This is a genomic window from Shinella sp. R2-11, assembly GCF_055330205.1.
The window spans coordinates 1-48286 of record NZ_JBVAPC010000015.1; the positions used below are offsets into that span (position 1 = coordinate 1).

General features: G+C 63.0%; 50 protein-coding genes and 1 pseudogene. 30 read left to right on the plus strand and 21 right to left on the minus strand.

Annotated features, from left to right (window positions below):
• The 3 genes from ACZ1A1_RS23985 to ACZ1A1_RS23995 all read right to left on the minus strand — a co-directional run.
• A partial coding sequence (locus ACZ1A1_RS23985; protein WP_463621946.1) for a metal-sensing transcriptional repressor occupies positions 1-96 on the minus strand: 96 nt, incomplete at its 3' end.
• Between the two features lie 559 nt (positions 97-655).
• Complete coding sequence (locus tag ACZ1A1_RS23990) at positions 656-925, minus strand: hypothetical protein (RefSeq protein WP_415216081.1); 270 nt, start codon at positions 923-925, stop codon at positions 656-658.
• A 52-nt stretch (positions 926-977) separates the two neighbouring features.
• A complete protein-coding gene (locus tag ACZ1A1_RS23995) occupies positions 978-1391 on the minus strand; it encodes a hypothetical protein (protein ID WP_463621902.1) in 414 nt (137 codons plus the stop codon).
• Positions 1392-1727: 336 nt separating this feature from the next.
• Between ACZ1A1_RS23995 and ACZ1A1_RS24000 the strand changes: the two genes are divergently transcribed.
• From ACZ1A1_RS24000 to ACZ1A1_RS24010, 3 genes are all read left to right on the plus strand, one after another.
• Positions 1728-2159: a hypothetical protein gene (locus ACZ1A1_RS24000; RefSeq protein WP_463621903.1), complete on the plus strand. Its 432-nt coding sequence runs from the start codon at positions 1728-1730 to the stop codon at positions 2157-2159.
• Between the two features lie 20 nt (positions 2160-2179).
• Entirely contained in the window at positions 2180-2611 is a 432-nt protein-coding gene (locus ACZ1A1_RS24005; RefSeq protein ID WP_463621904.1) for a hypothetical protein, read from the plus strand.
• A gap of 166 nt (positions 2612-2777) precedes the next feature.
• Positions 2778-3044 carry a hypothetical protein gene (locus ACZ1A1_RS24010; RefSeq protein WP_463621905.1) on the plus strand — a complete coding sequence of 89 codons (267 nt, stop codon included), beginning with the start codon at positions 2778-2780 and terminating at the stop codon, positions 3042-3044.
• An 8-nt stretch (positions 3045-3052) separates the two neighbouring features.
• Here ACZ1A1_RS24010 and ACZ1A1_RS24015 read toward each other — a convergent pair whose 3' ends face one another.
• Together ACZ1A1_RS24015 and ACZ1A1_RS24020 are read right to left on the minus strand one after the other, a co-directional pair.
• Positions 3053-3478: a hypothetical protein gene (locus tag ACZ1A1_RS24015; protein ID WP_463621906.1), complete on the minus strand. Its 426-nt coding sequence runs from the start codon at positions 3476-3478 to the stop codon at positions 3053-3055.
• A gap of 120 nt (positions 3479-3598) precedes the next feature.
• Complete coding sequence (locus tag ACZ1A1_RS24020; RefSeq protein WP_463621907.1) at positions 3599-4282, minus strand: hypothetical protein; 684 nt, start codon at positions 4280-4282, stop codon at positions 3599-3601.
• 224 nt (positions 4283-4506) lie between these two features.
• Between ACZ1A1_RS24020 and ACZ1A1_RS24025 the strand changes: the two genes are divergently transcribed.
• Complete coding sequence (locus ACZ1A1_RS24025) at positions 4507-4992, plus strand: hypothetical protein (protein WP_463621908.1); 486 nt, start codon at positions 4507-4509, stop codon at positions 4990-4992.
• A gap of 378 nt (positions 4993-5370) precedes the next feature.
• On the opposite strand, the gene ACZ1A1_RS24030 is transcribed toward ACZ1A1_RS24025, so the two are convergent.
• Both ACZ1A1_RS24030 and ACZ1A1_RS24035 read right to left on the minus strand, forming a co-directional pair.
• Complete coding sequence (locus ACZ1A1_RS24030; RefSeq protein WP_463621909.1) at positions 5371-5877, minus strand: hypothetical protein; 507 nt, start codon at positions 5875-5877, stop codon at positions 5371-5373.
• Positions 5878-5912: 35 nt separating this feature from the next.
• On the minus strand, positions 5913-6338 hold the full coding sequence (locus ACZ1A1_RS24035) for a hypothetical protein (RefSeq protein WP_463621910.1): 426 nt from the start codon (positions 6336-6338) through the stop codon (positions 5913-5915).
• A 561-nt stretch (positions 6339-6899) separates the two neighbouring features.
• On the opposite strand from ACZ1A1_RS24035, the gene ACZ1A1_RS24040 reads away from it, so the two are divergent.
• The 3 genes from ACZ1A1_RS24040 to ACZ1A1_RS24050 all read left to right on the plus strand — a co-directional run bounded on the left by ACZ1A1_RS24040 (position 6900) and on the right by ACZ1A1_RS24050 (position 8540).
• On the plus strand, positions 6900-7721 hold the full coding sequence (locus ACZ1A1_RS24040) for a sensor histidine kinase (RefSeq protein WP_463621911.1): 822 nt from the start codon (positions 6900-6902) through the stop codon (positions 7719-7721).
• Between the two features lie 65 nt (positions 7722-7786).
• Positions 7787-8107, plus strand: a complete 321-nt coding sequence (locus ACZ1A1_RS24045) for a DMT family transporter (RefSeq protein ID WP_463621912.1) — start codon at positions 7787-7789, stop codon at positions 8105-8107.
• Positions 8108-8168: 61 nt separating this feature from the next.
• A complete protein-coding gene (locus tag ACZ1A1_RS24050) occupies positions 8169-8540 on the plus strand; it encodes a DMT family transporter (protein WP_463621913.1) in 372 nt (123 codons plus the stop codon).
• A gap of 28 nt (positions 8541-8568) precedes the next feature.
• Here ACZ1A1_RS24050 and ACZ1A1_RS24055 read toward each other — a convergent pair whose 3' ends face one another.
• Positions 8569-9492: a LysR family transcriptional regulator gene (locus ACZ1A1_RS24055; RefSeq protein ID WP_463621947.1), complete on the minus strand. Its 924-nt coding sequence runs from the start codon at positions 9490-9492 to the stop codon at positions 8569-8571.
• 101 nt (positions 9493-9593) lie between these two features.
• Between ACZ1A1_RS24055 and wrbA the strand changes: the two genes are divergently transcribed.
• Both wrbA and ACZ1A1_RS24065 read left to right on the plus strand, forming a co-directional pair.
• Positions 9594-10220, plus strand: coding sequence for an NAD(P)H:quinone oxidoreductase (wrbA, locus tag ACZ1A1_RS24060; RefSeq protein ID WP_463621914.1), 627 nt, complete (start codon positions 9594-9596; stop codon positions 10218-10220).
• 50 nt (positions 10221-10270) lie between these two features.
• Positions 10271-11443: an MFS transporter gene (locus tag ACZ1A1_RS24065; protein ID WP_463621915.1), complete on the plus strand. Its 1173-nt coding sequence runs from the start codon at positions 10271-10273 to the stop codon at positions 11441-11443.
• A 63-nt stretch (positions 11444-11506) separates the two neighbouring features.
• Here ACZ1A1_RS24065 and ACZ1A1_RS24070 read toward each other — a convergent pair whose 3' ends face one another.
• Genes ACZ1A1_RS24070 through ACZ1A1_RS24085 form a run of 4 tightly spaced genes read right to left on the minus strand, consistent with a single transcriptional unit; the run spans position 11507 to position 17037 of the window.
• Positions 11507-12193 (minus strand): ROK family protein, encoded by a 687-nt coding sequence (locus ACZ1A1_RS24070; protein ID WP_463621916.1) that lies wholly within the window; start codon positions 12191-12193, stop codon positions 11507-11509.
• 11 nt (positions 12194-12204) lie between these two features.
• Positions 12205-13581 (minus strand): glucose-6-phosphate dehydrogenase, encoded by a 1377-nt coding sequence (gene zwf, locus ACZ1A1_RS24075; protein WP_463621917.1) that lies wholly within the window; start codon positions 13579-13581, stop codon positions 12205-12207.
• A 20-nt stretch (positions 13582-13601) separates the two neighbouring features.
• Positions 13602-14660 carry a phosphogluconate dehydrogenase (NAD(+)-dependent, decarboxylating) gene (gene gnd / locus ACZ1A1_RS24080; RefSeq protein ID WP_463621918.1) on the minus strand — a complete coding sequence of 353 codons (1059 nt, stop codon included), beginning with the start codon at positions 14658-14660 and terminating at the stop codon, positions 13602-13604.
• A complete protein-coding gene (locus ACZ1A1_RS24085; protein WP_463621919.1) occupies positions 14626-17037 on the minus strand; it encodes a glucan 1,4-alpha-glucosidase in 2412 nt (803 codons plus the stop codon). Before ACZ1A1_RS24085 ends, gnd begins: the two co-directional genes overlap by 35 nt.
• A 260-nt stretch (positions 17038-17297) precedes the next feature.
• Here ACZ1A1_RS24085 and ACZ1A1_RS24090 point away from each other — a divergent pair, with 260 nt between their 5' ends.
• The 8 genes from ACZ1A1_RS24090 to ACZ1A1_RS24125 all read left to right on the plus strand — a co-directional run bounded on the left by ACZ1A1_RS24090 (position 17298) and on the right by ACZ1A1_RS24125 (position 25063).
• Positions 17298-18542: an ABC transporter substrate-binding protein gene (locus ACZ1A1_RS24090; protein ID WP_463621920.1), complete on the plus strand. Its 1245-nt coding sequence runs from the start codon at positions 17298-17300 to the stop codon at positions 18540-18542.
• Between the two features lie 70 nt (positions 18543-18612).
• On the plus strand, positions 18613-19500 hold the full coding sequence (locus tag ACZ1A1_RS24095; RefSeq protein ID WP_463621921.1) for a carbohydrate ABC transporter permease: 888 nt from the start codon (positions 18613-18615) through the stop codon (positions 19498-19500).
• Between the two features lie 41 nt (positions 19501-19541).
• On the plus strand, positions 19542-20387 hold the full coding sequence (locus ACZ1A1_RS24100; protein ID WP_463621948.1) for a carbohydrate ABC transporter permease: 846 nt from the start codon (positions 19542-19544) through the stop codon (positions 20385-20387).
• Entirely contained in the window at positions 20384-21493 is a 1110-nt protein-coding gene (locus tag ACZ1A1_RS24105; protein ID WP_463621922.1) for an ABC transporter ATP-binding protein, read from the plus strand. Before ACZ1A1_RS24100 ends, ACZ1A1_RS24105 begins: the two co-directional genes overlap by 4 nt.
• 26 nt (positions 21494-21519) lie before the next feature.
• Positions 21520-22674 carry a mandelate racemase/muconate lactonizing enzyme family protein gene (locus ACZ1A1_RS24110; RefSeq protein ID WP_463621923.1) on the plus strand — a complete coding sequence of 385 codons (1155 nt, stop codon included), beginning with the start codon at positions 21520-21522 and terminating at the stop codon, positions 22672-22674.
• Between the two features lie 34 nt (positions 22675-22708).
• Positions 22709-23428, plus strand: a complete 720-nt coding sequence (locus ACZ1A1_RS24115) for a FadR/GntR family transcriptional regulator (protein WP_463621924.1) — start codon at positions 22709-22711, stop codon at positions 23426-23428.
• 27 nt (positions 23429-23455) lie between these two features.
• Positions 23456-24703, plus strand: a complete 1248-nt coding sequence (locus ACZ1A1_RS24120) for an LVIVD repeat-containing protein (RefSeq protein WP_463621925.1) — start codon at positions 23456-23458, stop codon at positions 24701-24703.
• Between the two features lie 39 nt (positions 24704-24742).
• Positions 24743-25063: a hypothetical protein gene (locus tag ACZ1A1_RS24125; protein ID WP_463621926.1), complete on the plus strand. Its 321-nt coding sequence runs from the start codon at positions 24743-24745 to the stop codon at positions 25061-25063.
• Between the two features lie 303 nt (positions 25064-25366).
• On the opposite strand, the gene ACZ1A1_RS24130 is transcribed toward ACZ1A1_RS24125, so the two are convergent.
• Complete coding sequence (locus ACZ1A1_RS24130) at positions 25367-25945, minus strand: substrate binding domain-containing protein (RefSeq protein ID WP_463621949.1); 579 nt, start codon at positions 25943-25945, stop codon at positions 25367-25369.
• A 20-nt stretch (positions 25946-25965) separates the two neighbouring features.
• Positions 25966-26262 carry a LysR family transcriptional regulator gene (locus ACZ1A1_RS24135; protein WP_463621927.1) on the minus strand — a complete coding sequence of 99 codons (297 nt, stop codon included), beginning with the start codon at positions 26260-26262 and terminating at the stop codon, positions 25966-25968.
• A 108-nt stretch (positions 26263-26370) separates the two neighbouring features.
• Between ACZ1A1_RS24135 and ACZ1A1_RS24140 the strand changes: the two genes are divergently transcribed.
• The gene (locus ACZ1A1_RS24140) at positions 26371-27375 is read left to right on the plus strand and encodes an NADP-dependent oxidoreductase (RefSeq protein ID WP_463621928.1); all 1005 of its coding nucleotides are present in this window, start codon (positions 26371-26373) and stop codon (positions 27373-27375) included.
• Positions 27376-27828: 453 nt separating this feature from the next.
• Here ACZ1A1_RS24140 and ACZ1A1_RS24145 read toward each other — a convergent pair whose 3' ends face one another.
• From ACZ1A1_RS24145 to ACZ1A1_RS24170, 6 genes are read right to left on the minus strand one after another with little or no spacing between them, the layout of a single operon-like run.
• The gene (locus tag ACZ1A1_RS24145; RefSeq protein WP_463621929.1) at positions 27829-28245 is read right to left on the minus strand and encodes a GlcG/HbpS family heme-binding protein; all 417 of its coding nucleotides are present in this window, start codon (positions 28243-28245) and stop codon (positions 27829-27831) included.
• Positions 28246-28254: 9 nt separating this feature from the next.
• Positions 28255-29034 (minus strand): hydroxypyruvate isomerase family protein, encoded by a 780-nt coding sequence (locus tag ACZ1A1_RS24150; RefSeq protein WP_463621930.1) that lies wholly within the window; start codon positions 29032-29034, stop codon positions 28255-28257.
• Between the two features lie 3 nt (positions 29035-29037).
• Complete coding sequence (gene otnC, locus ACZ1A1_RS24155) at positions 29038-29670, minus strand: 3-oxo-tetronate 4-phosphate decarboxylase (protein ID WP_463621931.1); 633 nt, start codon at positions 29668-29670, stop codon at positions 29038-29040.
• Complete coding sequence (otnK, locus tag ACZ1A1_RS24160; RefSeq protein ID WP_463621932.1) at positions 29667-30917, minus strand: 3-oxo-tetronate kinase; 1251 nt, start codon at positions 30915-30917, stop codon at positions 29667-29669. The genes otnC and otnK overlap by 4 nt, the downstream gene beginning before the upstream one ends.
• Positions 30918-30919: 2 nt before the next feature.
• Positions 30920-31912 (minus strand): D-erythronate dehydrogenase, encoded by a 993-nt coding sequence (denD, locus tag ACZ1A1_RS24165; protein WP_463621933.1) that lies wholly within the window; start codon positions 31910-31912, stop codon positions 30920-30922.
• A 12-nt stretch (positions 31913-31924) separates the two neighbouring features.
• Positions 31925-32713 (minus strand): FadR/GntR family transcriptional regulator, encoded by a 789-nt coding sequence (locus tag ACZ1A1_RS24170; protein ID WP_415216125.1) that lies wholly within the window; start codon positions 32711-32713, stop codon positions 31925-31927.
• A gap of 384 nt (positions 32714-33097) precedes the next feature.
• On the opposite strand from ACZ1A1_RS24170, the gene ACZ1A1_RS24175 reads away from it, so the two are divergent.
• From ACZ1A1_RS24175 to ACZ1A1_RS24205, 7 genes are all read left to right on the plus strand, one after another.
• Complete coding sequence (locus ACZ1A1_RS24175) at positions 33098-34714, plus strand: sugar ABC transporter ATP-binding protein (RefSeq protein WP_463621934.1); 1617 nt, start codon at positions 33098-33100, stop codon at positions 34712-34714.
• A gap of 53 nt (positions 34715-34767) precedes the next feature.
• On the plus strand, positions 34768-35814 hold the full coding sequence (locus ACZ1A1_RS24180; protein ID WP_463621935.1) for an ABC transporter permease: 1047 nt from the start codon (positions 34768-34770) through the stop codon (positions 35812-35814).
• Between the two features lie 187 nt (positions 35815-36001).
• Entirely contained in the window at positions 36002-36988 is a 987-nt protein-coding gene (locus ACZ1A1_RS24185; RefSeq protein ID WP_463621936.1) for a sugar ABC transporter substrate-binding protein, read from the plus strand.
• A 77-nt stretch (positions 36989-37065) separates the two neighbouring features.
• Positions 37066-38319 carry an LVIVD repeat-containing protein gene (locus ACZ1A1_RS24190; protein WP_463621937.1) on the plus strand — a complete coding sequence of 418 codons (1254 nt, stop codon included), beginning with the start codon at positions 37066-37068 and terminating at the stop codon, positions 38317-38319.
• A 29-nt stretch (positions 38320-38348) separates the two neighbouring features.
• The gene (locus ACZ1A1_RS24195) at positions 38349-39731 is read left to right on the plus strand and encodes an FAD-dependent oxidoreductase (RefSeq protein ID WP_463621938.1); all 1383 of its coding nucleotides are present in this window, start codon (positions 38349-38351) and stop codon (positions 39729-39731) included.
• A 13-nt stretch (positions 39732-39744) separates the two neighbouring features.
• A complete protein-coding gene (locus ACZ1A1_RS24200; RefSeq protein ID WP_463621939.1) occupies positions 39745-41829 on the plus strand; it encodes an oxidoreductase in 2085 nt (694 codons plus the stop codon).
• Positions 41830-41845: 16 nt separating this feature from the next.
• Positions 41846-42673, plus strand: coding sequence for a sugar phosphate isomerase/epimerase family protein (locus ACZ1A1_RS24205; protein ID WP_463621940.1), 828 nt, complete (start codon positions 41846-41848; stop codon positions 42671-42673).
• A 162-nt stretch (positions 42674-42835) separates the two neighbouring features.
• On the opposite strand, the pseudogene ACZ1A1_RS24210 reads toward ACZ1A1_RS24205, so the two are convergent.
• Positions 42836-43060 (minus strand): annotated as a pseudogene (locus tag ACZ1A1_RS24210) (ATP-binding protein); the annotation flags it as partial.
• A 398-nt stretch (positions 43061-43458) separates the two neighbouring features.
• Here ACZ1A1_RS24210 and ACZ1A1_RS24215 point away from each other — a divergent pair.
• From ACZ1A1_RS24215 to ACZ1A1_RS24235, 5 genes are all read left to right on the plus strand, one after another.
• On the plus strand, positions 43459-43728 hold the full coding sequence (locus ACZ1A1_RS24215; RefSeq protein WP_463621941.1) for a hypothetical protein: 270 nt from the start codon (positions 43459-43461) through the stop codon (positions 43726-43728).
• Positions 43725-44135 (plus strand): type II toxin-antitoxin system VapC family toxin, encoded by a 411-nt coding sequence (locus ACZ1A1_RS24220; protein WP_463621942.1) that lies wholly within the window; start codon positions 43725-43727, stop codon positions 44133-44135. Before ACZ1A1_RS24215 ends, ACZ1A1_RS24220 begins: the two co-directional genes overlap by 4 nt.
• Positions 44136-44472: 337 nt before the next feature.
• Positions 44473-45519: a LacI family DNA-binding transcriptional regulator gene (locus ACZ1A1_RS24225; RefSeq protein WP_463621943.1), complete on the plus strand. Its 1047-nt coding sequence runs from the start codon at positions 44473-44475 to the stop codon at positions 45517-45519.
• A gap of 59 nt (positions 45520-45578) precedes the next feature.
• Positions 45579-46784, plus strand: coding sequence for an anhydro-N-acetylmuramic acid kinase (locus tag ACZ1A1_RS24230; protein ID WP_463621944.1), 1206 nt, complete (start codon positions 45579-45581; stop codon positions 46782-46784).
• 197 nt (positions 46785-46981) lie between these two features.
• Positions 46982-48205 (plus strand): ABC transporter substrate-binding protein, encoded by a 1224-nt coding sequence (locus tag ACZ1A1_RS24235; RefSeq protein WP_463621950.1) that lies wholly within the window; start codon positions 46982-46984, stop codon positions 48203-48205.
• Positions 48206-48286: the final 81 nt, after the last annotated feature.

Genomic DNA, 48286 nt, shown 5'->3' on the forward strand with positions numbered 1-48286 from the left:
CCCTGCCTCAAGCGCGCGCTCGATCCCCTCGAACTGGCCCTTGAGGCGACGAACGCGGGCGATCAGCTTCTCTTTGTCGCGGATGGTGTGGGACACGGTGATGGCTACCTTCAGCTTCATATAATATAGGGGACTATACTATATGAAGCGAGACATGTGAAGCCGTGGAATGGATCGAAGACCGGGGCGAATGGGCGTCCGGCGGCGACAGCACAACAGGCCCCGATTTTGAATCGACAGTTGAAGGCTATGACAGCCGTGAGCCGCGCGCATTCCGTAAATGCGGTCGATGTGTTGCGCCGATTTTTGGAGAAAGACGTCGAGAAGAAGATGGACGAATGGTGAGTCCTGTGGCGTATTGCCGGAAATAGAGTCCGGCTCGATGGCGGGAGAATACAGAATTGGCGGTTGACCAGTTCATCACGTTTGGTGCTGGTTTATGGATGTCGGCGGTAGGTTTTGGCTATCTCGACGTTCCCGGCCACCCCCGTGCACACCCCCAGTCGTGGGTACGGCAGCTCACGCGACATTTCCGATGGATGGGGCCGCTTTTGGTGGCTCTTTCCGTCGTCCTGATGTTTAAGCCGACGCCTTGAGTAAGGCAGACACTCAGGAAGACGTTAGCTGGCTGGGGGCATGGCCGATCTCGGGGCAGTCACATTCTGCGCCGGCCATACATGTCCTCGCCGGTCAGCTTGTTTGCCTCGATGAGAATTGCTTCCAACGCTTCATATTCAGGCCCGCTATCCGCTTTCCGGAGGGCCAGATCGATGCACGCCGATCGCAGCCTGGCTGTCATGCGCAAGAGGGCCTGAAAGGCCTCCGGTTCCAGCCGGCCGGTCAGCGATGCGGCTATCCCAAGGTCGACCACACGCCGATAGTCGCCCGCCTGGATCAGGTCGTTCATCTGTTCGGCCAAGGTCATTGTACGCCGATCCCATTACGGTTCGTCCGGTCGCCTGCATCACGCAAAATCGCTACCGGCGTCCCTCGTCGATGTAGCGCGTCGCAATCTCGCGGGATCGGACGACGATCCATCGATCGGCATCGGCTTGCCCGCCCGCAGCCGCCCGCTTCAGATATTCGGGTTTGAGCTTGCCGACTTCGACGCCGATGGCTGCTCCGGCCGTGCGTGCCCAAGTTGTAGCATTGGCATCGCCCTCAGCCGATTTACGCCGCGCGATTTCCTGATCCAATATGGCATATACCGCATCCTCGGCCTGTTTCATTGTCGGCTCCGGCACGGTTCCTGACGAGAGGCTGGATGATTGCGTCGTGTTTCGGGAAGGGTGATCTCTCCGACGCTCGCCCTGCTTTGCCAGGCGATCGGTCTGGATCGAGGACATCACCCCCATCCCGTAAATATTCCCGGAGTTCCAGTTCATCGTCATGCCCAGGCTGTCCTGAGCATAGGCGGGAGCCGCAGTAACCGCAAGAAAAAGGCCAAATCTGACCATGGGGTTGAAGCGCATATCGGCCTGTTTTTGCTGTGCTCGGGATAGACGATCCCGAGATCATCTCCGCGCCGATTCTAGCGTGCGCGGCCCCGTTCGCCATGATGTACAGATGTACGGGGCGAGCGGATATCCTAAAGCTGCTATCCAGTATGCTTCCCTTCGTCGTGACCGATGAAGGAAAACGCTGGCCAGAGGGTAATCGAGGACGGCAGCTCCGATATGGTGAGATCAGTCGCGCGAAGAAGCCTTGCAAAATCGTCGTGTCTCGTCTTGCTGACGCTTGCGGGTTGCGCGGGACCGTTGCCGCCAAAGCAGAAGATTCAGCCGTTTCCGGGCGCCGATCCGGCCGTCAGTATTGCGCCGGTTGCCTGCAATCTGCTGATCGACAATGCCGAATTCGACTACCGCGCGCGTGTCCGCAGCCTGTTCCAGTCCTTTCAGGATCGTCTCTACGGCATCCCGCCAGACGCAGACTGGGGGCGGATCGAGGCGCATTTCCAAAAGCAGCTGACCGGGAGGTGGAAGGTCGTCGATAGCTCGCCGGAGCTCGAAAGGGCGTTTCGGTCGGTGACTTGGCGCAGCGACGGATGGCCGGCGCGCTATCTGTCGGTCGCGCTCCTGACCCGAAGAGGATGCCTTGCGGACCTGCCGTTCAAGCTCCTGATCGTCTCCATTCCCAGAGGCGGCCAATCCTTGGACTAGGCTGGCGTAGCGAGACGGTCATGAGCGAAACGAGATCGGCGAAGTCCGGGCGGGAGGCCGGCGGCATGCGGTTGCTCCTCATTGTCGCATTCCTGCCCATGCTTGCGGGGTGCTCGGATGCATGCCGTAACACCCTGGTCTCGCGCAGCGAAGCCCCCGACGGCAAGCACAGCGCCGTTTTGTTCCAACGGGATTGCGGAGCGACCACCGGCTTCTCGACGCAGATGTCCATCGTTGCCCGCGGCGAAGAGCCGTCCGGCGCAGGCAACGCCTTCCGCGCCGACGACGATCATGGGGCGGCGTCCGCAGGGCCATGGGGCGGGCCCTGGGTCGAAGTGAACTGGCTGGCCGTCGATCGTCTTCTCGTCAGCTACGCTGCAAGATCGCGCATATTCAAACAGGCTGACCATGTGGACGGTGTCCATGTGACCTACCGGGCGGCCGCCCGCTAAACGACCGACGGCATGATGTCCGATCGTGAGAACCTGGAAGGATGGATATGACGCCCGGCCACGCTCATCGAAACGCCTCGGGTTGCTTCTTGCCGCCGTGTTGATCGCTCTCGCTTGAGCAGCTGGCTGGCATTGGTTTCAGTCGGTGCCGATCGGGACGGGCGAGATGCGCCCGTCGCCGGACGGCAACTATACCGCTGCGATTATGGACAATTTCGCCGAGGACTTCTGGACCGGGCGCTCGCGCCGCTGGTTCACCATTCGCGTCGAGGGGCCGGATATCGCGTATGAATACAAGGGTTCTCCGCTTCCCGGGCCGTATTTCGGATCGCGCTCGTCAGTCAGCGTGATCCGCTGGAGTCCGGACTCGTCCCTGGTCCGCTTCGTTTTCCCTGCCGCCGGGATCCGCTTCGAGACGCGCTTGCCCGGATGACAGGCCCCTCACGGCTCGATCTCCGGTGGGGTCCGGACGCGCCGAACGACACCATAGGCATTCCCCGTCCAGCGCCAGATCGTGGCCTGCGCCACGGGGCCTTGTGCAGCATTGCGCTCGATCAGGGCGCCGGTGACGATGTCGGGCAGGGTCGTGCCACCGGGCATGATGGCGAGCCTCTCCGCGCATTCGTTCAGCAGCGCGTTTGCCTCGCGGTCCGAAAGGCGTCGATCGTCCTTGCCGGCAGGCCCGTAGACCGCGAATTCATAAGAGCCGCAGGTGCCGCCGGACGGGAAGCGGATGATGAGCATATCCCGCCCGCGGCCGATCGGGACGAGGGTCGCCTCGAACGCACCGTCTCCGGGGCATTGCGGGCCGGGACAAAGGCCCGAGCCGGCAGCGCGCACCAGCAGACGGTCGCGCTCGGCAAGCATATCCGCTTTTGCGAAGATCGGCTCGATCTTCCGGGCGCGGGCCTCCGCGGCGGATACCGTGGCGGCGTACAGGCTTATGAGGCCGATGGTAAGAAGGCGGACTGGACACCGCATGGCGCTCTACTTTGCCTGTTTCAGCGCTTCGCGCAGTCCGTTCAGATAGTCAGTCCGGGTTTTCTCCGCGATCGTCTCCCATTGCCCTTCGGGCAGGCTGAGGGGCGTGCCGGGAGATGCCTTCCCCATCGCTGAGGTCGTCGCGCCCATGCCGCTCAGATTGATCCAGCGATGATCGTAGTTATGCGGCGTGTCGCGGTCCCATTTGATGACCTTCTCGACCAGCGCGGCGAGCTTATCGGGATTTTTGAACGTGTACTGGTTGATCGGTGTTCCGTATCGGTCGTTCAGCACAGAAACTGCCGAGCGGGCGCTGACATCAGCGCAACGATTGGCATCGAAACGCGCGCGCAACTGGCCGGCATAGAACCAGAAGGCGGCCTCGTCCTTGAGCCCGGATGCGAACAGCAATGAAGACAGCACGTAGAATACGGGTGGAGCATAATTCTGCGGGGAGGCGATGACGGCGCGTGCGGTTCGTATGCGCTCCTCCTCTGTGCCCTGGGTGAGTTGCTTCATGGTCTGTACGGCCAGACTTGTATCGATGCTGGCATATTCACCCTGCGGCTTGAGCGTGATTGTGTCCGCGTGGCCGGTGGCGATGCCGCCAAGCGCAAGCAGGATCGACAAGACGGCTTTTGACGCAAGCCCGGAAAGACTATGTCGAAGAAGGCGGGCAGCAGTCGACATGGTAGGACTCCCGAACGGATAGGCGGTCGAAAGGCTATCAACTCCGCGGTATCGCCGCCAGCGATCGACGGAGGCGTTGCCTGACAAATTCGATTCAGTCGCCAGCGCATCATAGGTTTCGCGCGTCGATCTTCGATACCTGTACATGTGTACGCTATGTCATGACGGCACTGCTGCTCTATGTTCGGACGGACAAAAAGTGTCCGGCGAGGGCTGGAGAGGCGATGAAACTCCGTACGGCGGCAACATTCGCAATGATTGTATCTGGTCTTGGGCTTTCCGTTCCGGCGTACGCTCAATACGTCATGGATTGGAACGCCGGCAATGCCCTCATCATGTCGTCGATCCAGAATGACAGCCTTAACCGGGAACGTGCCCGTGCCGACGCGGAGCGAGGGCAAGGTAAGCAGCCGGACCGACGATCGGTTCCCGTTCAGACCCGCGCGCGTTCGATCGTCGATCGGACGTTTGACGCCGCGATCGCTCCGCTGCATTCTGAATTCCGGCGCCGCACCACGACCGACGGCAAACCGGCGGCAGCGCAATGGCTCACTACGGCGGCAACGAGCCTGGGGACGGAGCTTGGCTCGATGGCGCAGGAATATCGACGCCGCGTGCGCAGCGACGGTGAGGCAAATGCAGACCAGTGGTATCTGGATCGCGCACGTTCGGTTGGCCAGCAATATGCGACGGATAGTGCGCATCGCTAGGATCGCGAGATGCGCCATCGGATCGACCGTTCTCGTCGTTTGATCTTCCGGCAGCAGTCGCGCATGAAGGGGAGCTTATGGGGCCGAGGCTTCGCGTCGGCGCAACCGCCATCCTGTGCGTCAATGTGCCGTGCCGGTCGTGTGATGGACGACCTTCCCGACGAGGTCGCGGACCTTCGAGGGATCGTTGGCGGCAATCGCCTTGGCGAGGTCTACGGCCTGCCGGTCGCTGAACAGTTTTCGGGATCGGAGGCGGCGTTCGCTGTGGGGATCGACAGGTGGACCGCCCGGCAAAAGACCGGGATCGCCACGATCACGGCGGATGCGGATATCATTCTCGACATGGGTTGGCCCCTGCCTCGTCCGATGCACGCGCGCTCAGTCGTCTGCGTCAAACTCGAATATCTCCGGAGGCGCGCCGTATTTTCCGTCCCATCCCGTCCAGGCGACATCGGTCACGCCGAGGCAGCTTTCGACGATCCTCCATGTGCCGGCATCCTGCTTCAGCAAGGTGCAGAAGACGCGGGATGCGACGCCCGCGCGCGCGGCATCCTCCAAGATGGTGCCGGTGAGATCGAGCGGATCGCCGTTTTCGTCGATCATGGTCGAGAACAGGAAAGCCCAGCCGTCCTTCCGGCGCAGGCTGGTGACCTTCAGCAACAACTTGCGGCCGACACGGCGCTCCGCCTCGGCGCGTGCGATGCCTATGATCGCCATCTGCGCCGGATCGGCGACCGTATAGGGCAACGCCGCGCCTCCATTGGCGAGAACGACGGCTCGTTGGCTGCCGGAGACCTTGCCGGAGCCGGAGGCGGCGTTCGCCTCCGAGGTTGATGGACAGGTCGCCCCGCAGACGATCAGCATCGTCGCTACCAGCGCGGGCATGAGGGATTTCCGCCGTGTTCTTCTGAAAATCGGGCCTATGGGCATGGCTCTACCACCCGGCTCAGGCCGCCCATGGTGATGTGAAGCCACTTACCCATGGTCGTGACCTCGATATGGGTTTGACGCGGCACCCCGTCGAGAGTGCATGCGAGATCCGAAGCATAACGGTCGGACATCCGTTTCCAGGCTACGATGCGGCAATCGAGATCGACGATCCTCACCCTGTCGCCGTCATGAAAGATGAAGGTACTACCGGACAGGCTGGAACAGTTTTCGGCCCAGATGCCGGCGAAAAGCTCACCTGTCGAAGCTGTCGTCGGCAACGCGCAGGCGGTCGCGAGCGCGGCGACGATTGCAAAGCTGCGCCAGCTTGCCGTTCGCTGCGGCTCCCCATTGGCCGGCGCGGCGTATCGGTCGACGCGGCCCGGTTCGAAGCCTATATCCTGGGCGCCTGTTCCCATGTCCTCGCCGATGACGCCGCCATCGCTCCTCCGGCAGACTACCGCATTCCAGCGATGATATCAGCCGGCAGGCGAGGAGCCACGACGTACGGATGTACGGGTTCAACACGAAACAGTGGGCGCTAGAATCGGCGGCCGGGATGAGGCGAGGCCGGATCATGGCCGAAAGCGATGCGTATTTGGGAGGGGCGGATGGTGGGCGATCGCGACTGGTTCATGCAAGGCTGCGACCGCTGCCGGCAGGGCATCCTGTCCGGGAAGGCCGACAACCCCGAACTCATTGTTACGAGCGTTCGCATGCATGCGCATCTTCGCCGCTGCCGGTTCTGTGCTGCCTGATGGGAGGATGGGGAACGCGAGGCGCATGTCGTCGAGGAGCGCGAAGCGCGCGCCCTGTTTCCGGAAGCATTCGATGGCTGAAATCCATGGTCGATAATTCGTCCTTCGTTGGATTCTCACGACATCGGCGCTTTGAGCAGGCCGTGCTTTTTGGCTGAAGCATTAGAAACGACGGGCAATGTGCTAGACTTCTTATTATCAGATGCTCTTTTCGAGGCGCCGATGAAGAATTCGTTCGATGCTTCCGCCGCCGCTTCCAACAGGAACGAAGGTTACGATACCGAGCGCTCGCAGGCGACCATCCGGGTCGTCATCGTGTTTCTCGGGATCGCCTACATGGCCCGCGAAGCGCTGAACAGGCACATACCCGACGCGTTTCGCTGGATCATCATCGGGCTGTGCCTCGTCATTGCCGTGACATCCGTTCTCATCCTCATCGCCGTGGTGGACAAGCCGGGCATCAGCCATCGCCGTCGCATCGTCGGCATGGCGCACGATTACACGGCGCTTGTCATCGCCATGGCGTTCGGCGGCGGGACATTGATGCCGCTTTATGCGCTGCTGTTATGGGTCACGCTCGGCAACGGATTTCGCTACGGGCCACGCTATCATCTGGCTGCGGTGGCCGCGGCTTTATGGTCCTTGCTCATCGTCGCGGCGATCAACCCGTACTGGCGCGCGCTTCCCTATATGACGCTGACGCTGTTCCTCACCATGGTTCTGGTGCCAGCCTATGCACATACGCTGCTGACCCGGCTGCACCGGGCGCGCGACGCCGCGCTCGAGGCGAACCTCGCCAAATCGCGTTTTCTCGCCCAGGCCAGCCACGACCTGCGCCAGCCGATTCATGCGATCAGTCTATTCACCGCCTGCCTCAGGGATACCGGCCTCGATAGCGAGCAGCGGCAGATGGTCGCCAATATCGACCGATCGCTGAACAGCGTGTCCCGGCTGTTCCGTTCGCTGCTGGATCTGTCGACTCTCGACAGCGGGCGCGTCAGCGTGAAAGTCAAGGTCGTGGCGCTGGACGTTGCATTTTTCTGAAGGGGTACGGGATCCGCCGCGCGCGGGTTTTCGCCGGCCCTTCGGCAACAGCAAAGGATGCAACTATGAGCTGGATTTATCTTGGGATCGCCGTGTTATTCGAAATCGCCGTTGCGGTCAGCGCGGGCAATGCCAGGGGCTTCACCAGGCTGTGGTGGACCGTCGCGACCCTCGTCAGCGGGGCGATCGCCACCTTCTTCCTCGGTCTGGCGCTGCTCACCTTCGACGTCGGTGTCGGCTATGCGATCTGGACGTCGGTATCGGGCGTCGGGATCGTCGTGCTGGGCGTCCTGTTCTTCGGCCAGAGCCTGAACTGGAAAAAGACCCTTGGAATGCTGCTGGTCATCGGCGGCGTCGTCGGTCTGCACCTGAGCGGCGCCGCGTGAACGCAGGGCGTCCGGTCCCGATCCCCAACATTCCCATGCAGACAAGAGGCAATCGAACATCATGGAAACGACAGGCAGAACACCCAGCAAGGGCAGTGCGTGGGGCATGCTGCTGCTCGCCGGCCTTTTCGAGATCGGCTATGCGCTCAGCGTGGGCGGCAGCCAGGCCTTCACGATACCGGGCTGGTCCATCGCCGCGGCGATATTCTTCCTTCTCACCCTCTATTTCCTCAGCGCAGCCCTCAGGACGATCGACGTGGGGATAGGCTATGCGGTCTGGGCCGGGATCGGCTCGGTCGGGGCGGCCGTGTTCGGGAGCGTCCTGCTCGATCAGCCCTTGACGCCGGTGCAGGCGCTCTGGCTGGCGGTCATCATCGCGGGTGTCGTCTGGCTGAAACTGGCCGACAGTCCAAGACTGGCGGCACGCGCCTGAACCTCACCGGGGCCGCCTTCGGGCCCGATCAGGCCTGAAGGTGGTCGTCCTCGCCGGAGGCGATCAAGAGATCCGCGAGCTGCTGCGCCGCCGGCCCCAGCGCCTCGTCCCGGCGGTGGGCGACATAGACGCTGGACGTAGTTTCTCCATTGCGTCCCATCGCGCTGACATTGAGTCGCACCAGCCTGCCCTGTTCCAGGTCCCTCTCGACGAGCCAGAGGGGCAGCCGCCCCCAGCCGGCACCGCCCAGAATGAGATTGTATTTGGTGTCCTGCGTGTTGACGCGGCAGGTCTGAGGCGAAACCACGCCGAATTCCCGGCCCTCGGATATGTGGGACGGGTCGGACAGGACGATCTGCAGGTGATCGGCAATATCCATGACTTCCAGCGAATGCTCCGTATGGTGTCCAGCCAGCGGATGCGTCGACGCCACCACGGTGACCTGGCTGATGGAGGTCAGGGGCTCGAACCTGATGCGCGGGTCGCGGAAATCTTCCCCGACCATGATGGTGAGCGTGCAGCGTTTTTTCCGTAGCGCATCAAGGGGGCCGCCCATCGGCTCGGCCCAGACCCGCATGGCAACGGAGGGGAAGTGGTGTCGCATCTGCGAAATCGCGCGGGCAACCGTCTGCGTGGGGTAGAGCGTGTCGACGGATATGCCGAGCTCCGTTTCAACGCCGTCCGCAAAGCCGCGGGCCTGCGCCCGCAGCACATCCACACGCAGAATGATGTCGCGCGCATTGCCGAGCAGCACATGGCCCTGCGGCGTCAGGACGGGCCGGTGTCCCGAGCGGTCGAACAGCGCGACGCCGAGCGTGGCCTCCAGATTGGCGATGGCGACGCTCACGCCCGACTGAACGCGCGACAGCTTCCTGGCGGCGGAACGGAAGCTGCCGCTATCGGCGATGGTGACGAAGGTGCGGATCTGATCCAGCGTCAGGGCATCCAGCATGATCACTCCTGATGATCGTTTTAATGCAATTTATATCACTTAAACGGCTCATGAATATGCGGCAACCTCCGCCTTGAACACAATCGATGCGAGGTGATGCGATGACGAAGGTGCTGGTTCTCTACTATTCTTCCTACGGACATATCGAGACGATGGCGCTGGCCGTGGCGGACGGCGTCCGTGCGGCGGGCGCCTCGGTGGCGATCAGGCGCGTGCCGGAGCTGGTACCCGAAGGGGTGGCCGCAAGCTCTGGTTACAAGGCCGATCAGGCCGCACCGGTTGCCGCCATCGACGAGCTTGCCGACCATGACGCCATCATCATCGGCACGCCCACGCGTTTCGGCAACATGGCGTCGCAGATGAAGAATTTCCTCGATCAGACCGGCGGGCTTTGGTTCGCGGACAGGCTCGTCGGCAAGGTGGGCGGCGTCTTCACCTCGACCGGCAGCCAGCATGGCGGGCAGGAAACGACGATACAATCCACGCAGACCGTGCTGTTCCATCTCGGCATGATCGTCGTCGGCCTGCCCTACAGCTTCAAGGGCCAGATGCGCATGGACGAGATCACCGGCTGCTCGCCCTATGGCGCCTCCACCCTGGCGGATGACGGAAAAGGCGGACATCGCGATCCCAGCGAGAACGAACTTGCGGGCGCACGCTTCCAGGGCCGGCATGTTGCCGAGATCGCTTGCGCGCTGGCTGCCGGCCGCGCGGCGAGGGGGGCGTGATGCACGCCGTTACGACGATGCGGACGTCTTCCGCCACGCGATGGCCTGCCGTGATCCTGATCGTCGGGGCCGGGATCGTTGCCGCATTGCAGGTGGGGAAGGCGGCGATTGCCGCACCCCTGCTGCAGAACGATCTCGGGATCGGCTTGACTGCGATCGGCTGGCTGGCCGGGATTTTCGCGGCGATCGGGCTTGCCGGCGGCATTGCGACCGGGGCGCTTGTCGGCCGGTTCGGCGCAAGGCGCGTCATGATCACGGGGCTGCTGGTGACGATGGCCGGCGCTGCGATCGGCGCGCTGGTCACAGGTTTGGCCGGCCTTCTTGTGGCGCGCGTGATCGAGGGGGCCGGCTTCCTGCTGGTCACGGTTGCGGCGCCGTCGCTTCTGGATCGTGTCGTGCGGCCATCGGATCGCGACCTCGCCTTTTCGCTCTGGAGCTGCTTCATGCCGGTCGGCATGGCGGCGGCGATGCTGGCAGGCCCGCTCTTCGAGGACTGGCGGATGATGTGGTGGGCGAGCAGCGCGCTGGCCCTGGCGATCTGCCTGCTCGTGCCACTTGTCGTTCCCGGCGGCGAGGAGGGCCAGCCCCTGCCATGGCATCGCCTGCGCCGTGACACGTTTGCCGTGCTGGGCGCTGGCGGTGCCGTCGGGCTCGCCGTGACGTTCGCGCTCTACAGCCTGATGTTCTTCGCCGTGTTCAGCTTCCTGCCGGTGTTGCTCATGGAGCGGCTCGGCGTGTCGCACCAGACGGCCGGGCTCCTCGGCGCGCTCGCCTCGGCCGTGAACGTGATCGGCAATCTGGCAGCGGGCCTGTTGCTGACGAGAGGCGTCGGCCGGCCGGCCTTGCTGGTCACGGCCTGCCTCGTCATGGGGCTGGCAAGCCTCGGCATCTTCCTTCCCATGGCGCCGGACGCGGTCGCCTTCGGCCTGTGCCTGCTGTTCTCGGCCGTGGGCGGGCTCATTCCGGCGACCCTGCTTGCCTCCGCTCCGATCGCCGCGCCGGCGGCCGGCATGGTTCCCATCGTCCTTGGCCTCATCGTCCAGGGCAACAATCTCGGCCAGATCCTCGGCCCCACGGCCGTCGGCAGCGCATTGGACCGGTTCGGCTGGCAATCCGCCGCCTACATCGTGGCGGCTGCCGCACTCGTGGCGGCGGGCGTTGCGATTGCAGCCTCGAAGGGGCTCCGGCCGGACGGGGCCGGCAAGACGGGAGACGGCAAATGACGATATGGCTGGATGGGATCGGCAGGAAGGCGGGCCGCGCCTTCCCATGCCGCAAGCCATTCGTCATACGTGAAGATCGTGGTCGAGCCAGAGGGCGAAGCCGCCCTTGAAGGCGTTCATATTATCGCCGCGGCGGGATTTTTCGGGGAGGCGGTGCAGCTTTTCGGCATTGCCGCCGCCGATCACGACGTAGTCGGGCTCGAGCGCTTCCGTCAGCTTTTCGACGGCATCGCCGACATGCTTCTCCCACTTTTTCCGGCCGCGCTTTTCAAGGCTCGCATTGCCGAGATACTCCTCGAATGTCCGTCCCTTCCTGTAGGGCAGATGCGCGATTTCCAGCGGCTGGGCCACGTTGTCGACGATCATGGCCGCGCCGAGGCCGGTTCCAAGCCCGAGGAAGAGCATGCGCCCGCCGTCGTAGCTTCCGATCGCCTGCATCAGCGCGTCGTTGACGATCTTCAGCGGCTTGCCGAAGCGGCCGGCGAAATCGTATGCGACCCAGCCACGGGCGAGATTGTGCGGTTCGGCGACGATCCTGTCATGAACCACCGGCCCGGGATAGCCAATCGAAATAACGTCGAACGGCAGGCCCTGCGCAAGCTGCTCGAGGGCATCGGCCATCGCGGCCGCATCCATGTCCGGGCCGGAGACCATGCGGCGCGGCGCGCCGCCTGCGCTTGTGAGGATCTTGACATGCGATCCGCCGATGTCGACGGAAAGCACGACGGGCTGCTTGCGGTCCTCGTCCATGGCTTCCTCCGTCACGCCTTCGGATCGACCCAGCCGCCGGGGGGCGCAAAACCGCTCATTGCCTCTTCAGGCCCCCAGCTGTGCGGCGCATAGCGCGCGGGCTGGGTTTTCAGGTCCAGCACCGGATCGACGATGCGCCAGGCGAGCTCCGAGGCATCCCGCCGGGTGAAGAGTTGCCGCTTGCCGTCCATGGCATCGCCGATCAGCCGCTCATAGGGCAGCATGTCATCCGTCGTGCTGTCGACGGCGGCCAGTTCCACGTCCTCGCCGATCATGTCGCTGCCGGCGGCCTTGCGGCGTGCGCCGATGCCGATCAGCACCTCGGGACCGACGCGAAAGCGCACATAATTGGCATCGGCGGCGCCGGTGTCGTCGAAGACCGCGATCGGCGGACGCTTGAAGCGCAGGACCACCTCGGTGGCGCGCACCGGCAGGTTCTTGCCGGCCCTGATATAGAAGGGAACGCCCTGCCAGCGCCATGTGTCGACGAAGAGCCGCACGGCGGCGAAGGTCTCCACTGGCGACCCCGCGGCCACGCCCGGCTCGTCGCGGTAGCCGTCGAACTGGCCCCGGACGAGATCCTCCTCGCGCAAGGGCCGGATCGATTTCAGCACCTGGACCTTCTCGTCGCTGAGATCGTCGGAATCGCTCGTCGCGGGCGGCTCCATGGCCAGGAGGAGCAGCACGTTGACCAGATGATTCTGGATCACGTCGCGCAGGCAGCCCACCTCGTCGTAGAACCTGCCGCGACCGGCCACGCCGAAATCCTCGGCCATGGTGATCTGCACGCTCTCCACGTGGTTGCGGTTCCAGACGGGCTCGAGGAAGCTGTTGGCGAAGCGGAAATAGAGCAGGTTCTGGATCGCCTCCTTGCCGAGATAATGGTCGATACGGAAGACCGACCGTTCCTCGAAGACCGAGAGCAGTTCCTTGTTGAGCGCCTGCGCGGAGGCAAGATCGCGGCCGAAGGGCTTTTCCACCATCAGGCGGGCATGGCTGGCGATGCCGGCGGCCTTGAGGGCCTCGATCACGGTGCCGAACAGGGAAGGCGGTATGGCGAGATAATAGAGCGGCCGGCTCGCGCCGCCCAGTGCCGCGCGCAGCCGCTCGAAGGTCGCGGCCGCCTTGTAGTCTCCTCCGACATAGCGCAGCAGGCCCTTGAACTTCGCGAACACGGCTTCGTCCACCGAACCGAACTGCCTGACGATGCCGTCGCGGGCGCGCGCCGCCAGCGTCTCGGCATCCCAGTCGTCGAGCGCGACGCCGATGACGGGTTCGCTCAGATGCCCTCGCCGCACCATCTGGTACAGCGAGGGCAGGATCATCCTGTGCGCGAGATCGCCGCTCGCGCCGAAGACCACCAGTGCGTCCGACCTGTCCTCACCCATGACCGCCTCCGTCATTCGATCTACCGGGCCTTGCCGTGCCCGCCGAAGGCGAAGCGCATGGCCGAGAGCAGCTTGTTGGCGAATTCGTCGTTGTCGCGCGAGCTGAAGCGTGCAAACAGCGCCGAGGCGAGAACCGGCGCCGGCACGCCCGTCTCCACCGCCGCCTGCAGGGTCCAGCGTCCCTCGCCGGAATCGGAAACGCGGTCCTCGAAGTCGGCGAGCGTCGGGTCCGTCTTGAGGATACCGGCCGTAAGATCGAGCAGCCACGAGCCGATGACGCTGCCATGGCGCCACACTTCGGTGACGGCGGCAAGGTCGATGTCGAATTTGTGATATTGCGGCTGGGCGAGGGGGGCGGTTTCCGCGTCGGCCGGGCGCGCCTCGTTGCCGGCATTTGCGGCTTTCAGAATGTTCAGCCCTTCGGCATAGGCGGCCATCATGCCGTATTCGATGCCGTTATGGACCATCTTGACGAAATGGCCGGCGCCCGACGGGCCGCAATGGAGATAGCCTTGTGCCGCGGTGTCCGCCGTGCCGGCTTTTCCGCCCGCTCCGTCCGCGCCGGGTGCCAGCGCCGCGAAAATCGGGTCGAGGTGCGCGACCGCCTCGTCCGGTCCGCCGATCATCAGGCTGTAGCCGCGCTCCAGTCCCCAGACGCCGCCGCTGGTGCCGACATCGACGAAGAAGACGCCCCTTGCGGAGAATTCGGCGGCAAGATCGACCGCGTCGCGGTAATGGGAATTGCCGCCGTCGATCAGCATGTCGCCGGCCTCCATGCGGGCGGCGAGGTCCCGGGCGATGCCGCCGGTGATGGCGGCCGGCAGCATGAGCCAGACGGCGCGCGGGGGCGAGAGCCTGGCGACGAGGTCGTCCAGGCTTTCCGCGCCCGTCGCGCCTTCGGCAACCAGCGCCGCCACGCTTTGCGGGTTGACGTCATAGACGACGCATCGATGTCCGGCCTTCGTGAGACGCCGCACCATGTTTGCGCCCATGCGGCCCAGCCCGATCATTCCCAATTGCATATGCCAGCTCCGTTCCTGATGTTCATTCGTCCGGGATTCGTATCTCGTAGTCGACATTTTCCCATCGCTGCTGCGAACCCAGCCACAGCAAGGTGAACAGGATGGACCGCCCGGCCGCAAGCCCGGCGGTCGGCAGGTCCGCCACATGGGTGCCGAAAGCGGTCTCTCGCGTCTTGCTGTCGCCGGTCGTCTCCCAGCGATCAAAGCTCCAGTGGACGAGTGCCGGCGCGTTCAGTTCCAGGCGCAGGATCTTGCCGGATGGAAGGGTCGCGATCCTGTTGTCGGAGCGCCAGATGCGCAGGGCGGCGGGCGTCCGGCGGCGGATATAGCGCTCGACCGTTTGCGGCGGCATGTCGAAGACCGCGCCGTCGGCGAGCGAGCGCAGGAGCTTGATATGCTCGGCATGGGCCCAGACCAGCGGCATGGCGCTGCCCGATGGCCGGCCGAAGACCAGTTCGCGTGCGGGAACATCCGGGCCGTCCCAGCTCTGCTCGGGCAGCAGGCCCTCGATCCCGGCGGATGCCTCCAGCGTCGCAAGCAGGGCCTCGGCCCGATCGCGCCGGCCGGCCGCCAACTCGTAATGGGCGCGCTCGCCGGCCAGAAGCGGCCAGACCCGCCCCTGTCCGATGCCGTCGAAAGGTCCGCCGTCCGGCTTCTCTCCATAGCCGTCGCCGGTATAGCGGTACCAGAGCGGGCCCTGCGGCAAGTCCACCTTGAGCGCGTGGTCGATCGCCTTGATCGTGTCGAGAATGCGCGGATCGTCCGGCCTACGCAGCCCGAACCGCACCAGCGCCAGCGCATCGGGGCTCAGCACGTCCCAGGCCGGCAGCATGGCCTTTTCGGGAACCTGGTTGCGGATCGCGGTCTGGCCGTTCGCAGCGGCGGCGACATCCGTCGCGGCCGCGCCGGCGATGCGCACATAATAGCCCTTGATGCCGGCCGCCTCGCAGATGTCCGGCCTTGAGGCTAAGGTCCAGTTCTCGATCTGCTCGTTCCAGCAGTCGGCCGTTTCGCGCAGGTGTCCGGCGGCATCCGGGTCGCCCTCGGCCTCGATCAGGTCGGCGGCGGAGAGGAGGGCGGCGATCTCGACGGCGAGCGTGAAGGGGCTGTAGCCGCCATCCTCTTCCCAGCGGTCCTGGATGGTCGCCGGGCCGTTGGCGACCAGATAGCCCGCTGCCTTGCGGATCATCGGTATGAAGCGGTCGAGATGCCGGCCGGCCAAATGATGGTGGCGGTGAAGCAGGTCGGCCAGCAGGATGGGAAACGCGCATTCGTCCATCTGCACGCCGGGCCAGTAGGGCCGCCCGTCGAGCCAGAGGTTCTGCGGCCAATGGCCGGAGGCGAGTTGGACTTCGCGCAGGTAGTCGAGAATGGCCAGCGCTTCCCGGCTGTCCCCGGCGGCGAGGAAACCGCCCGCCGTCTCGACGAGATCGCGCGGCCAGACCAGATGGTAGCCGCCGAGATCGTCGTCGCCCTTGTTGTCGCCCCACGGGATGGAAAGGCTCGCCACGACGGCGCCCGCGCGGTCCGCGGCACGGTGGGCGGCCAGCACGGCGGTGGACACGCGATAGGCATTGACCTTCCCCGCATGCGGGCGGTCGAGCCCGACGAGACCGTGCTGCCAGCGGTGCCAGTTCTCGCGATAGCGGTCCTGCGCCACGTCGAAGCCGGCATCGAGGCTTTCGAGCGCGGTGGCCGCGGCTTCGGTTTCCGACTGGCCGAAGGCGAGCGCCAGCACGACGGTCGGGTTGTCGGCGGTCAGGCCGATCTCGCCGGTCAACGCGACATTGCCTTCGTCGGCGCGCTGGTAGCACGGGTCCAGTGTGCCGTGTTCCCGCAATTGCCGGTATCCGTCGGAGGTGCCGACATAGCCCGCGGAGCGTGCTTTCCAGGGGGTGGAAGCCGCCAGCGCCAGATAGCGCGAGCGCCCGCAGGCCATCAGCAACGGCGCGCCGTAATAGTCCGCGATCCAGGCCGAATTCTGCATGCCGGCATTGGTGAGATGCGGCGCCAGCAGCGCGAAGACGCCGTAATCGCCGACCGCACCCTCGGCCGGCTTGAAGGTGATGCGCTGGAGGACGCAGGGGCGTGCCGGATCGCTGACGACATCCTTTTCGATGCTGTAGCGACCGTCACGGGCGGTATTGACCACATGGAAGGCCGGAACGCCGTCCGCCTGCCGCGTCGTCATCGCGATGCAGTCGCGCTTCTCCTCGGAGAAATAGCCTGACGGACCGGTGACCAGCAGGCCGAAATCGCGCGTACAGGCGCTGTCCACGCGCGGATAATAGATTTCGTTGAGGATGCCGTGGCTGAGCGTGAACCAGACGGGCGATTGCAGCGAGAGCGCCGTGCCGACGCCGCTCTTGGCGCTGGAGGTCCACCGGGCGGGGATGCCGGGAGCGCCAGGCGCGAAATCGATCAGTTGACGCATGGATCCACCTGCCTTCCGCCGCCGGTCTAGGATGCCCAAGCGGCGTAATTTGGATCATGAACTTCAACGGGTACCGGAAGCCACAAAAATTGTCGGCGGTGCCGGCCCCGTTCCGGCGACGATGATGGATCGCCGTGGCGATCCAAGCGCATCTAGCAGTCAAAATTGGTAATACCAAAATTGCTTGCAATAATGATCGACCATCCCTATGGTGTGCTCGCAAGCGTCGGGGAGAGAGCCGGCGATGGGAGGAGGAATCGATGAATTTCAGGCAGAGAAGTCCTGTTTGGGCCGCGCTGGTGTTGTGCGCCCTCGCCACGCCCGTATCGGCTGACGACCTTACGGCGGAGGTGATGCACCCTTGGACATCGGGCGGCGAATCGGCGGCCGCCAAGGTGTTCGCCGACAAGTTCACGGCGGCCGGCGGCGTCTGGGTCGACCGCGCGATCGCCGGCAACGACGCCCTGCTCGCTGCTGCGATGAACCGCATCATCGGCGGCGATCCGCCATCGGCATCCCACTTCAACACCGGCAAGCCGTTCGAGGAGCTGATCGAGGCGGGGCTGCTGCGCGACGTCGACACGGTCGCCAAGGCAGAAGGATGGGCGGCGGTCATTCCGAAGGTGTTCCTGGACGCGGTCACCCGCGACGACAAGATCATGGCCGTTCCGATCAACCTCCAGACGGAAAACTGGATCTGGTATTCCAGGGAGGTCTTCGAAAAATCGGGAGTCGGCGAGCCGCCGCAGAACTGGGACGATTTCTTCGCCGCCGCCGACAAGATCAAGGCTGCCGGCTATATCCCCATGGCGCTCGGCGGCGGTTCTTGGGCGGAGCGCTTCGTGTTCCAGAAGGTCCTGGTCAGCGTCGCCGGGCCCGAGCTCTACCTTCGCGTTCTGAAGGATCGCGATGCCGAGGCGCTGAAGGACGCCAAGGTTCAGGAGGCCTTCGCGGTTCTCGGCAAGCTGCGCCAATACGCCGATTCCGGCGCGGCCAGCCGCAAGTGGAACGATGCGACCAATCTGGTCATCACCAACAAGGCTGGCTTTCAGATCATGGGCGACTGGGCCAAGGGCGAGTTCGCGGCTGCGGGGCTGACGCCCGGCAAGGAATATGGCTGCACGCTGTTCCCGGGCCAGGAAGTCTCGATCATGTCGGGTGACGTCTTCGTCATGCCGAAGCTGAAAGATGCCCAGCGCACGCAGGCGCAGGATCTCCTCGCCCATGTGCTGTTCGCGCCGGAAACCCAGATCGCGTTCAACATCAAGAAGGGCTCGAACCCCATCCGCCAGGATGTGGACGTGTCGAGCATGGATGTCTGCGCCCGGCATGCGGCCGAAGTGCTGAAGGATCCGGCACGGCAGGTTCCGAACCCCCAGTTCCTGATGACGAATGACGGGTTGGGGGCGGTCCGCGACTTGATCACCGCCTACTGGAATACGCCCGCAATGACGCCCGGGGAATTCTCGGACGCGCTCGGCAAGGTGCTGGCGAGCGTCGACTGACGCGAACGTGTCGACGGGCGGCCGGTGATGCCGCCCGTCCCCTCCTGCTCACTGTCCGGGAAGACCGAGGATGCAGCCCAAGAGAATTTCCAGGCATCTGCCGTCATTCGTGGCGATGCTGCCGACCACGCTCTTCGTGGTGATCATCTATCTGGGTTGCATGGCCTGGACGGTGGCCATCTCGTTCACGACGTCGAAGGTGCTGCCGGTCGCCAGATGGGCAGGCGTAACGCAATACGAGCGCCTGCTGGCGACGGAACGCTGGACCGTCTCCGTCCACAACATCCTGATCTATGGCGCGTGCTACATTCTCGGGTGTCTGGTGCTGGGCTTCCTGACCGCCGTGGCGATCGACCAGAAGGTCCGCTTCGAAAATACCCTGCGCACGATCTACCTGTTTCCCTACGCCCTGTCCTTCATCGTGACCGGTGCCGTCTGGCAGTGGATCTTCGATCCGCAACTGGGCATCGAGGCGGCGTTGCGGGGGATCGGCCTCGAAAGCCATATCGGCATCCTCTCGTCTCCCGGCACGGCCATCGCCGCACTGGTCATCGCGGCCGTCTGGCAGGGCGCCGGGCTTGTCATGGTCATGCTGCTGGCGGGCCTGCGCAGCGTGGACGGCGAGATCCTCAAGGCGGCGCGCGTCGACGGGATCCCGATCTGGCGCGCCTACGTCAGCATCATCCTGCCGGAGCTGCGTCCCATGATCGTCACCTCCGTCGTCCTTTTGGCGATCGCGGTGGTCAAGGCCTACGACTTGATCGTCTCGATGACGCAGGGCGGGCCGGGCATCGGCACGGAAATGCCCGCCAAATTCGTCATGGATCACCTGTTCGAGCGCGGCAATATCGGCCTCGCCACGGCGGCCGCCACGCTGATGCTGCTCGCGGTCCTGGCCGTGCTGGTGCCGTGGCTGCATCTCGAATATTTCCGCAAGGCGAAGGGAGGGGCCCGGTGAGCGCGCATCTCGAAGGCCCCGCCGGCCGCCGGCCGCAGCGCATGGGCGCAAGCCGCATCGCGATCTACGTCTTCCTCGTCCTGTCTGCGCTCTTCTTCATCATGCCGCTTTACGTGATGGTCGTCACGTCGCTGAAGGACATGGCGGAGATCCGCCAGGGCAACATCTTCGCGCTGCCCGCCGCCCCGACCATCGCGCCTTGGATCAAGGCCTGGTCCGGCGCCTGCACCGGCCTTACCTGCGAGGGCGTCGGCGCGGGGTTCGTGAACTCGGTCCTGATCACGCTTCCGGCCGTCGCCTGCTCGGTGTTCCTTGGCGCCATCAACGGCTATGCCTTGTCGTTCTGGCGGTTTCCAGGCGCCAATCTCGTCTTCGCCGTACTGATGGCCGGCGCGTTCATTCCCCTGCAGGTGTTCATATATCCGCTGGTGCGGATCGCCTCCGCGGCGGGCGTCTTCGGCACGTTGCCGGGCGTCATCCTGCTGCATATCTGCTTCAGCCTGCCGCTGATGACGCTGCTGTTCCGCAATTTCTACGGCAGCGTCCCGATGGACCTCTACAAGGCGGCCAGGGTCGACGGGGCCGGGTTCTGGCAATTGCTGATCCACGTCTTCGCCCCGATGTCGGTGCCGATCACCGTCGTGGCCTTCATCATCCAGATAACCGGCACCTGGAACGACTTCATCCTCGGCCTGATCTTCGCCGGCGCCGACAACATGCCGATCACCGTGCTGCTCAACAATGTGGTGAACTCGCAGTTCGGCGAGCGCGAATACAACGTCAACATGGCGGCCACCATCCTCACGGGCCTGGTGCCGCTGGTCCTCTACTTCCTGTCCGGGCGCTGGTTCGTCCGCGGCATCATGGCAGGAGCCGTCAAGGGATGAACAACCCGCAAGCGACCCGCAACAGCATCGAAATCCGCGACCTGCATATCGCCTACGGCTCGCTGACCGTTCTGCATCACCTCAATCTGAATGTGGGCAAGGGGGAGTTCCTCGTGCTGCTCGGCCCTTCGGGCTGCGGAAAATCCACTCTGCTCAATGCCATTGCCGGCCTCGGCGAGATCTCCGGCGGCCAGATCTGGATCGGCGGGGACAACGTCACCTGGAAGGAGCCGAAGGAGCGCCATATCGGCATGGTGTTCCAGTCCTATGCGCTCTATCCGCGCATGACCGTCTACGGCAACATGTCGTTCGGCCTCAGGATGCAGGGCGTCGCCCGCGACGAGATCGACCGGCGGGTCCGCGAGGCCGCGCGCATCCTCCAGATCGAGCCCTATTTCGACCGCCGCCCGTCGGACCTGTCGGGTGGGCAGCGCCAGCGCGTGGCGATCGGCCGGGCGCTGGTGCGCAATGTGGACGTCTTCCTGTTCGACGAGCCGCTCTCGAACCTCGATGCGAAGCTGCGCGCCGAGCTGCGGGTCGAGATCAAGCGCCTCCACCGTGATCTCGGCACCACGATGATCTACGTCACCCACGACCAGATCGAGGCCTTGACGCTTGCCGACCGCGTGGCGGTGATGAAGGACGGCATCATCCAGCAACTGGATTCCCCCGAGGTCGTCTACGCCACCCCGGCCAACCGCTTCGTCGCCGGCTTCCTAGGCTCGCCCGGCATGAACTTCTTCGAAGGCCGCCTCGCCGAGCGGGACGGCGGGATGGTCTTCGAGAGCGCCTCGCTGACCCTTCCGCTTTCCGGCTATCGCTTTCTGGGCCCGGTCGAAGCGGGGCAGGCGGTGTCGCTCGGCGTCCGGCCCGAGCACGTCCGGCTGGCCGAGGATGCGGCCGGCGATCCCTTCCGGCAGGAGGCCCGGATCGAGCTGGTCGAGCCGATGGGGGCGGACGTGCTCGTCTGGGCATCCATCGGATCCACGATGCTTTCCGCCCGTATCAACACCGACCGCCGGATCGCGCGGAGCGGAACCCTGACTCTCGGCCTGTCGTCGTCGCGCATCTCGCTTTTCGACGGCGCGAGCGGCGCGCGCCTTTGAACCCCATTCCAAACAGTGAGGACAGCATGAAAATCGTCGACGTCAAAGCCTGGGCCCTCTCCGTGCCGGTCGAGCACGGCATCACCTTCGGCATCGGCAAGGTGCTGCGCCGCGACACCGTCGTCGTTCGCGTCGAGACGGAGAGCGGCATCGTCGGATACGGCGAATCCCATCATGGCCGCGCGGCGAGCTCGGTGGCCGATATCGTCAACAACCTGCTGCGCTATTTCGTGGTCGGGATGGACGCCAGCGACGTCACGGGCGTCTGGGCCAGGATCTACGAGATGCAACTGCGCAGCCACGGGATGGGCGCCGGCACCTCGATCGCCATGAGCGGCATCGACCAGGCCTTGTGGGATATCCGGGGCAAGGCCGTCGGCTGGCCGCTCTACAAGCTGCTCGGCGGGTCGAGACGCGGCGTGCCGGCCTATGCGGGCGGGGTGTCGCTCGGCTGGAGCGAGCCGGACGCGCTCTGCGAGGAGGTCGGCGCGGCGCTGGCGCTCGGTTACAAGGCCGTCAAGCTGCGCGGCGGGGACGCGCCCCGCCGCGACGTCCAGCGGGTGGAGGCGGTGCGCAAGGCCTTCGGCGACGATCTCGTCATCATGGTCGATGCCAACACGGCCTATTCACTGGCCGATGCATTGGCGGTCCTGCCGGCTTTCGAGGCCCTGAACGTCGAATGGCTGGAAGAGCCCTTCGCGCCGCACGACCATCGCTCCTACGCGCAGGCCGATCGCAGCCGGATCCCGCTGGCGGCGGGCGAAAACCACTATACCCGCTTCGAGTTCCACCGGCTGATCGAGGACGCGCATGTCCGCATCCTGCAGCCGGACCTGTCCAAGGCGGGCGGCATCACCGAGGTGCTTCGCATCGCCGCGCTGGGCTCGGCCTGGAAATTGCCACTGTGCCCGCACACCGCGACGACCGGGATCAACATGGCGGTCACCATCCACGTCCTGGCCGCCGTCGAGAACGCGGGCTGGTTCGAGGGCGACATCTCCACGCCCAATCCGTTCCGCGACCAGCTTGTCTCCACGCCGTATGTGGTGGCAAAGGATGGTACCGTTTCGCCGCTGGACAGGCCGGGCATCGGTGTCGAGGTGGACGAAGACTTCATCCGCGCCCATCCCTTCATCGAAGGGCCGGCTTATGCGCCTGGTCCGGCGCGGATGGTGCGATAATCCCCGGCTGTGGCCGGATTTGAGGGAGCCGGGAATGCAGGAAGCGGAAAACCAGGTGATGCGGACCGTGAACGACCTGATGGCGTTCATCCAGAAGCGCGGCTACGAGCCGGGCGAAAGACTGCCTTCCGAACGCGACCTGACCGAGCGTTTCTCGGTCGGGCGCGGGGTGATCCGCGAGGCGCTGACCTTTCTTGAGGCCAGCCGTTACATCGAGCGCAAGCGCAATTCCGGCATCTACCTGACCGACGGAATGGACCAGGTCAGCCTGGAGGCGCTGGTTCTCTATTCCAAGGTCAACATTCCCTTCGACCGCCGGACCATCATGGATTGCATGGAGGTGCGCAAGATCCTGGAGGTGCAGGCCATCGCGCTTGCATGCAAGCGGCGCACCGAGGCCGACATCGAGACCCTGCGGCAGAACCTGCGCGACACGCAGGCGACGATCGAAGCGGGCGGAAGCATCGCCGAACTCGATTTCGAGTTCCATATGGCGGTCTTCCGCGCGGCGCAGAACGACATCTTCACCCGGGTCGTGACGCCTTTCTACCTCATGTCGCGGAACCGGCGGGAGGATTTCTTCCGCGATCCGAAGCACGGCGACGCATCGCTCACCCAGCACACGGCGATCACGGCGGCCATCGAGGCCCGGGACGTCGGCCTCGCCGTCGAGTTGATGGACCGGCATATCGGCCGGGTCGAGGACCACTATCTGGTGTCGATGGGCGATGGGCCGCCTGCCGGAACATCCTGATACGGCATTGAACCAATGGAGGAACGAATGGGCAGCGACATGCTTCCGGAACCCGAATACGCCCGCAACATGCGGCTGATCGGCTTTACCGAGATGGACGGCCGTTCGGACGGCGTGCAGATCATGATCAACAAGGGCCATGCGATCATCGGGCACATGTTCTCGCAGGGCTTTTCGGTAATCGACGTACGCGACCCGCGCCGCCCCCGCCCGGTCAACTACATTCCCAGTCCGCCGAACACCTGGACGCTGCATCTCCAGGCGCATGACGACCTGCTGCTGGTGGTCAACGCCAAGGACCTCTATCGCGATGCCGTCCTGATGGACGAGCGGAAATATTACACGGGCTCGATGCGCGACAAGCTGAGCGCGGCCGAGACGGGCTACAGCGCCGGCATGCGCGTCTACGACATCAAGGATCCCGCCAACCCGCGCGAAATCGGCTTCATGCCGGTCGATGGCGTGGGTGTCCACCGCATCTGGTACGTGGGTGGACGCTGGGCCTACATGTCCGCGATGCTGGACGGCTTCTCCGATTTCATCTTCCTGATCGTGGACATGTCCGATCCCACGCGCCCGGTGATCGTCGGGAAATACTGGCTGCCGGGCATGAACACCGCCGCCGGCGAACGGCCTGCCTGGGACGACAGGAAATTCCGCTATTCCTGCCACCACGGCCTCGTGGCGGGGGACACGGCCTATGTCACCTGGCGCGACGGGGGCGTCACGCTCCTCGACATCGCCGACAAGGGCGCTCCCCGGCTGATTGCTCACCGCAACTGGTGCCCGCCCCATGGCGGCGGCACGCACAATGCGCTGCCGCTGGTCGACCGCGATCTGCTGGTGGTGCTCGACGAGGCGGTGCTGACGAACTGCGCCGACGGTGAGAAACACATCTGGATGTTCGATATCCGCGAGCCGGCAAATCCCGTCTCCATCTCCACCATGCCGGCGCCGCAGGAGGCGGACTATATCGCCAAGGGCGGACATTTCGGGCCGCACAACCTGCATGAGAACAGGCCCGGAAGCTTCGTCTCGTCCGAGACGATCTTCGCGACCTACAACAATGCCGGCGTGCGCGCCTACGATATCCGCGATCCCTATCGCCCGGTGGAGATCGGCGCCTTCGTGCCGGCCGCCCCGCGGCGGATCCTCGATCATCGGCCAGGCATTCCGCCTGTCCTGCACACCAACGACGTCTTTGCCGACGCCAACGGCCTGCTTTATGTTTCCGACATGAATGCGGGCCTGTCGATCGTCGAGTGGCAGGGTTAGGAATCCCTGCGCCCGTGGGCGGTGCGCGGCGGTGAGCCCGTGCACCTTTGCAAGCAAGAAGAAGACTACCAGCACAGCAGCATTCCGATCAGTGCCGGTCTTGTTATCGACCTGCGGGCGCCGATCACTGCCGCGCCCAATGAATGGACACCTGAACGGGTCGCCAAGTTGGCGGACTGGCTGAAGGCCAATGACGTATCGGTCGTCTTTCTCGATGCCGAACCTGGACCGGCGATTCTGGATACCCTGAAAGGATACGGGCTCGTCAGGCTTTCTACCGTTGAAGGGGACGAGCCTACTATTGTCGCGGCGGTGGAGCGCAACATCGGCTCGGTTGGGGCTGCATTCCAGCCGCGATAAGTCGTCGGAAGCGGATCGAACGGTGAACCCGGTCTTTCAGCCAAGCATACCTTCGTCACCGTGCCAGCCAACGGGGCAGGTGGCTGACGGGAATGCCGGCGAATGCATCTTCATTACCACTTGTAATCCAACTCTCGACCCGGTGCGTCGGTAGTGAAGGCGTTGTCGACATAGACATAGTGGCGCTTGTCGAAGATATTGATCACATTGAAGCTAAGACGTAAGCGGTGTGCCATTGGCACCTAGACAAGAGTCCCTGTGACTGGGGCGGGCAAAAGTAACCTGAAAAAGATGCTATGCCTCTCACCTGGTGATTTTTCCACTGAAGGCCTCCACCAAGTAGTCAATAAACACCCTGACTTTACGCGGGGTGTGACGTCGCTGAGCATGGAAGGCGAAGATCGGTTGCTCGATGGGTTCATAATCCGGCAGAAGCCGCATGAGGCGGTTCTCCGCTATATCCTGGGTGACCATGAAATCGCTCAAGAGGGTATAGCCCCCTCCCGTCAGGCATGCGTTTCTCACTGCTCGCGCTGAGTTCATTGTCAGATGCTGCGGCACTTCGAAGTCGATGACCTTTCCTTGGTACGAAAACCTATGTACGCGCCCCCATTCCCCGCTGACCTGAGTGACGGATGGGCAGGCCCTGATCTCGTCCAAGGTCCTGGGTGTCCCATATTGCGCACAAAACTGGGGCGTCGCGACGAACACGATCCTCTGCGTGAAAATCCTCTGCGCAATCAGGGATGAATCGTTCAACGGCCCTACCCGGATGGCGACATCGAAGTGCTCGCCAATCAGATCGACCAACCGATTGCCAAGGTCGATTGAGACATCGAGTTGTGGGAACCGTCTCATGAATTCGGGAATCGCCGGTGCCAGGCACTCATTGCCGAAGGCCGTTACGCAGGAAACGTGGAGTTGACCGCGGGGGACTCGTGGCGTTCGCGCACCGTGCTCCGCATCACATCAAGCTCCTCCAGGAGGCTTGTGCTCTTCTGCACGAACTCCAGCCCGGCATCCGTCAAATTGATCTGCCGGGTGGTGCGATTGAACAGGCGGACGCCGAGATCGGCCTCCAGGTCTGCGACAATGCGGCTGACCGAGGCAGCGGAAAGGCGCAGGTCACGGCTCGCGGAAGAGAAGCTGTTATGCCTGGCGACTGCCACTGCCACCTTCATGGCCTCGATCATATTCATGCGCTATTCTTCCGAAATTCAAAATAATATCTCTCATCTATCGCCCATTAACACGGAAATCGGACTCGCGCATCAATTCCGGCGAATGCTCAATTGGAGAAGATCGACATGTCCACGAATCCTAGCTGGGTACTTCGGAGCTACCCTTCCGCAATGCCTTCCGTTGAGAACTGGAACCTGGAGGACCGTCCAATTCCCAAGGCTGCGGATGGTGAGCTGCTGGTGAAAACTCTGTGGCTCTCCGTCGATCCCTATATGCGTGGCCGGATCAGCCCTGCGAAGAATTATGCTGCCGGTTTTAGGATTGGCGATCTGATGTGCGGCGGCGGAATTGGAGAGGTGATTACGTCCGAGTCTCCAAAATTCAAACCAGGCGACCTCGTGGTGAGCGATTATTTCGGCTGGCAGCCGTTCAGCGTCATTCTGGCCGCGTCAGCAAAAAAATTGACAACTACGGATGCTCCGATTCAGTCAGCGCTAAGCTATCTCGGCATGCCTGGTCTTACCGCCTACTTCGCTCTCCTTAAAATCGCGACTCCGAAGATAGGGGAAACGGTGTTGATCTCTGCCGCTTCAGGAGCTGTGGGACAGGTTGCGGGACAGATCGCGCGGATCAAGGGTTTCGACCCGGTCGCGATTGCCGGTTCTGATGAAAAGCTGGAATGGTGCAGGGAACTTGGATATCGGACCGGCGTCAATCATCGACACTCGGCCGATCTCGTGGCGGATGTCGCACGCGCATGCCCCAGCGGCGTCGATGTCTTTATCGACAACACCGCCGGGCTGATTCACGACGCAGCCATGTCGAACCTCAACACCTTTGGCAGGGTTGTGGTGGTCGGAACCATTTCCTTGGCCGACCGGTTCGACCAGCCCGATATCGGTCTCCGGCATCTCAGAAGGACGCTGATCACCCGTGCGCGGATAGAAGGGTTCCTGCTCGACGACCACGCGGGAGAATACGAGACCGCGATTGCCGATCTGCTGTCATGGTACAGGCAGGGACTGCTTCAGACACGGGAAGATGTTGCGGAAGGGATCGAGGCCGTGCCCCGCGCTTTCGTTCGGATGTTGAAGGGAGAGAACTTCGGCAAGCAGCTGGTCAAGCTATGATGCTCTGAACGAGGATTTGTCCGCTTCGGCCCAGCTGCGATTTTTGTGCACGCGGTACTCAAGCGGATAATTCCAAGGCAGCAGTTCATCGATCCTGCTCTGCCTGTGGCCATCGACGATGGCGGATGACTGCTTAGCGGTCGGCCGTCCCGGCGCGGGTGCACCTGACTATTGCCGCGAATTCCACGGCATCCTCCGGCGCAGGCTCTGTGCGAGGCGATGAATGTCGCTTATGGCGAGCCGGAGAAACGCGGCTTTCTCCGGCTGAATCTGACCTCGTCATTCCTCGGGTGGGTTGCTGGATGTCGTCGGGAGTGATTTCGAGCTGGTGCGTATCCAGGACCAGCTTGAGATGAGGCAATAGGAATGCGAGTGCCATGACGGATAGGGTGCGTATCTCTTCAAGACCATCCCTTGAGCCGTTTACCTGCGCCGAAGCTGCTCGCTTCGATCTTAACTAAACCCCGAGAGCACCGATGCGGCGATGCGGCCGACGTCACCGTCCGCTTCATCGCTGGCTCCGGAGACGCCGACAGCGCCGATGATCTCGTCGCCGGCCTTGAGCAGGACACCACCATCGAGTGGTACGCCGTTCGGGATGCACAGGAGGGCGAGCCGGCCTTCGCCCTCGACGACGTCCTGAAAGTCTCTGGTATTGCGGCGGAAGAGCACAGCGGTCCGCGCCTTGAGCGTCGCGATCTCGACGCTGCCGACTTGGGCATGGTCGTCACGCTGGAGCAGGACGATGTGGCCGCCGTCATCGACGATGGCGATGACCAGTTGGAGCCCCAGCCTTTTCGATTCCGCTTCCGCGGCCGCGGCAATCGCCTTGGCCGCTTCCAGTGTGAGCGTAGTTTTCGTGGCGAGCATGGTTTTCCCTCAGGATAGTGTGACGTTCATTTTCTGGAGCCAGCCGAGCCCGCTATCGGTATCGCTACGCGGCTTGTATTCACAGCCAACCCAGCCGCTGTAGCCGAGGCGATCCAGGTCATCGAAGAAGTGCGCATAGTCGACTTCGCCTTCGTCCGGCTCCGCGCGGCTTGGCACGGCTGCGATCTGGACGTGGCCGATCAGCGGCAGGTGACGCTGCAGGTTGCCCAACACATCGCCCTCGGAGCGACCGACATGATAGGCGTCGAACAGGATCCTGACGTTTTCGGCGCCGACGGCGGCGATGATCTCAGCCTTGGCATTGAGTGTCGAATAGACGTAGCCCGGCTTGTCGTGTTGGTTGAGCCCTTCCAGCAGGAGGGTCATTTCGGGTGCTATGCCGGCGGCAATCCTGAGATTGGCGATCAATGTTTCGCGGGCAGCCGGTCGCATCTCCGGCATCACGACGCCGGCCATGACGTGGATCGCACAGCCCCCTGCGGCGCTGGCCCAGTCATGGGCCAGTGCAAAGCCGTCCAGAAAGTCCGCCTCCCGGCCGGGCAATGCGCCGAGACCGAATTCACCAAGCCCGGTCCGTCCAAGCGGCGTATTTATGCTGAGAAGGGTGAGGCCATGTGCAACACAGCGCGCCCGGACCAGTTCCGGTGGCGTATCGTAAGGCCAGTGCAGTTCCACTGCGCGAAAACCGGCCGCATGTGCGGCATCGATCCGTTCGAGAAGCGGGCGATCCTGCCAGAGGAAGCCGAGATTGGCGGAGAAACGGGGCATCGTCTATTTCAGCCTGAATGTAGCGTTGAGGTCATCGATCGCGCTTTGCGGCAGGCGTCTCACGGGCAGATCGCGCAGGAGCAGGGCAAGCTTCGCCGCCTCTTCCAGTTCCTCGATGGCGTAGACGGCGCCGTCGAGCGTGCCGGCCGAGACGATAGGTCCGTGGTTTTCGAGAAGCAGCGCGCCGTGGTCGGCGATGAGGGGCGCAACCAGCGGCCTGATCTCGGCTGAGCCCGGCCGGGTATAAGGCACGATCGGAACGCGGCCCACGCGCATCACGACATAGGGCGTGATCGGAGGGATCGCATCGGCGGGGTCGGTGTCGGAAAGGCAGGAGAGGGCGGTCGCATAGGTCGAATGCAGATGCACGACCGCACCGCAATTCCGGCCTTCGTAAAAGGCGAAATGTAGCGGCAGTTCCTTGGTCGGCAGGTCGCCGGAAACGTGATTGCCCGCAAGGTCGAGTTTGGAGAGCCGCGCCGGCTCCAGGAAGCCGAGGCAGGAATTCGTCGGCGTCGCCAGATAGCCGCCGTCGATGCGCGCCGAAATGTTGCCGGAAGCACCGGCTGAAAGCCCTCGTTCGAAAAGCGACTTTCCCCACCGCACGATACTTTCGCGAATGGCATTTTCGGTCATGACCGCCCCACCTCTCCGACCGCCTTTTCAAAGAAATCCGGCGCGCCGAAATTGCCGCTCTTGAGCGCAAGCCCGACAGGACCGTTTCGCCAGCCGACGAGAACCGGAACGCCGGGATCGATCTCGTGCCCGACCTGCATGCTGGGAAGCTGCAAAGCCTCCACGACTGCGCCCGATGTCTCCCCGCCGCCGACGATGACGCGGCGCGTGCCGGTGTCGACCAGATAACGGGCGAGGCGGGCGAAGAATTCCTCGATCCGGCCAGAGACCGTTTCCCGGCCAAAACGGGCCTGCGCATCCGACACCGCTTCCGGCGCGGCGGTGGAATAGACGATCGGGGCCTGGTCTTGGTGCCCGCGTATCCAGCCCGCCAAGGCGTCGACTTCGATCTCGCCGCGCATCAGCGCGAGCGGATCGAGCACGAAAGCGGGGTGGCTTTTCGCATAGACTGCGACCTGATTTTGGGAAGCTGTCGAGCAGGAGCCGCAAAGGACGATGGCCGGACCATCCACCGCCGGGATTTCCGCAGCTGACGCAGAAAGCTTGCCCTGCGCCCGGAAATTGGCAGGCAGGCCCTGCGCAATGCCGGAGCCGCCCGTGACGAGGCGTTGCCCGGCGACGGCCTGGCCGATCGACAAAAGGTCCGCATCGTCCACGGCATCGGTGACGATCAGCCGGCATCCTTCATCGCTTTCGCGGGCGAATGCCGCTCGGATCGCCTCCGGGCCGCCGCGCACGGTATCGAGATATACGCTACCGACCGGGTATCTGGCCTGAAGCGTGAGCCAGCGTCGGATATCGGGGTCGGTCATCGGTGTCAGGGGATGATGGCGCATACCCGTTTCAGAGAGAAGCCGGTCGCCGACAAAGAGATGTCCCATGAAAAGCCGGCGGCCGGCGCCCGGAAAGGCCGGGCAGACGACGGCGGTCTCTGCGCCCAGCAGGTCCAGCAGGGCTTCCGCCACGGGCCCGATATTTCCTTCAGGCGTCGAATCGAAGGTCGAGCAATATTTGAAGATGATCTGTTCGCATCCCGCATCGAGCAGCCATTTCACGGCGTCGATGGATTGGGCGACCGCGTCCTTGACGGGCGCGGAGCGTGTCTTCAACGCGACGACACCGGCCTCGCAGGCGGGCACTGCCCGCCCGAGCCCGGAAAACTGCATCGTCGACATGCCGCCCTTGGCCAATGTGTTGGCAAGGTCGCTGGCACCTGTGAAATCATCAGCGATAGCGCCGAGCAGCATCGTCAGACCCTCTCTGAAACCCTGCTTTCCAGCTCGTCCTCGATATGGACGCGGATAATCTCTTCGAAGGAGGTCTCGGCGCGGAAACCGAGCGCCTCGGCGCGGCGCGCATCGAAACCCTGCGGCCAACCGGAGATGATACTGGCGATCGTCTCGTTCGGCTCTCGCCGGATCAGCCGGGTCGCCGCATCACCCGCCACCCGCCGCAACGCCTCGATCTGATCACCGACCGTTGCAGAAAGTCCCGGCATGGTGATGGTCCTCAGCTGACCGAGCGAGCCGGTGTCGATCTCGGCGGCATGCAGCAGAAAGCCGGTTGCGGCACGCGGGCTGGCAAACCAGTGGCGGACGTTTTCGTTCACCGGCAACACGGCCTCGTCGCCGATCAGCGGCTCGCGCAGGATCGAGGAAAAGAAGCCGGAGGCCGCCTTGTTGGGCTTGCCGGGGCGGATGGAGATCGTCGGAAGCCGGATGCCGATGCCATCGAAGATGCCCCGGCGGGAATAGTCGGCAAGAAGGAGTTCGCAGATTGCCTTCTGGGTGCCGTAGCTTGTCAATGGGGTCAGGCAATGGGTATCGCTGATGATTGGCGGCAGCGGCTCGCCAAAGACGACGATGGAAGAGGTGAAAACGATGCGTGGGGTATAGGGGCGCTCGATGCCGGCCAGGCGGATCGCCTCGAAGAGCGCGCGCGTGCCATCGAGATTGACGCTGTAGCCTTTCTCGAAATCCGCCTCGGCCTCGCCGGATACGACAGCGGCAAGATGAAAGATGAGATCCGGCCTTCCGGCGACAAGAGCCTCGGCGGCGCCCGGATGGGAGAGATCGGTGGCGACTGTCTCGATCGTGCCGTCGAACTCCGGCGCATCCGGCACGGCGATGTCGGCAAGCACCATGCGTCGGATCGGTCTGCCGTTGACCGTGCCGGATGTCGCGAGGGCGCGCGCAAGCTTGCGGCCGATCATGCCGGCCGCACCAATGATCAATACATCCATGTAGGCTGCTCCTTACGGTCTGCCGGCAGGCTTGAAGGGAACTGGATCGCCCGGCTGTCTTGTTACCGTTCCAGGGGCGCTTTCGCCGACGGCACGCGACGTGTCGTGAATTCTCAGGATATGTTCGGAAAACGCCGCGGCCACGGCATCCGGGTTGCGCATCTTCAGCGCCCTGACGATGAAGCGGTGATCCTCCAGGCTCTTTTCGATGGCACCGGGTTCGGCCATGGCGATGCGGCGATGGTCGAGCATGTACGTGTAGAGATCGACGACGAAATCGGCGAGCAGGCGGTTTGTCGAGGCATAATAAATGGTTAGGTGGAATTCCCGGTCGCAGATCAGGAAGCGCACGGGGTCGTTCAGCGCCTCCTCCTGGGCCGCGATCGAATTTTCGAGCCGCCGGATATCGTCTTCGCTCAGGTGCCGGGCGGCATCGGCGGCGACAGCGGTTTCCACGAGGAGCCGGGCGGCATGAACGGCGTCCAGGCTATAGCCGTTGATCGATGTCGGATTTGTCACGCCGATCCGTTGCGCGCTGACGGTCACATCGACGCGGGCAACGCGGGTCCGCGCGCCTTGGGAGACCTGGACGACACCTTCGCCGGCCAGAAGCTGCACCGCACCGCGCACGGTCTCGCGGCTGACCGCCAGCATCGTCGACAATTCACGCTCGCTCGGCAGCTCGTCGCCGCGTTGCAGAATACCGGATGCGATCATGGAGACGATTTTGTCCCGGATCATCTCCTTGGCGGTCTGCTTGTGGATCGTCTCATGAAGAGGCGAGAGCGGTAGGCTCGACATAGGGTACTCCGACTGGACTGATTTATAGTCCAGTTAAACCATTCGAGCTTCCCTGTCACCTCCCCGGTTGCAAAATTTTCATTTCCGGCCGCGATGGAGGAAGTGTGTCGAGTGGAGGCGGCAGCAGAAGAACGATGCGGAAGATTCGCCAGTATTCCAACGATTCCAGCGGAGCAGCAGGGGTTTTCAGAGATTTTGCGCTGCGTTCCGGGTTTTGCCGCTGATGCGTCGCTGGAAATCATTCCCATCGGGCGGGCCTTAAGGCCCGGATGCTCAACCTTGAGTGATGGTATAAAAAATCTAACTGGTACGGTGCCTTGACCAGTTGACAAGTCGAGAGGCCATCTCTAGCGTTGCTGTCATCGGTGGAGCTCGGGCTCCGCCATGGGCGCGCTCCGGGAGTGGCATGCCCGTCGCAGGAGGAATATCCATGTCGCAGTTTTTGTGCGTTCCGGTCGGGACGGCGAGAGGTCTGTCGTGAGTGCGGTCGAGACATCGTTCGACGCTGCGCGGCCGGCCGGCGCGCCGCGCCAGATCCTGCTGGCAAGCGGAGTCACCAAGGGGTTTCCAGGCGTCCTGGCCCTCGATAATGTCGACTTCGACGTGCGGGCAGGTGAGGTGACGGCACTGCTCGGCGAGAACGGTGCCGGGAAGTCGACGCTTATCAAGCTGATGGCCGGCTTCTATACACCAGACCGAGGTGAGATCACGGTCGATGGCGTGGCTTTGCAGGCCGATCCTGCCTCTGCACATCGCATCGGCGTCGCCACCATCCACCAGGACGCCCATCTTGTGCCGGCCATGTCGGTGGGCGAGAATATCATGCTTGGCCGTTGGCCCGGTCGCTACGGCTGGGTTTCGAGGAAGGCACAGCGGGAGAGGGCGCGTGCCGCCGTCGCCCGCGTCGCTCCCCACCTCAACATATCCACACCGGCGGGGCGCCTGTCGCCGGCCGACCAGCAGCTCATCGAGATCGCACGCGCCATTTCGGAGGATTCGAAAATCCTCATCATGGACGAACCGACGACATCGCTGTCGCCGCCGGAGATCGATCGTCTCTTTCGTGTCGTCGATGACCTGAAGGCGAACGGCCTCGGCATCGTCTTCGTCTCCCACTGGTTGGAAGAGGTTTTTGCGATTGCCGACCGCGTCACGGTTCTGCGGGATGGCCGTCTGGTCGGGACGGAAGCGATCGCGGATCTCGATCATGACAAGGTCATCCGCATGATGGTTGGCCGCGAAGTGCGCGAGGCCGAGCACAAGCCGCGCCCGATCGGCGATGTCGTGATGCGCGTCAGCAATCTCTCCCGCGACGGCGTCCTCGACGATATTTCCTTCGACGTCCGCGCCGGCGAGATCGTCGGCATGTCGGGCCTCGTGGGGGCCGGCCGCAGCGAACTTGCCGCCTGCATCTTCGGGATCGATCCCTATGACAGCGGCGCTGTCGAAGTCGCCGGCCAACCGATCCGCACGAACGATCCGAAGGCCGCGATCGATGCCGGCATCGGTCTGGTTCCCGAAGACAGGCGCCGGCAGGCCCTCGTCGGGCTGATGAGTGTGCGCAGCAACATGACGCTCGGCCTCTTCGATCAGATTACCGGTTACGGCTTCCTCTCCAGCCAGAAGGAAGAGGAAATCGCCGCGCGCGAGATGAAGAGCCTAGCGGTCAAGGCGGCCTCGTCGAGAGTACGCGTTTCGACCCTTTCGGGCGGCAATCAGCAGAAGGTCGTGCTCGGCCGTTGGCTTGCGCGCCGCCCAAAGGTCCTGATCCTCGACGAGCCCACCAAGGGCATCGATGTCGGCGCCAAGTCGGAAATCAGCGACCTGATCGTCCGGCTGGCGGAAGGTGGCATGGCGATCCTGCTGATCAGTTCGGAACTACCCGAAATCCTTTCGCTGTCGGATCGCGTCCTTGTCATGCGATCGGGGCGCATCTCCGCCAAGCTCACGCGGGCGGAAGCCACGAGCGAAACCATCATGAGCTACGCGACGACCGGCTGAACGCCCTCGACAAGACCGGGCAGGAGACACGAATGACTTTGGAGAATACGCAAATGAGCGACATTGCCCCTGCCGGACACGGCAAGGTGCCGGGATTGCGCGGCCGCATCTCGTTCATCGACCTGATGCAGAGCGTCGGCCTGCTGGCGGTCATCCTGCTCGGCGGCGCGATAATGAGCGTGCTCAGTCCCGTCTTCGCAACGATGCGCAATATCGAGAACGTGTTGCAATCGGCGACGATCATCGCCGTCGTCGCGATCGGGCAGACCTTCGTAATCCTTGTCGCGGGCATCGACCTGTCGGTGGCCTCGGTCCTCGTCCTGTCCTCCGTGCTTTCGGTTGGGCTCGTCCAGTTCCAGGGCCTTTCTCCGGAAATCGGCGTGCTGGTCGCGCTTTTGGCTGGCCTCGGCATAGGTCTTGTCAACGGGCTTGCCGTGACCAAGCTGCGGATTCCCGCCCTCATCGCGACACTCGCGACCATGACGATCGGGCGGGGTCTCGCCTATATCTACTCGGGCGGCACGAACATCGCGCCGGTGCCGCGGTTCTTCGTCGATCTCCAGGCAGCCCGCATCCTTGGCATTCCCGCGGTCATCGTGTTGACGCTCGCACTGGCGCTCATCGCGCAGATCGTGCTCTCGCGCACCTCCTTCGGCCGCTCGATCTATGCCACCGGTGGCAATCCGCTTGCCGCGCGCCTCGCCGGCATCAAGACGGAGCGGGTCATCATCATCGCCTTCATGATTTCCGGCCTCATGTCGGCGATTGGCGGCCTTCTCATCACGGCACGCTTCGAGGCGGGCGCGGCAACGGCCGCCCAGGGACTGGAACTTGCTGTCATTGCTGCGGTGGTCATCGGCGGCGTCAGCCTTTTCGGCGGCGAGGGCAATATCGGGAGCATGCTGCTTGGCGTGCTGCTGCTCGGCCTGGTGCAGAATGCGGTCAATCTCCTGAACGTGCCGCCGAACTGGGACTCCGTTGTCTCCGGCCTCGTCATCGCCGCCGCCGCTGCCCTCGACGTCTACCGGCGCAGCTATCTGGAGGCAGGCATGCGCAAGAAAGTCATCGCGACGAAATCGAAGCAAGCTTCGAAAGCCTGAAATAAAGGGTGTGCGGATCCCGCACACAGCAACAACGAAACGCAGTGGGTGACGCAAGCGTCCTTCGGGGCGAACGGAATCGCTTTGCCGTGAACAAGGTCAAGCGGGAATGGCAATACCGCCCGGACAGGGTGGTTCACAGGTCCAATTGGGAGGAAACATAATGGACACGAAGATCGAAATGCCAATGAAACGCCGCACACTCATGCAGCTTGCTGCCGGTGCTGCCTTCATGATGACGGGCGCACTCGCGGTTCCGGGCACGACCCTTGCCGAAGACAGCGTACTCAAGGGCAAAAACCTCGCCTACATCGCCTTCGGCCTGCAATACGAATACCAGGTGACGCTCGTTGATCACGTCAAGAAGCTCGCCGCCGAGAAGGGCATGAACATTTCGGTCTATGACGGCAAGGGAGATCCCTCGACGCAGACGACCCAGATGCTCGATGTCCTCTCCAAGCAACCGGACATCATCCTGCTCAACCCGGTCGATGCCAAGCTGCTGCAGGGCGGCGTGCGCAAGGCGAACGAGGCCGGGATCCCGCTCTTCATGCTGGAAAACCTGCCGCCGGAGGGCGAGTGGGTGGCCTATAATACCTTCGACGATGTGGCGGGCGGCCGCGCGGCGGCCGATGCCGTGGCGAAGCTGACGGGCGGCAAGGGTCGGGTGCTCGAAGTGCGCGGCGCCATCGGCTCTGGCCAGTCGGAGAAGCGCTACCAGGGTTTCCACGAGCAGATGGAAGCGAAATATCCGGACATCAAGATCGAGACTCTGAAGGCGGAATGGACCGCCGACAATGCCCAGACGCTGACTGTGGACGCCTTTACCCGCGATCCGGACGTCGCGGCGATCTGGGCACACAATGACGAGATGATCCGCGGCGTCGTCTCGGCGCTTCGCCAGATCGACCGGCTGAAGCTTGTCGGCGAAGAGGGGCATATTCCGGTCATCGGCTTCGACGGCACGCCGCTCGGCCTGGAGCGCATCCGTGAGGGCACGCAGACGGCCGATGTCGGCCAGAACCCGTTCTCGATGGGCTCGTCCATCGTGGAGCAGATGGAAAATCACTTCTCCGGAAAGCCGGTCGAAAAGAACACGCTCATCCAGCCCGTCATGATCTGGAAGGAGAATGTCGACAGTAAGGAGAACTGGGGCAACATGGTCAAGGGTTGATCCCTGTGAACACGCGGCAGGGGGCGATCGCTGGTCGCGCCCTGCCGGCAGGCAGTCTTGAGTGGATTGGATAGGGCATGACGAAAGACATTATGAAACCCGACTATGCAAACAACATGCGGCTGATCGGCCATTCGGACCAAGGCGGATTGCGTGACGGCATCCAGGTCATGGTCGAGGATGGCTTCGCCTATATCGGCCATCTCTTCAGCCAGGGTTTTTCGATCGTCGACGTGCGTGATCCCGCCAACCTGAAACCGGCCGGATATGTGAGGGCGCCGGCCAACACCTGGAACGTGCACCTCCAGGCAGCGGATGGGCTGCTCCTCGTCATTCACGGCAAGGACGTCTTTGCCGACGCGGCTTTTTCGGACGAGGCGTCCTACTACAAGGCGGCGGCCGGAACGGCCCTCGGCACGGCCGCTCCGACCATGGCGCGAAACTGGGACGCCGGTCTCGCAGTCTACGATATTGCGAGCAAGCCCGGCGAGCCGCGCCGCATCGGCTTCATGCCGGTCTCCGGCGGTATCCACCGCATCTGGTGGACGGGAGGGAAATGGGCCTATGTCTCCGCGCTTCTCGACGGCTATACCGATTTCATCTTTATGACCGTCGACATGTCGGACCCGACAAACCCGCGGGAAGCCGGACGCTACGCGCTGCCGGGCATGCATCAGGCAGCCGGCGAAACGCCTGGCTGGCCGCCCAACGCCAAGTTCGGCCTGCACCACGCGATCGTCGACGGAGACACGGCCTGGGGTGCATGGCGCGATGCCGGCCTGGTGGTAATGGACGTCTCCGACCGCGCGAAGCCGTCGCTCATCCGCCACACCAACTGGTCGCCGCCGTTCCAGGGCGGCACGCACAACTGCCTGCCGATCAAGGGCCGCGACATCCTCGTCGTCGTCGATGAAGCCGTGCTCGACGATTTCGAGGACGGGCTCAAGAACATCTGGATTTTCGATATCAAGGACAAGGCGAACCCGGTCCCGATCGCCACGATGCCGCCGCCGTCGGATCAGGACTATACGCACAAGGGCGCGCATTACGGGCCGCATAACATCCACGAGAACCGTCCCGGCAGTTTCCAGAGTTCGTCATTGATCTTCTCGACCTGGCAGAACGCGGGCGTGCGTGTCTACGACATCTCGAACGCCTACCAGCCGAGGGAAGTGGGCGCGCTCGTGCCCCCGCCGCCATCAGGCCTGATGGACCAGCGGCCGGGCAAGAGGAGGATCATCCAGACCTGCGACATCTTCGTGGACAAGAGCGGGCTGGCATATGTGACCGACTACAATGCCGGTCTTTACATCATGGAATATACCGGCTGAGCCGGTCGAGATTATTGAAAGGTATCAACATGAACCTCTTCGGCTCCTATGACGTTGTGGTGACCGGCGCCGGCTCCTCCGGCATCGTTGCGGCTATCCGCGCGGCCCGCGAGGGCGCCAGGGTGCTTCTTCTGGAAGGCACCGGCTTCCTTGGCGGTCTCATCACGGGCGGCCGCCTGACCAAGCCTACGGGCCTCATCAATTCGAAGATATTCGAGGAAATGCTCGATCGGTGCGTCGGCTATCGGGGTGCGGATGGGCGCATAAGGGAATCCTACTGGGGCAAATATACCGGCACCTTCGATGCTGAGGTCATGCAGCGCGTCATCATCGAGATGGTGGAGGAATCGGGCGTCGAGGTGCTGCTGCGTGCCAACGTGGTCCAGACGGTGATGAAGGACGGCGCGGTGCACGGTCTACTCATCCGCACCAAGTCCGGCGAGAGCCTCGTGCTCGCCAAGGCCTTCGTCGATGCCTCGGGTGATGGCGACGTTGCGGCCCTTGCCGGCGCTGCGTTCATGCTCGGACGCGAAGGCGACGGCCTGACACAGCCCATCACCTCCTATTTCCGTGTTCTCAACGTCAACGTTCCGGCGCTGATCGCCGATTGCGAGGCGAACCGGGCGGACATGTGGGAGGTCGTCTATCCGAAGGAGGCCGGCAGCCGTAATGAAGACTATGCGATGGCCGTTCTTCTGACGGGCTTCCAGCAGCGCATCAGGGACAAGGTCGCGGAAGGCTTCGACTGGATCATCCCGAAGGATCATATCACCATGAAGACGGGGCTCATCCCCGGCGAGATCAGCGTCAATGTCACGCGATATCAAGGAAATGGCCTCGACGACCGGGATCTGAGCCGTGCCGAGATCGAGATCCGAAAGCAGGCCTATTGCGCCTTCGACTTCCTGCAGCGCTATGTCGGGGGCTTCGAGGATGCGATCTTCCTTGAGGTGGCGCCGAAGCTCGGCGTGCGCGAGACCCGCCGCGTGACCGGCCATTACATCCTGACGGAAGCCGATGTGCGCGGTAACCGTCGCTTCGAAGACGCGATCGGCCTTTGCAACTCGCCCGTCGACGTGCACGAGCCTGGCGGCAGCCGCGCCATCATGGACCATGTGGGGATCGGCTACGGCATCCCCTGGCGCACGCTGGTGCCACTCGACGTGGACAATATCCTTGTCGCCGGCCGCTGCATCTCCGTCGACGCCATCGCCTTCGGCTCAACCCGCAACGTGCCCGCCTGCACCATGACGGGGGAGGCGGCCGCGATCGCGGCGGTTCTGGCGGCAAAGCGCAACGTGCCGACCTCGGCCATCATCGCTTCGGAGGTGCAGGCTCGACTGAAGGAGCTTGGCGTCTGGCTCGGAACCCCTGACGAAGAGGTTCCCGATGTGCTGAAGCAGGCAAGCTGACTGAGGAGGGGACATGGTCCGCGTGCAGCCGATCGAAAAGGCCAAGGTGAGCTCGGGTTATCCAACCCTGCTCAGTCCCTTCTCGATCGGTCGGGTCGAACTCAGGAACCGCGTGGTCTTCCAGCCGCACTTTACCGCCCTTGGTCATCTCGACGGCATGCCTTCCGATGATCAGGTCGCCTATCACGAGGAGCGGGCACGGGGTGGGGTTGGGTTGATCATTCTCGAAAGCATGGCGATCCACCCGACCGGCAAGATGTCGCGCCGCTTCGTCAACGCCTGGGACCCGGCCGTCGTGCCGGGCCTTCGGGCGATCGCCGATGCGGTTCACCGACATGGCGCAAAACTCTTCGGCCAACTCACCCATGGCGGTCATACCTCGCTCGAAAAGCCGCCGCATATTCTCTGGGCGCCGACCCAGATGCCCGAGCCCTCAAGCCACCACTCGACGAAGGCGATGGACGAGGACGACATTGCTGCCGTCATCGAGGGGTTCGCCCAGAGCGCGCGCAATCTCATCGCCGCTGGGCTTGATGGCATCGAGATCAAGATCGCGCATGATGGCTTGCTCCGATCCTTTGCTTCGCCCTTCTTCAACCGGCGCACGGACGGCTATGGCGGCTCCTTCGGGAACCGCATGCGGCTTTCGCTGGAGGTGATCGCCGCCATCAAGGCTGCAACGGGACCCCACGTTCCTCTCGGGGTCAGGATTTGCGTCAACGAATTCACGCCCTTCGGTTATGATACGGACTATGGGCTCGACATGGTCAGGGCGCTGGAGGCGACGGGCCAGCTCGATTACTTCAACTCCGATGCGGGTTCGTTTTCCAGCTATTGGATGGAAATCCCGCCGGCTGCCGTTCCCGCCTCGGAATTCCGGCGCATCAACGTGGCGCTGAAGGGCGCGACCTCGCTCCCGGTCATCGGCTTCGGACGCATTTCTCCAAGCGCGGGAGAGGCGTTGCTGGCCGCAGGCGAGGCGGACCTCGTCGGAATGGCGCGACAACTCATTGCCGATCCCGAGACCGTCAACAAGGTGGCGGCGGGTCGCGGCGATCTGGTGCGTCTCTGTATCTCCTGCAACGATGGCTGCATCTATCAGGTCGGACAGGAAAAGGGTGTGCGCTGCGTGCACAATCCGGGCGCCGGACAGGAGCGATTGATGAGCGAACGGCTGGTCCGCCGCGCCGAGAGCACACGAAAGGTCGTCGTCATCGGCGGCGGGCCGGCCGGATTGAAGGCGGCCGAAACGGCTGCCCGGCGCGGCCATTCGGTCATGCTCCTCGAGGCTGAACGCTGTCTCGGCGGTCAGATCAATCTCGCAGCCCTTCAGCCGGAACATGGCAGCGTTGCCGAGGTCACGGCCTATCTCGAGGCGGCGGTCGTCGACCTCGGAGTGACGATCCGCCTTGGAACGCCGGCGTCCGCCGACATGATCGCAGGGCTCGATCCGGATGTGGTGATCGTCGCGACCGGTTCCGAGCCGAATTTACGCGCTCCAGGAGGTGGCTTGTCGATGGCGTTCGGACGGCAGGCTTTGCCTGATGTCGAGGGATTGGATCAGGACTTCGTCGTCTCGGCGGACGATGTGCTTTCGGGCCGACAGCAGCCTTCCGGCCATGTCGTGGTGGTCGACAAGAACGGCCACTGGGAAGCGGCCGGCACCGCCGAGTTCCTGGCCGATGCGCAGTGTCGCGTCACGGTCGTCGCCGCGCATGGTATGGTCGGCGAGGATATCGAGGCCGGAACGCGCACCCTCTTCCACCGCCGGGCGGCGATCAAGGGGATGACGCTGCTGCCAGGACTTTCCCTTGTTGCCATCGAGCCCGGTCGTGTGCGGGTGACGCCGGTCGTCTCGGATGCGGATGCGATCGGCTGGGCAAAGTACATTCTCATGCCGGGGGAGGAGCGCCTGATCGAGGAGGTCGATTGGGTCGTGCCCGTCATTGGCCGCCGCTCGCGCGAGGACCTCTATCTGGCGCTGAAGGCCGACAGGCGTTTCGAGCGGGCTCAGGTTCTGCGGGTCGGCGATTGTGTCGCGCCACGCCTCATCCAGAGCACGATCCTCGACGCCTTCGACGTCACACGGCATCTTTGAATTGTGGGAGAAACCGATGAGACTGGCATTTAACACCTGGGCCTATTCGAGCTTTCCGGTCTGGGTCCCCTCCTATCCGCTTGCCGAGGTCATCGAGCGTGTCGCCGGCATCGGCTATGACGGCATTGAGATCGGCGCTGCCGCACCCCATGCGTTTCCCGACTACCTCGGCCCCGAGCGCAGAAAGGAAATCCGCGGCCTGCTCGAAGCAAACAACCTGGCGCTCGCGAGCATGCTGCCTGCACCCGGCGGCGGGCCGGGCTTCAATGTCGCCTCTCCCATGGTGGAGGAGCGGGTGGCGGCAATCGACCAGTACAAGAAGGTTGCCGATCTTTGTGCCGATCTCGGCGGTTCGACGCTGCTTTATGTCGCCGGCTGGCAGATATTCGGGACAAGCCGCCAACAGGCGTGGGATTGGAGCCGCAGCGCCCTCGAAGACATTGCAGACCATGCGGCCGGCCGCGGCGTGACCGTCGTCATCGAGCCGACTGCCGCCGACAGCAACCTTGTCGATTCCTGTGACGATGCGCTCATGCTCATGCGGGAGGTGGCAAAGCCGAACGTCAAGCTGATGTTCGATACCTATCATGTCATCTATCGCAAGGAGGTTTCGAGCGATTATGTCAGGCGCATGGGGGCGGACCTGCATCATGTCCACCTCGCCGACGCGAACCGTGCCGCACCCTCCGATGCCGGAAAAGCCGATTATCGAGCGATCGTGGCCGACCTAAAGTCGCTGGACTTCACCGGCTACCTGACCATGGAGATTGGCTTCGACCGCCGCGACGTCGAGCCCGACCGCTTGGCTCGTCAAGCCTTGGAATATATGCGGTCTTTGCTCTGATGCGTCTATCTTAATGTTGTTTAGCGAGAAACCAACGCTATGCCCCTAACGCGGGCCAGATCTCATTTCTAGCCGGTCCTGCAGGGGAGCTATGGGCCTAAGGGCAGCAAATCCCTCTTGTTGAGCTTCAGTTCGCCGTGCCGATAGTGGCGGATCGCCTAAAGCCTCGTCGAGGAAGGCGCGGCGATGGAGCTGACACATCAGCGCCTCGTTGATCTTACTACTGGCGAAGTCGAAGCCGTTCAGATCACGGTAGGCGGGAAAGCGTGCCGTCTTGAGCTGATAGGCCGTCGACCGGACTTCGCGTTCTGCTGTCTCTGCCTTGAGAAGTTGTGACGGGACAGGGATCGCCGCCTCGAACGCTGGCGATCCTTGTTCGGTAAGCTCGCTGTCGGTCTAGGCCAGTCCAGGCCGACAGCCGATCTGCGAACGGGTCAAGCTTGCTCGGCCGTTCCGGCACCTTGAACATCGGCTCCACGCCATTCAGGTACACATATTTGCGGATCGCAGGCTGCGCTCTACAATTATTCATCGTCATCCGACCTGTCACGGAGGAGCTGCGAGCGCTTCGGCATATGTGGTCACGAGCGAGTTGCCTCGCACTCCGGAGCTGGAGCGTTTCATCGAACGGGCAACGCTAGTCGGAGGAAAGTCCAGTATGGAAAGCGGTGATCCTTCGCCATCCGAGGTGTGAGCGAAGAGATCCGCTCATGCCATCTCGTGTTGCTCATCGGTATCGAAAATGGTACTGTTCGGCCAATTTTACGTATCGATGTGGTTATGTGATGAACAATATCGTGACTGTCGGCGATCTCAAGCGCCGTGGAATGGCTGCGCTCGAAGAAGGCTTGCGGCATGGCCCCGTACGCATCGTCAAACGTAACAAGGCGGCTGCTGTCGTGATTTCGGAGGAGGAGTATCTGCGCCTCTCCGGAAAGCAGTCATCCGAGCGGCCGCGTGTGACGGCGTTGCAATGGCTGCTTTCGCAGCCCACCGCCGGTACGCGCGATAAGGCGGAGATCGATGCTGATCTGGCGAAAGAGCGCGCCTGGTGATCGCGTTTTTTGATGCGAGCGCCCTGATCTATCTGATCGAAGGCAACGAACCGTTCGCGGATCGTGTGCGCAATCAATTGGCGGCGTTGGCAGAGGCGCACCCGGGCATGGGCGCGGCGGTCAGCCGGCTGTCCTGGCTGGAGTGCCGAGTCAGGCCGCTGAAGAACGAAGATGCTGCGGTTCTCGCGTTGTTCGATACGTTTTTTGCCCGATCCGATCTCGTATGGGTGGAGCTAGACCGGGATGTGGTTGAGTTGGCGACCGCCATCCGCGTACGGCATGGACTTCGAACACCGGATGCCTTGCAGGCCGCAAGCTGCTTGCAACTGGGTCCGGAGCACGTTTTGCTGACAGGCGATGGCTCGTTCCAGCGTGTTCATGGGCTGAATGTAGCGGTTCTAGCCTGAACAAAACATATGAGCGGTCTTGGCGAACGCTGTGCAGTGGTAGCAGTGGCAATCGACTGACTTTTTTCGCCTCAGACACTTTGTGCAGGAGCCGCGCGTAGGGTGACAACGGTTTGTATAGCGCCTTCGCGGACCAGATCTATGACGGAGGGCTCGCTCGGCCGGCGGCGCCTTGCGTATGTGCGCAGTCGCATGAAGCAGGGCGGCAGCATTGGCGGCAGACCACACCAGATCCAACTATCATTTTTATGGATTTTCGTGCGGCTACTGTCAGGCTGCTTGACTCTGCCGAGCCTAAAGGATTATCTACCTAAACGTTTTGGAGGAGAACGAACGGTTGCAGTCAAGGCCAACACTTCACGATGTCAGCGCAGCCGCGAAGGTTTCAACCTATACGGCTTCCCGTGCATTGAGCGGTGGGACAGGAGTTGGCGCCGAGACCCGCAAGCGCGTGATCGAGATTGCGGCCGAGCTCGGATATGTTCCCAATCAGCACGCCCGTAACCTCAAAAGTTCGCAAAGTACCGCTGTCGCCGTACTTACGGCCAATATTGCCAATCACTACTATTCCGTCCTCGTGAGTAGCTTGGAAGCTACGATCGAAGGAGGCGGATACGATTGCGTCACGATGGACGCCATCCTCAACGGTGTTCACTCCCAAGCCCGTGAGGATCGATTTGTCGCCTCGATCATGGCTCAGCGCGTCGCTGCCGTCGTGGTGACTTACAATCTCAGCGAAGCCAATATGCGCGCGTTGGCGAGCTGGGGAATTCCCATGATCTTCGTTGACCGCTCAGTCCCGGACGGCTACCGGCAATACTCGTCGATCACGACCGATAGCTTCCAGGGTAGCCACGAAATGGGGATGCATCTGGCGGGTCATGGGTATAAGCGTTGGGCATTCGTCGGTCACACAGACACTTGGAGTTCCCGCAAGCCCCGGCAGGCCGGTTTCGAGGCCGCCGCCGCATCCACGGGATGCAGTGTCGATATCATCGAAGGTATGAATTCGAGCGCAACCTCATGCGAGGCCGTGAGCGCCTACCTCATCGAAAAGCCGCGAGACGAATGGCCTGAGGTCTTTTACGCGTCGAATACGGTTCTCTTGCACGGGATTTTTGAAGCGCTCCGCCGGCGCAGCCTTTCCGTGCCAGACGATGTTGCGGTTGTTGCCTTCGATGATTTCGAGTGGGCGGAGATGATCGACCCCCCTGTAACTGTGATCGACCAGGATATCGTCACGATCGGTCGTGCTGCCGGCGCGCGTTTGTTGCAGCAGATGAAATCCGAAAAGACCATCGGGGAAGACTTGATCCTTAAGCCGACCCTCAAGGTGAGACAATCTTGCGGCTGCGGGAGAATCAAGAAGTTCGCCGGTCGCTAGCCGGCTGCAATTAGGCGTGAAATGGCGCCCCTAATTTTTTGAGAAGGAACTAAACGTTTATGGTTATAGCAATCGGACTGAATAGCGGTTCGTCGTTCGACGGCATCGACGTCGTTGCGATCGAAATCGGCATCGACAAGGATGGTAATCCGTCGCGCCCCAAATTCATCGAGGGACGCAGCTACGATTGGCCGGAGGCGGTGGCGAAGGATGTCCTCCGCGCGTTCGACAACAATCTCAGTATCTTCGAACTCTGCCGCCTGAACTACACCGCCGGCGCGGTATACGCCGAAAGCGCCCGTGCCTTGATGCGGGAGATGAATCTCAAGCCGGAAGATGTCGCCGTCATCGGCTTTGACGGGCAGACCATCTACCAGGAGCCCGCCCGGTTCAGCGAACTGGCGAAATTCGCTGACGGCGAAGATGTTCTCGCCCGCTGGCAGGACGGGCCTTTCCCCTGCGGCCTCCAGATCGGCGAGCCTGCCGTCGTCGCGGCGACGTGTGACGTTACGACCGTCACTCAGTTCCGCCCGTCCGACCACGCCCTCGGCGGCGCCGGCGCCCCCCTCATGCAATATCTCGATTTTGTCGCGTTCCGCGATATCGGGCCTGTGTTGACCCTCAATATCGGCGGCATCGCCAATTGCCAGTTCGCGCAGGCGGATCGCTCGAAGATGATGGCTTTCGACACGGGACCGGGCAACGTCATGATCGACCATGCTTGCAAGGTCTTGCTCAACCGTTCCTACGACAAGAACGGTGAGGAGGCCAGAAAAGGTACAGTCGACGCAGCAATGCTCGACTATCTCCTCGGCCACGACTATTTCAAGCGCCCCATCCCCCGCAGTGCGTGGCGTCGCGACTTCGGTGCCGAATACGCAGACGAGGTGCTGGCGAAGTTCAGCACGCTGCCTGTACCGCAGATCCTTCGGACGCTCACCGAATTTTCCGCTGTGACGATCGCAAAGGCGATCAAGGACCACGTCACGGATCTCTCCGAGGGCTCGAAGGTGATCGCGAGTGGAGGCGGCGTTCAGAATGCGTTGCTGATGGAGCGGCTGAGTGAAACCCTGGCACCGCTTGTCCTGACCACATCGGATGAATTCGGCATTCCGCCTCAGTTCAAGGAAGCAGTCAAATTCGCCACGCTTGCTTTCGCGAATGTGAACGGACTTGCCAACAACATCCCCGCCGCGAGCGGCGCATCGAAGTTCACGATCCTCGGCAAGCGGATCGAAGCCCCGCGGGCTGCGAAAGTCCTTTGAGTACAGCGAAGTGAATTCCAGAGCGAGTTCAGGAAACCGAGCCTAAACGTATTGGTATATTCCGTGAACTCGCTTTGGAGAGCCTGTCCCGTTCGGGAAGGCAAGCATGCACGCATTCTCGGCGCGGAATGGGTCCCGCCGTGAACTTGACAATCGGGAGGATATTTATGCGCAAGTTTCTCACATCAACGGCCGTAATGGCCATCGCGGTTGCACTCAGCGGCTTTGCAGCCCTTGCCGCTGACCAGAATGTAGAGGTCCTTCATTGGTGGACTTCTGGTGGCGAAGCTGCAGCGGTCAAAGTGCTCAAGGACGACCTCCAGACGAAGGGCATTTCCTGGACCGACATGCCGGTTGCCGGCGGCGGCGGTACTGCCGCCATGACGGTGCTTCGCGCCCGCGTCACGTCCGGAAACGCGCCGACCGCGGTGCAGATGCTCGGTTTCGACATTCTCGACTGGGCCAAGGAAGGCGTTCTTGCCAATCTCGACGAAGTCGCCTCCAAGGAAGGCTGGGACAAGGTCATTCCCCCGGCGCTTCAGCAGTTTTCGCAATACGATGGCCACTGGATCGCAGCTCCCGTCAATGTCCACAGCTCAAACTGGGTCTGGATCAACAAGGAAGCGCTCGACAAGGCCGGCGGCAAGGAACCGGAGAACTGGGACGAATTCGTCGCCCTGCTCGAAAAGTTCAAGGAGCAGGGCATCATACCGCTCGTTGGTGGCGGCGATGCGTGGAACGCGACGACCATGTTCGATTCAGTTGTCCTCTCCCTCGGCAACGACTTCTACAAGAAGGCCTTCATCGACCTCGATCCGGCCGCGCTCGGTGGCGACCAGATGAAGGAAGCGTTCACCCGTCTTGCCAAGCTGCGTTCCTATGTGGACGACAACTTCTCCGGGCGTGAATGGAATCTCGATTCCGCCATGGTCATCGAGGGCAAAGCCGGCATGCAGATCCTCGGTGACTGGGCGAAGGGCGAGTTCATCAAGGCGGGCAAGAAGCCGGGGGAAGACTTCGTTTGCATTCGTTATCCCGGTACGCAGGGCTCCGTGACCTTCCTTTCGGACCAGATGGTCATGTTCAAGGTATCCGCAGACCGGGAGGCGGCGCAGCGCGAAATGGCCTCGGCCGTGGAAAGCCCCGCCTTCCAGTCGGCTTTCAACGTGGTCAAGGGCTCCGTGCCGGCCCGGATCGACGTCTCGGATGAAGCCTTCGATGCTTGCGGCAAGAAGGGGATCGCGGATCTCAAGGAGGCGAGCGAAAAAGGGACGATGCTCGGCTCCATGTCCAACGGTCATGCTGCTCCCGCGGCTGTCAAGAACGCGGTTTACGATATCGTCAACCGTGTCTTCAACGGCGAACTGACGCCAGAAGAAGCCGCTGCGGAACTGCCGGCCACCGTGGAAGCAGCAAAGTAGGCATCGTTTTCAAGGCCCCTTCTCCTGTTCGCCAACGAGATGGGGCCTTGAAGCGAACCGTTCTGACCCGCAGAACCGCAC

Excerpts from the sequence above, each read along its gene's own strand:
- ACZ1A1_RS24120 (WP_463621925.1), top strand. The coding sequence starts at position 23,456 with ATGGGCAGCGACATGCTTCCGGAACCCGAATACGCCCGCAACATGCGG.
- ACZ1A1_RS24025 (WP_463621908.1), top strand. The coding sequence starts at position 4,507 with ATGAAACTCCGTACGGCGGCAACATTCGCAATGATTGTATCTGGTCTT.
- ACZ1A1_RS24205 (WP_463621940.1), top strand. The coding sequence starts at position 41,846 with ATGAGACTGGCATTTAACACCTGGGCCTATTCGAGCTTTCCGGTCTGG.
- wrbA (WP_463621914.1), top strand. The coding sequence starts at position 9,594 with ATGACGAAGGTGCTGGTTCTCTACTATTCTTCCTACGGACATATCGAG.
- ACZ1A1_RS24020 (WP_463621907.1), bottom strand. The coding sequence starts at position 4,282 with ATGTCGACTGCTGCCCGCCTTCTTCGACATAGTCTTTCCGGGCTTGCG.
- ACZ1A1_RS24180 (WP_463621935.1), top strand. The coding sequence starts at position 34,768 with ATGAGCGACATTGCCCCTGCCGGACACGGCAAGGTGCCGGGATTGCGC.
- ACZ1A1_RS24030 (WP_463621909.1), bottom strand. The coding sequence starts at position 5,877 with ATGCCCGCGCTGGTAGCGACGATGCTGATCGTCTGCGGGGCGACCTGT.
- ACZ1A1_RS24045 (WP_463621912.1), top strand. The coding sequence starts at position 7,787 with ATGAGCTGGATTTATCTTGGGATCGCCGTGTTATTCGAAATCGCCGTT.
- ACZ1A1_RS24190 (WP_463621937.1), top strand. The coding sequence starts at position 37,066 with ATGACGAAAGACATTATGAAACCCGACTATGCAAACAACATGCGGCTG.
- ACZ1A1_RS24215 (WP_463621941.1), top strand. The coding sequence starts at position 43,459 with ATGAACAATATCGTGACTGTCGGCGATCTCAAGCGCCGTGGAATGGCT.
- ACZ1A1_RS24055 (WP_463621947.1), bottom strand. The coding sequence starts at position 9,492 with ATGCTGGATGCCCTGACGCTGGATCAGATCCGCACCTTCGTCACCATC.
- ACZ1A1_RS24195 (WP_463621938.1), top strand. The coding sequence starts at position 38,349 with ATGAACCTCTTCGGCTCCTATGACGTTGTGGTGACCGGCGCCGGCTCC.
- ACZ1A1_RS24035 (WP_463621910.1), bottom strand. The coding sequence starts at position 6,338 with ATGGGAACAGGCGCCCAGGATATAGGCTTCGAACCGGGCCGCGTCGAC.
- ACZ1A1_RS23990 (WP_415216081.1), bottom strand. The coding sequence starts at position 925 with ATGACCTTGGCCGAACAGATGAACGACCTGATCCAGGCGGGCGACTAT.
- ACZ1A1_RS24115 (WP_463621924.1), top strand. The coding sequence starts at position 22,709 with ATGCAGGAAGCGGAAAACCAGGTGATGCGGACCGTGAACGACCTGATG.
- ACZ1A1_RS24110 (WP_463621923.1), top strand. The coding sequence starts at position 21,520 with ATGAAAATCGTCGACGTCAAAGCCTGGGCCCTCTCCGTGCCGGTCGAG.
- ACZ1A1_RS24200 (WP_463621939.1), top strand. The coding sequence starts at position 39,745 with ATGGTCCGCGTGCAGCCGATCGAAAAGGCCAAGGTGAGCTCGGGTTAT.
- ACZ1A1_RS24105 (WP_463621922.1), top strand. The coding sequence starts at position 20,384 with ATGAACAACCCGCAAGCGACCCGCAACAGCATCGAAATCCGCGACCTG.
- otnK (WP_463621932.1), bottom strand. The coding sequence starts at position 30,917 with ATGCTGCTCGGCGCTATCGCTGATGATTTCACAGGTGCCAGCGACCTT.
- ACZ1A1_RS23995 (WP_463621902.1), bottom strand. The coding sequence starts at position 1,391 with ATGACGATGAACTGGAACTCCGGGAATATTTACGGGATGGGGGTGATG.
- ACZ1A1_RS24170 (WP_415216125.1), bottom strand. The coding sequence starts at position 32,713 with ATGTCGAGCCTACCGCTCTCGCCTCTTCATGAGACGATCCACAAGCAG.
- ACZ1A1_RS24005 (WP_463621904.1), top strand. The coding sequence starts at position 2,180 with ATGAGCGAAACGAGATCGGCGAAGTCCGGGCGGGAGGCCGGCGGCATG.
- ACZ1A1_RS24070 (WP_463621916.1), bottom strand. The coding sequence starts at position 12,193 with ATGGACGAGGACCGCAAGCAGCCCGTCGTGCTTTCCGTCGACATCGGC.
- otnC (WP_463621931.1), bottom strand. The coding sequence starts at position 29,670 with ATGACCGAAAATGCCATTCGCGAAAGTATCGTGCGGTGGGGAAAGTCG.
- ACZ1A1_RS24050 (WP_463621913.1), top strand. The coding sequence starts at position 8,169 with ATGGAAACGACAGGCAGAACACCCAGCAAGGGCAGTGCGTGGGGCATG.
- ACZ1A1_RS24090 (WP_463621920.1), top strand. The coding sequence starts at position 17,298 with ATGAATTTCAGGCAGAGAAGTCCTGTTTGGGCCGCGCTGGTGTTGTGC.
- gnd (WP_463621918.1), bottom strand. The coding sequence starts at position 14,660 with ATGTCGACTACGAGATACGAATCCCGGACGAATGAACATCAGGAACGG.
- ACZ1A1_RS24150 (WP_463621930.1), bottom strand. The coding sequence starts at position 29,034 with ATGCCCCGTTTCTCCGCCAATCTCGGCTTCCTCTGGCAGGATCGCCCG.
- ACZ1A1_RS24175 (WP_463621934.1), top strand. The coding sequence starts at position 33,098 with ATGGGCGCGCTCCGGGAGTGGCATGCCCGTCGCAGGAGGAATATCCAT.
- ACZ1A1_RS24040 (WP_463621911.1), top strand. The coding sequence starts at position 6,900 with ATGAAGAATTCGTTCGATGCTTCCGCCGCCGCTTCCAACAGGAACGAA.
- ACZ1A1_RS24135 (WP_463621927.1), bottom strand. The coding sequence starts at position 26,262 with ATGAATATGATCGAGGCCATGAAGGTGGCAGTGGCAGTCGCCAGGCAT.
- ACZ1A1_RS24095 (WP_463621921.1), top strand. The coding sequence starts at position 18,613 with ATGCAGCCCAAGAGAATTTCCAGGCATCTGCCGTCATTCGTGGCGATG.
- ACZ1A1_RS24185 (WP_463621936.1), top strand. The coding sequence starts at position 36,002 with ATGAAACGCCGCACACTCATGCAGCTTGCTGCCGGTGCTGCCTTCATG.
- ACZ1A1_RS24085 (WP_463621919.1), bottom strand. The coding sequence starts at position 17,037 with ATGCGTCAACTGATCGATTTCGCGCCTGGCGCTCCCGGCATCCCCGCC.
- ACZ1A1_RS24145 (WP_463621929.1), bottom strand. The coding sequence starts at position 28,245 with ATGCTCGCCACGAAAACTACGCTCACACTGGAAGCGGCCAAGGCGATT.
- ACZ1A1_RS24235 (WP_463621950.1), top strand. The coding sequence starts at position 46,982 with ATGGCCATCGCGGTTGCACTCAGCGGCTTTGCAGCCCTTGCCGCTGAC.
- zwf (WP_463621917.1), bottom strand. The coding sequence starts at position 13,581 with ATGGGTGAGGACAGGTCGGACGCACTGGTGGTCTTCGGCGCGAGCGGC.
- ACZ1A1_RS24100 (WP_463621948.1), top strand. The coding sequence starts at position 19,542 with ATGGGCGCAAGCCGCATCGCGATCTACGTCTTCCTCGTCCTGTCTGCG.
- ACZ1A1_RS24015 (WP_463621906.1), bottom strand. The coding sequence starts at position 3,478 with ATGCTTGCCGAGCGCGACCGTCTGCTGGTGCGCGCTGCCGGCTCGGGC.
- denD (WP_463621933.1), bottom strand. The coding sequence starts at position 31,912 with ATGGATGTATTGATCATTGGTGCGGCCGGCATGATCGGCCGCAAGCTT.
- ACZ1A1_RS24230 (WP_463621944.1), top strand. The coding sequence starts at position 45,579 with ATGGTTATAGCAATCGGACTGAATAGCGGTTCGTCGTTCGACGGCATC.
- ACZ1A1_RS24140 (WP_463621928.1), top strand. The coding sequence starts at position 26,371 with ATGTCCACGAATCCTAGCTGGGTACTTCGGAGCTACCCTTCCGCAATG.
- ACZ1A1_RS24010 (WP_463621905.1), top strand. The coding sequence starts at position 2,778 with ATGCGCCCGTCGCCGGACGGCAACTATACCGCTGCGATTATGGACAAT.